The organism is Terriglobales bacterium (genome assembly GCA_035691485.1).
Taxonomy (GTDB): Bacteria; Acidobacteriota; Terriglobia; order Terriglobales; family Acidobacteriaceae; genus JAIQGF01.
Genome location: DASSIZ010000103.1, coordinates 1 through 57,671, shown reverse-complemented (window position 1 = coordinate 57,671; position 57,671 = coordinate 1). Strand labels below are relative to the sequence as shown.

54 protein-coding genes (1 of these 54 running past the window's edge) are annotated in these 57,671 nt (G+C 61.2%); 19 read left to right on the top strand and 35 right to left on the bottom strand.

Annotated features, from left to right (window positions below):
- The 5 genes from VFI82_13385 to VFI82_13365 all read left to right on the top strand — a co-directional run.
- Nucleotides 1–376, top strand: partial view of a MarR family transcriptional regulator gene (locus tag VFI82_13385; GenBank protein HET7185677.1) — the 3' portion only. 95 nt of this gene lie to the left of the window's left edge; the window shows 376 of its 471 coding nt (coding positions 96–471); its start codon lies off the left edge, out of view; it ends in the stop codon at nt 374–376.
- Nucleotides 377–390: 14 nt separating this feature from the next.
- Nucleotides 391–2,262 carry a chloride channel protein gene (locus tag VFI82_13380; GenBank protein HET7185676.1) on the top strand — a complete coding sequence of 624 codons (1,872 nt, stop codon included), beginning with the start codon at nt 391–393 and terminating at the stop codon, nt 2,260–2,262.
- Between the two features lie 149 nt (nt 2,263–2,411).
- Nucleotides 2,412–2,681: a glutaredoxin family protein gene (locus VFI82_13375; protein HET7185675.1), complete on the top strand. Its 270-nt coding sequence runs from the start codon at nt 2,412–2,414 to the stop codon at nt 2,679–2,681.
- Between the two features lie 109 nt (nt 2,682–2,790).
- Nucleotides 2,791–3,825: a serine protease gene (locus tag VFI82_13370; GenBank protein HET7185674.1), complete on the top strand. Its 1,035-nt coding sequence runs from the start codon at nt 2,791–2,793 to the stop codon at nt 3,823–3,825.
- A 431-nt stretch (nt 3,826–4,256) separates the two neighbouring features.
- Nucleotides 4,257–5,306, top strand: a complete 1,050-nt coding sequence (locus tag VFI82_13365; GenBank protein ID HET7185673.1) for a hypothetical protein — start codon at nt 4,257–4,259, stop codon at nt 5,304–5,306.
- A gap of 88 nt (nt 5,307–5,394) precedes the next feature.
- Here VFI82_13365 and VFI82_13360 read toward each other — a convergent pair whose 3' ends face one another.
- Nucleotides 5,395–5,628 (bottom strand): hypothetical protein, encoded by a 234-nt coding sequence (locus VFI82_13360; protein HET7185672.1) that lies wholly within the window; start codon nt 5,626–5,628, stop codon nt 5,395–5,397.
- A gap of 455 nt (nt 5,629–6,083) precedes the next feature.
- On the opposite strand from VFI82_13360, the gene VFI82_13355 reads away from it, so the two are divergent.
- Nucleotides 6,084–9,548, top strand: a complete 3,465-nt coding sequence (locus VFI82_13355) for a protein kinase (GenBank protein HET7185671.1) — start codon at nt 6,084–6,086, stop codon at nt 9,546–9,548.
- Entirely contained in the window at nt 9,520–10,617 is a 1,098-nt protein-coding gene (locus VFI82_13350; protein HET7185670.1) for a hypothetical protein, read from the top strand. Before VFI82_13355 ends, VFI82_13350 begins: the two co-directional genes overlap by 29 nt.
- A gap of 66 nt (nt 10,618–10,683) precedes the next feature.
- Here the strand turns inward: VFI82_13350 and VFI82_13345 are convergent, their stop codons facing one another.
- The 10 genes from VFI82_13345 to VFI82_13300 form a co-directional block, all read right to left on the bottom strand.
- Nucleotides 10,684–10,872, bottom strand: coding sequence for a hypothetical protein (locus VFI82_13345; protein ID HET7185669.1), 189 nt, complete (start codon nt 10,870–10,872; stop codon nt 10,684–10,686).
- 170 nt (nt 10,873–11,042) lie between these two features.
- Nucleotides 11,043–13,487, bottom strand: a complete 2,445-nt coding sequence (locus VFI82_13340) for an ATP-dependent Clp protease ATP-binding subunit (GenBank protein ID HET7185668.1) — start codon at nt 13,485–13,487, stop codon at nt 11,043–11,045.
- A 118-nt stretch (nt 13,488–13,605) separates the two neighbouring features.
- On the bottom strand, nt 13,606–14,313 hold the full coding sequence (locus VFI82_13335; GenBank protein ID HET7185667.1) for an ABC transporter ATP-binding protein: 708 nt from the start codon (nt 14,311–14,313) through the stop codon (nt 13,606–13,608).
- Nucleotides 14,314–14,586: 273 nt separating this feature from the next.
- The gene (locus VFI82_13330) at nt 14,587–15,930 is read right to left on the bottom strand and encodes an FtsX-like permease family protein (GenBank protein HET7185666.1); all 1,344 of its coding nucleotides are present in this window, start codon (nt 15,928–15,930) and stop codon (nt 14,587–14,589) included.
- A gap of 203 nt (nt 15,931–16,133) precedes the next feature.
- Nucleotides 16,134–16,622, bottom strand: coding sequence for a hypothetical protein (locus VFI82_13325; protein HET7185665.1), 489 nt, complete (start codon nt 16,620–16,622; stop codon nt 16,134–16,136).
- A gap of 98 nt (nt 16,623–16,720) precedes the next feature.
- The gene (locus VFI82_13320) at nt 16,721–17,293 is read right to left on the bottom strand and encodes an isoprenylcysteine carboxylmethyltransferase family protein (protein HET7185664.1); all 573 of its coding nucleotides are present in this window, start codon (nt 17,291–17,293) and stop codon (nt 16,721–16,723) included.
- 96 nt (nt 17,294–17,389) lie between these two features.
- Nucleotides 17,390–19,717, bottom strand: a complete 2,328-nt coding sequence (locus VFI82_13315) for a hypothetical protein (protein ID HET7185663.1) — start codon at nt 19,715–19,717, stop codon at nt 17,390–17,392.
- 211 nt (nt 19,718–19,928) lie between these two features.
- A complete protein-coding gene (locus VFI82_13310; GenBank protein HET7185662.1) occupies nt 19,929–20,339 on the bottom strand; it encodes a hypothetical protein in 411 nt (136 codons plus the stop codon).
- A 27-nt stretch (nt 20,340–20,366) separates the two neighbouring features.
- Nucleotides 20,367–21,221, bottom strand: coding sequence for a Crp/Fnr family transcriptional regulator (locus tag VFI82_13305; GenBank protein HET7185661.1), 855 nt, complete (start codon nt 21,219–21,221; stop codon nt 20,367–20,369).
- A 328-nt stretch (nt 21,222–21,549) separates the two neighbouring features.
- The gene (locus tag VFI82_13300; GenBank protein ID HET7185660.1) at nt 21,550–23,355 is read right to left on the bottom strand and encodes a SpoIVB peptidase S55 domain-containing protein; all 1,806 of its coding nucleotides are present in this window, start codon (nt 23,353–23,355) and stop codon (nt 21,550–21,552) included.
- A gap of 308 nt (nt 23,356–23,663) precedes the next feature.
- Between VFI82_13300 and VFI82_13295 the strand changes: the two genes are divergently transcribed.
- Complete coding sequence (locus tag VFI82_13295) at nt 23,664–24,800, top strand: VWA domain-containing protein (protein HET7185659.1); 1,137 nt, start codon at nt 23,664–23,666, stop codon at nt 24,798–24,800.
- Between the two features lie 53 nt (nt 24,801–24,853).
- On the opposite strand, the gene VFI82_13290 is transcribed toward VFI82_13295, so the two are convergent.
- The 6 genes from VFI82_13290 to VFI82_13265 all read right to left on the bottom strand — a co-directional run bounded on the left by VFI82_13290 (nt 24,854) and on the right by VFI82_13265 (nt 28,762).
- Entirely contained in the window at nt 24,854–25,330 is a 477-nt protein-coding gene (locus VFI82_13290) for a hypothetical protein (protein HET7185658.1), read from the bottom strand.
- A 45-nt stretch (nt 25,331–25,375) separates the two neighbouring features.
- Entirely contained in the window at nt 25,376–25,897 is a 522-nt protein-coding gene (locus VFI82_13285; GenBank protein ID HET7185657.1) for a hypothetical protein, read from the bottom strand.
- Between the two features lie 29 nt (nt 25,898–25,926).
- Nucleotides 25,927–26,655, bottom strand: coding sequence for a ZIP family metal transporter (locus VFI82_13280; protein ID HET7185656.1), 729 nt, complete (start codon nt 26,653–26,655; stop codon nt 25,927–25,929).
- Between the two features lie 498 nt (nt 26,656–27,153).
- Entirely contained in the window at nt 27,154–27,684 is a 531-nt protein-coding gene (locus tag VFI82_13275) for a DinB family protein (protein HET7185655.1), read from the bottom strand.
- 33 nt (nt 27,685–27,717) lie between these two features.
- A complete protein-coding gene (locus VFI82_13270; protein ID HET7185654.1) occupies nt 27,718–28,143 on the bottom strand; it encodes an NUDIX hydrolase in 426 nt (141 codons plus the stop codon).
- Nucleotides 28,144–28,219: 76 nt separating this feature from the next.
- A complete protein-coding gene (locus VFI82_13265; protein HET7185653.1) occupies nt 28,220–28,762 on the bottom strand; it encodes a hypothetical protein in 543 nt (180 codons plus the stop codon).
- A gap of 280 nt (nt 28,763–29,042) precedes the next feature.
- On the opposite strand from VFI82_13265, the gene VFI82_13260 reads away from it, so the two are divergent.
- The 7 genes from VFI82_13260 (at nt 29,043) to VFI82_13230 (ending at nt 35,923) form a co-directional block, all read left to right on the top strand.
- Nucleotides 29,043–29,369 carry an antibiotic biosynthesis monooxygenase family protein gene (locus tag VFI82_13260; protein ID HET7185652.1) on the top strand — a complete coding sequence of 109 codons (327 nt, stop codon included), beginning with the start codon at nt 29,043–29,045 and terminating at the stop codon, nt 29,367–29,369.
- A gap of 129 nt (nt 29,370–29,498) precedes the next feature.
- A complete protein-coding gene (locus VFI82_13255; GenBank protein ID HET7185651.1) occupies nt 29,499–30,542 on the top strand; it encodes a hypothetical protein in 1,044 nt (347 codons plus the stop codon).
- 51 nt (nt 30,543–30,593) lie between these two features.
- Nucleotides 30,594–31,337, top strand: a complete 744-nt coding sequence (locus tag VFI82_13250) for an ABC transporter ATP-binding protein (protein HET7185650.1) — start codon at nt 30,594–30,596, stop codon at nt 31,335–31,337.
- Complete coding sequence (locus VFI82_13245) at nt 31,334–32,137, top strand: ABC transporter permease (GenBank protein ID HET7185649.1); 804 nt, start codon at nt 31,334–31,336, stop codon at nt 32,135–32,137. Before VFI82_13250 ends, VFI82_13245 begins: the two co-directional genes overlap by 4 nt.
- 105 nt (nt 32,138–32,242) lie before the next feature.
- Entirely contained in the window at nt 32,243–32,605 is a 363-nt protein-coding gene (locus VFI82_13240; GenBank protein HET7185648.1) for a hypothetical protein, read from the top strand.
- Between the two features lie 115 nt (nt 32,606–32,720).
- Nucleotides 32,721–34,589, top strand: a complete 1,869-nt coding sequence (gene ligD, locus VFI82_13235) for a non-homologous end-joining DNA ligase (protein ID HET7185647.1) — start codon at nt 32,721–32,723, stop codon at nt 34,587–34,589.
- A gap of 371 nt (nt 34,590–34,960) precedes the next feature.
- The gene (locus VFI82_13230) at nt 34,961–35,923 is read left to right on the top strand and encodes a tetratricopeptide repeat protein (protein HET7185646.1); all 963 of its coding nucleotides are present in this window, start codon (nt 34,961–34,963) and stop codon (nt 35,921–35,923) included.
- A 61-nt stretch (nt 35,924–35,984) separates the two neighbouring features.
- Here the strand turns inward: VFI82_13230 and VFI82_13225 are convergent, their stop codons facing one another.
- Nucleotides 35,985–36,830 carry a prephenate dehydrogenase/arogenate dehydrogenase family protein gene (locus VFI82_13225; GenBank protein ID HET7185645.1) on the bottom strand — a complete coding sequence of 282 codons (846 nt, stop codon included), beginning with the start codon at nt 36,828–36,830 and terminating at the stop codon, nt 35,985–35,987.
- 132 nt (nt 36,831–36,962) lie between these two features.
- On the opposite strand from VFI82_13225, the gene VFI82_13220 reads away from it, so the two are divergent.
- Nucleotides 36,963–38,834, top strand: coding sequence for a lipase maturation factor family protein (locus VFI82_13220; protein ID HET7185644.1), 1,872 nt, complete (start codon nt 36,963–36,965; stop codon nt 38,832–38,834).
- Between the two features lie 46 nt (nt 38,835–38,880).
- Here the strand turns inward: VFI82_13220 and aroF are convergent, their stop codons facing one another.
- The 10 genes from aroF to VFI82_13170 form a co-directional block, all read right to left on the bottom strand.
- A complete protein-coding gene (aroF, locus tag VFI82_13215) occupies nt 38,881–39,900 on the bottom strand; it encodes a 3-deoxy-7-phosphoheptulonate synthase (protein ID HET7185643.1) in 1,020 nt (339 codons plus the stop codon).
- Between the two features lie 78 nt (nt 39,901–39,978).
- Complete coding sequence (locus VFI82_13210) at nt 39,979–40,299, bottom strand: chorismate mutase (protein HET7185642.1); 321 nt, start codon at nt 40,297–40,299, stop codon at nt 39,979–39,981.
- Nucleotides 40,300–40,390: 91 nt separating this feature from the next.
- Nucleotides 40,391–41,233 (bottom strand): tryptophan synthase subunit alpha, encoded by an 843-nt coding sequence (trpA, locus tag VFI82_13205; GenBank protein ID HET7185641.1) that lies wholly within the window; start codon nt 41,231–41,233, stop codon nt 40,391–40,393.
- A 71-nt stretch (nt 41,234–41,304) separates the two neighbouring features.
- A complete protein-coding gene (gene trpB / locus VFI82_13200) occupies nt 41,305–42,513 on the bottom strand; it encodes a tryptophan synthase subunit beta (GenBank protein ID HET7185640.1) in 1,209 nt (402 codons plus the stop codon).
- Between the two features lie 15 nt (nt 42,514–42,528).
- A complete protein-coding gene (locus VFI82_13195; protein HET7185639.1) occupies nt 42,529–43,230 on the bottom strand; it encodes a phosphoribosylanthranilate isomerase in 702 nt (233 codons plus the stop codon).
- A gap of 48 nt (nt 43,231–43,278) precedes the next feature.
- Nucleotides 43,279–44,115 carry an indole-3-glycerol phosphate synthase TrpC gene (gene trpC, locus VFI82_13190; GenBank protein HET7185638.1) on the bottom strand — a complete coding sequence of 279 codons (837 nt, stop codon included), beginning with the start codon at nt 44,113–44,115 and terminating at the stop codon, nt 43,279–43,281.
- 138 nt (nt 44,116–44,253) lie between these two features.
- Nucleotides 44,254–44,817, bottom strand: coding sequence for a cytochrome c (locus VFI82_13185; protein ID HET7185637.1), 564 nt, complete (start codon nt 44,815–44,817; stop codon nt 44,254–44,256).
- Between the two features lie 37 nt (nt 44,818–44,854).
- Entirely contained in the window at nt 44,855–45,628 is a 774-nt protein-coding gene (locus tag VFI82_13180) for a hypothetical protein (GenBank protein ID HET7185636.1), read from the bottom strand.
- Nucleotides 45,629–45,647: 19 nt separating this feature from the next.
- Nucleotides 45,648–46,139, bottom strand: a complete 492-nt coding sequence (locus VFI82_13175; GenBank protein ID HET7185635.1) for an SAM-dependent methyltransferase — start codon at nt 46,137–46,139, stop codon at nt 45,648–45,650.
- A 116-nt stretch (nt 46,140–46,255) separates the two neighbouring features.
- On the bottom strand, nt 46,256–47,359 hold the full coding sequence (locus VFI82_13170; protein ID HET7185634.1) for an aromatic ring-hydroxylating dioxygenase subunit alpha: 1,104 nt from the start codon (nt 47,357–47,359) through the stop codon (nt 46,256–46,258).
- Nucleotides 47,360–47,436: 77 nt separating this feature from the next.
- Here VFI82_13170 and VFI82_13165 point away from each other — a divergent pair, with 77 nt between their 5' ends.
- A complete protein-coding gene (locus VFI82_13165) occupies nt 47,437–48,858 on the top strand; it encodes an amino acid permease (protein HET7185633.1) in 1,422 nt (473 codons plus the stop codon).
- A gap of 75 nt (nt 48,859–48,933) precedes the next feature.
- Nucleotides 48,934–49,320: a hypothetical protein gene (locus tag VFI82_13160; protein ID HET7185632.1), complete on the top strand. Its 387-nt coding sequence runs from the start codon at nt 48,934–48,936 to the stop codon at nt 49,318–49,320.
- Nucleotides 49,321–49,330: 10 nt separating this feature from the next.
- On the opposite strand, the gene VFI82_13155 is transcribed toward VFI82_13160, so the two are convergent.
- The 5 genes from VFI82_13155 to VFI82_13135 all read right to left on the bottom strand — a co-directional run bounded on the left by VFI82_13155 (nt 49,331) and on the right by VFI82_13135 (nt 52,568).
- Nucleotides 49,331–50,026: an amino acid racemase gene (locus tag VFI82_13155; GenBank protein ID HET7185631.1), complete on the bottom strand. Its 696-nt coding sequence runs from the start codon at nt 50,024–50,026 to the stop codon at nt 49,331–49,333.
- Nucleotides 50,023–50,511 carry a GNAT family N-acetyltransferase gene (locus VFI82_13150; GenBank protein ID HET7185630.1) on the bottom strand — a complete coding sequence of 163 codons (489 nt, stop codon included), beginning with the start codon at nt 50,509–50,511 and terminating at the stop codon, nt 50,023–50,025. Before VFI82_13150 ends, VFI82_13155 begins: the two co-directional genes overlap by 4 nt.
- 34 nt (nt 50,512–50,545) lie before the next feature.
- Nucleotides 50,546–51,055 carry a protein-disulfide reductase DsbD domain-containing protein gene (locus VFI82_13145; GenBank protein ID HET7185629.1) on the bottom strand — a complete coding sequence of 170 codons (510 nt, stop codon included), beginning with the start codon at nt 51,053–51,055 and terminating at the stop codon, nt 50,546–50,548.
- Between the two features lie 83 nt (nt 51,056–51,138).
- Complete coding sequence (locus tag VFI82_13140) at nt 51,139–51,831, bottom strand: TlpA disulfide reductase family protein (GenBank protein ID HET7185628.1); 693 nt, start codon at nt 51,829–51,831, stop codon at nt 51,139–51,141.
- Nucleotides 51,832–51,842: 11 nt separating this feature from the next.
- Nucleotides 51,843–52,568, bottom strand: coding sequence for a cytochrome c biogenesis protein CcdA (locus tag VFI82_13135; protein HET7185627.1), 726 nt, complete (start codon nt 52,566–52,568; stop codon nt 51,843–51,845).
- Nucleotides 52,569–52,738: 170 nt separating this feature from the next.
- On the opposite strand from VFI82_13135, the gene VFI82_13130 reads away from it, so the two are divergent.
- On the top strand, nt 52,739–53,608 hold the full coding sequence (locus VFI82_13130) for an MBL fold metallo-hydrolase (GenBank protein ID HET7185626.1): 870 nt from the start codon (nt 52,739–52,741) through the stop codon (nt 53,606–53,608).
- A 9-nt stretch (nt 53,609–53,617) separates the two neighbouring features.
- Here VFI82_13130 and purF read toward each other — a convergent pair whose 3' ends face one another.
- Together purF and purL are read right to left on the bottom strand one after the other, a co-directional pair.
- A complete protein-coding gene (gene purF / locus VFI82_13125) occupies nt 53,618–55,063 on the bottom strand; it encodes an amidophosphoribosyltransferase (protein HET7185625.1) in 1,446 nt (481 codons plus the stop codon).
- A gap of 20 nt (nt 55,064–55,083) precedes the next feature.
- Complete coding sequence (gene purL, locus VFI82_13120; GenBank protein ID HET7185624.1) at nt 55,084–57,426, bottom strand: phosphoribosylformylglycinamidine synthase subunit PurL; 2,343 nt, start codon at nt 57,424–57,426, stop codon at nt 55,084–55,086.
- Nucleotides 57,427–57,671: the final 245 nt, after the last annotated feature.

Genomic DNA, 57,671 nt, shown 5'->3' with positions numbered 1-57,671 from the left:
GCGCGGCGGCGGGTTGGAGCCGCAGCAATACCAGCTGATGCTGACCCTCAAGAGCATGGACCCTGAAGTGCCGCCGCGCATCGGCGCGGTCGCCGAGAGGTTGCAGATTCAGCATCACAGTACAGTAGAGCTTGTGGACCGGCTGGTGCGTCGCGCGTTGATCCGGCGTCGCCGTTCCGATTCCGACCGCCGCGAGGTGATGCTGGAACTTACGCCGCGTGGCGACAAAGTGCTTCACGAGCTGGCATTGCGCCACTGGGTTGAATACCGCGACATGGCTCCCGGCCTGATTAGCGCCCTGAAGAAAGTGATCCGCGAAACTCAAACCATGAATGGCTCGCGCCCCGCGCGCAGCAAGGCGACAACTCGCAGTTAGGAAAACCGACCGGGATGACACAATCGCAAGACCACAACAAGGCCTCCCATCACCAACCTCGTAACAAGCGCCCTTCTGACGATGCATCTGGACTCAGTGTCGCCGGGCTCGTCGAAGGCCCCATTCCCACGGCGGTGAAGTTTCGCATGCTGCTGGTGTCTTTTCTGGCGGCCGCGATCGGCGCCGGCGCGGGCGTCATCGCCTGGGTCCTTTATAACCTGATCGGCCTGTTCACCAACCTATCCTTTTATCACCAGCTTTCGTTTCGTTTTCGCAGCCCCGAGGCGAACACGCTCGGCCTGTGGGTGATCGTCATCCCGGTCGTCGGCGGGATCGTTGTCGGAGTCATGGCGAAGTACGGCTCCTCCAAAATCCGCGGCCACGGGATTCCCGAAGCTATGGAAGCTGTGCTCGTCAACCGCAGCAAAATCGAGCCCAAGGTGGCCATTCTGAAGCCGATCTCGGCAGCGATTGCGATCGGCACCGGCGGCCCCTTCGGCGCTGAAGGTCCCATCATCCAGACCGGTGGCTCCGTCGGCTCTTTGGTCGGCCAGCTCTTTCACATGACCGCCGCCGAACGCAAAGTACTGCTGGCCTGCGGCGCCGGCGCCGGCATGGCGGCGACCTTCAACACACCCATCGCCGCCGTCGTGCTCGCCATCGAGTTGCTGCTCTTTGAATTCAAGTCGCGTTCGTTTATCCCGTTGGTGATCGCTGCCACCATCGCCACCAGCGTGCACATCGAACTGATGGGGCCGGGACAGATGTTCAAGGTCTCGGCCGTCGACTTCGGACTACCGGCGGCGCTGCCGTGGTACGTCGTGCTCGGCGTGCTCTGCGGGCTCGCCGCGGTTGGCTTCAGCAAGCTGCTCTATTGGGTGGAAGACCAGTTCGAAAGATTGCCGCTGGACGACATGTGGTGGCCGGCCATCGGCGCGCTCGGCCTCGGCATCATCGGCTATTTCGTTCCGCGCGTGCTTGGCGTCGGCTATGACACCATCACCGCCATTCTCAACAACCAGCTGCTGCTGAAAACGCTTCTCCTGGTCTTGCTGTTCAAGGCTCTGGCGCTGGTGATCTCGCTGGGCTCGGGCACTTCCGGCGGCCTGCTGGCGCCCATGTTCATGTCGAGCGCGGCCATGGGCGGCGCTTTCGCCCTGGGACTGAATTACGGGCTCGGAACGCACCTCGCGCCGGGCGCCTTCGCGCTGGTTGCCATGGGCGCGGTATTCGGCGCGGCGTCGCGCGCCACTTTTACCTTCATCATCTTTGCCTTCGAAATCACGCGCGACTACAACTCCGTGCTGCCGCTCATGCTGGTGTGCGTCATCGCCGACGGTATTTCCATGTTCTTCACGCAAACCTCCATCATGACCGAGAAGCTGGCGCGCCGCGGCCTGCACATTCACCAGGACTATGAACCCGACGTGCTGCAATCCGTCCCGGTGTCGGAGACCATGTCTACCGACATCTCCACCATTCCTGAAACGTTGACCGTGGCGGAACTGGCGCGGCGCCTCGCCTCCAACGACCCCCACTTGCGCCACTACGCGTGGCCGGTGGTGGACGCCGATGCCAAGCTCAAAGGCATCATCACTCGGGGAGACGTGCTGCGCGCGCTGGAGCAGGACCCGGCCGGCGCCATGACGGTGCTGGAGGCAGGCAGTAAGACGCTGATCGTGACCTATCCGGATGAACTGCTCTACACGGCGGCGGAGAAGATGCTGCACAACCGCGTGGGCCGCCTGCTGGTGGTCAGCCGCACGGATCCGACGCAGATGGTGGGCTACCTGGGCCGCTCCGGAATCATGGCGGCGCGCCTGAAGCGTCTGGAAGAGGAGCACGTCCGCGAACCCGGCTGGATCAAGCGCTTTGCGAAAAGGTAGCGGCCAGCGCTGCTCGTGATTCGAGTACGTTACTTAAGTACTCAGGCACTCGATCCTGATTCACGCATCCAATCCTGCTCTGGATCATCTACTCAGTAATAGCGGGCTGGCCCGCGCAAACTGCACATTCTGAGGTCTTGCAGAGCTACATGGAACTGATCGTGTATTCCTCCAACTGGTGTCCTGACTGCCACATTGCCAAACGATTTCTCGCCAAACACAACATTCCTTACAAAGAAATCGACATCGAGGAAACGCCCGGCGCGGCGCAGGAGATCGTAGCCCAGACGGGCAAGCGCGGTATCCCGCAGTTTGTGATTGACGGTGTCTGGGTCCAGCCTTACCGTCCCGGCGAGGGTTTCCTGTATGACGAAATGAGCAGGTTGCTTGGCGTAGACGACCTCGCCGCCAACGACTGAGCCCGCACGGCCCGGAGTTGCCCGCCTTCCTCGTCCCCGATCAGGCATCCCTGATTCCAGCCGAGAAGTCCAATCTAGCAGCCCCGGTGAACCAGCCGGGCACAGCTCGGTGAAAGCTCGAACCAAGCTCGCGGCCACGGCGCACGCTTTCCTATGCGGAGCGCTGCTGGCGCTGATTCTCGCAGCCCTCGTTGCGATCTCGCGTATTCCCGCCACAACCCGGCAGAACGCCCGCATGACAGAAATGGTGACGCGGCTGACGGCGCAGGTCAGCCGGCTGTCGCAGGAGCAAGCGATGCCCAGCGTGGTGGTAGCGCGGCATCGCGACTCCATCTGCTACGTCTACGCACTTTACTCGCTGACACCGGGCGGACGGGGACGCCGATTTTATCGGCCGGTGCGCACCCGCGTCTCCGGCACCGGCTTCGTGGTCGCCGATGGGCTTATTGCTACCAATCGCCATGTGGTCGAGCCATGGTTTGAAGACGAGGAAGACCAGACGCAGATTCGCCTCGGCGCGGTGCCCAAGATCGAAAAACTGATGGCCTTTTTCCCTGGCCACTCGAACCCGGTGGAACTCACGGATGTGACGGTGTCGCGAGGACACGACCTGGCGGTGGCGCGCTTCTCGTCGCCTCCAGAAGAATCCATTCCGCGGCCGGTACCGTTGGCCGCCAACGCCGCGGTGCCCGGCGATGCGGTGGTCGTGGTCGGCTATCCGATGGGCGTGACGGCGATGCTGGCAAAGTCGCCGCGCAAGGTTTACAAGCGGCTGGCATATTCGCGCGAGACGATTGAGATCGCGCGCGACCTGGCGCAACACTATCTGATTCGTCCGTCGGCGACCTACGGCCATCTCGGCGACGTGGTCGAGGACAAGCTCATCTACGACGCGCCCACAGCGCAGGGCGGCAGTGGCGGGCCGGTGTTTAATTCCGACGGCCAGGTAATCGGCGTGAACGCCGCCTACATTGACGGCTTCGCCGGGGGAACACTCGGCATCTCCGTCGAAGCGCTGAAGCCGCTGATCGCGGAGGCCCAGAAGCCACGCCTGAAAACCAAGCCGGCACGAGCGGAAGTAGCGAGCGACGAGTCTTCGGCCACGGAGTTCAGCGTTCCGGCAGTCTCCGACAACTTGCGCTAGCATTTGGATTTTTATGTTCGAGGCCGGTCCCAGCCCCTAGGTCGAGGCAACCCGTTGTCGGGTTTGCCGAAATACCAGATCGCTTCTTGATAGGTCTAGGGCTGCTTGGGCTGGATATTCAGCGCAGTAATTTCCTCACCATTACGAGAATAGCGAGAAGGCACATAGCCGCGATCAGAAGCCAGAATTCCCGATTTGATAACCGGAGGTCTGAACGTTGTTTGCGCCCCATGGAACAGAGTATAGCCATCTGGACATGATTTGTTAAACCTTGACCGGCAAAGACTTAGCAGGGGGGTCAAGAGGTACCCGCGGATCGAAGACCGTGCCACAAAGTCGCGGCTCAACAAACTGTAATGCAAGTCATATCGCAGGGTGACGAGACCGAGCTTCGTAGACGGGTAAGCCGCGCTTCGCTACACTCGGGTGCCATGATCTTAGTCTTGATCGTGCTCCTCTTCGCCGGGCTGGGAGCCGCATACGGACAATGGGAGATGCAGGAGTCGCATACCACGGCGAACCTGCGCGGAATTCACGCGGTGGACCGGGAGGTCGCGTGGGCGAGCGGCAGCGAGGGCACCGTCTTGCGCACGCAAGATGGCGGCTCGCATTGGCAGAGGTGCGCAACTCCGGCGGGCGGGGATCAGCTCGACTTTCGCGGCGTGTGGGCATGGGATTCCAGGACCGCAGTCGTCCTGTCAGCCGGGCCGGGGGAGCAGTCGCGACTGTACAAGACGAGCGATGGCTGCGCCCAGTGGACCGAAGAGTTAAGAAACAACGACAAAGACGGTTTCTGGGACGCAGTCGTGTTTGCGTCGCGTGACCACCGCATGTGGGGAGGGGGCAACACCGGGGTATTGATCGGCGATCCATTGCGTGGTCATTTCGACACGCGCGTCATGGTCCCTGGGCAAGGATGGACCGTGGACGATGCTTCCTGCGCTGCGCGCGAGGGCGAGGCAGCTTTCGCGGCCAGCAATTCTTCGCTCTTTGTGTTCGGGTCGCGCCGTTACGTGGTTGTGACGGGCGGCAAGGGTGGGCCGCGAGCCCTGCTATCGCCCCTGCTGGCTTATGGAGTTTCTTCCAAGCCGTGCGCGGAAGCGGCGATTCCGCTGGCAAGCGGGAGCGATTCGGCAGGCGCGTTCTCGATCTGGTTTCGTGATCTCAAGCGTGGCATTGTGCTGGGAGGCGACTACAAGAAACCCGGCGAATCCTCGGGCACGGCAGCATGGACGTCCGACGGCGGGCGCCATTGGACCGCGGCTGCCAAACCACCACACGGCTACCGTTCGGCCGTAGGGTGGTACGCGAAGAAACACACGTGGATCGCCGCTGGGACCAATGGCAGCGACGTCTCCCGCGATGACGGGAAAAGCTGGCAGCCGCTGGATGAGGGCGACTGGAATGCGGTGTCGCTGCCTTACGTGGTCGGACCGAAGGGACGGATTGGCAAGTTGAGGGCGGGTGCGATCACGCCGTAGGCGGCGCTTGGCATTAGTGAAAACCCCAACCGCAGGCGACGCCGCGGGCACCGGGAAACAAAAAGGCAAGGCTTCGGTTCGAACGCTGCTATTTGCTGGCGGCGGCTTTGCCCGACTGCAGATGCAGTTTCAGGAATTTTACTTTTTCTTCGACGGTTCCTTCGCCTTCGACGATGGCATCCAGCCAGACTGCGATGACGTGCTTGGCGTCTTGTCCAGCTTGTGGACCAGCATCCTTGGAACGCTCGTAGGTGACCACAAGCTTTTGCAGGTAGCCGGTTTCGGCGGCCACGGTGGGATCTATTTTTAACTCGCCTGCCATGAGTACATCTCCATGCTCATTGTCCCGCGGGCGATATCGACACGCTAGTAACTTTGGTGTTGCGCCGGCCAGCACCATCCGTCCCAATTAGAAACAAACATTGCCCGACGCCGGAGCTTGATGCTCCAGGGTTCTGCAAGTAGGGGTACGTTTTCCGAGCCCGAACCGGGTGCAGCGGAGCAGTGGTGGAGAGGCCAGCAGACGCGGGTTTCGTGGTATCCTGAGCACCTTTATCGCGATCGAAAGAGTCGCGAATCGCCAGCGAATGTGCGCCAATTTGTGAGCTGAGGTGAGGGCGAGGGCACGGGATCCCACGCCTTTCGAAGCCATTGGAACCGCGTTTCGTGATGTCGAATCATGAAGCTCGGGCGGCTCCGGCCCCAAAAAGGCTATAGTCACCGGCGTTTCATTGCTGGGCGGGGACAGCATTCGCGGCCGCACACGGGCCAGCCTTCATGGGATCGACAAAAGTCAAAACGATCTCGAAGTACCACGTCCTGGATGTCCTGGGGAAGGGCGGCATGGGCGTGGTGTACAAGGCCACCGATCCGGCGATCGGCCGGCTGGTGGCCATCAAAATGATCACCGGCGGCTTGTACGATGACGCCGAATTCCTGAAGCGCTTCTACCGCGAGGCGCAGTCCACCGGCAAATTGCAGCACCCCAATATCGTGATCGTGCACGACCTCGGGGACGAGGACGGCGCACCCTTCCTGGTGATGGAGTATCTGGAAGGAGAAAGCGTGCAGTCGATCATCAACGAGCGGCGTCCGCTGCCGTTGCTGGACAAGCTCAATTACATCACGCAGGCGTGCGACGGGTTGCATTACGCGCACCAGCGCAACATCGTGCATCGCGACATCAAGCCGGCCAACCTGATGGTGCTGAAGGACGGCGTGGTGAAGATCGTGGATTTTGGGGTGGCGCGAATCGGCAATGAGAGCGTGACGCGCACTGGCCAGGTGATCGGGACAATCCAGTACATGTCGCCGGAGCAGATCAACGGCAACCCGGTGGATTGCCGGACCGACATCTTTTCCCTGGGGGTGGTGCTGTACGAACTGCTGACCTACTCGCTGCCGTTCCAGGGCCGGGACACGGGATCGACGCTGCTGAAGATCATCAACGAGCCGCCGCCGACGCTCGACCACAGCCTGGCCACCTATCCGCTGGAGCTGGACGCGATCCTGCAGCGGGCATTGGCGAAAACGCGCGAGGAGCGCTATGCGACGGCGGAGGATTTCGCTTTCGACTTGGGGCAGGTGCAGGACCAGCTGAAGCGGCAGATGATCTCCGAGTACCTGCAGGCGGCGGAAGGCCTGATCGCGCGCTCCGAGCTGAACAAGGCGAAGGACCAGGTATTCCAAATCCTGAAGGTGGACCGGCAAAACCGCCGCGGCAACGAACTGCTGAAGCAAATCCAGTCGCTGATGCATGACCAGCAGCGCAGCGAGCGGCTTCGGGAACTGCGCACGGGCGCCGAGGAAGCGATGGGTGCAAAGCAATTCGATCGCGCCCTGGAATGCCTGGAACAGGCTATCGGCTTGGATTCACAAAGCGCGGAACTGCAAACCTTGCGCGACGCCGCGCGCCAGGCGAAGCAACAAGTGGAGAAGGTCCAGGATGCGCTGCGGCGCGCTGAATCGGCGCATTGTTCCGGCGAACTGGATGAAGCGCTGGCGGCGGTCGAGGAAGCGCTGCAGATCGAGCCGGACAGCTCGGAAGCGCACGCTCTGCGCGGAGTGATCGCGCGGGAAATCGTGACCCGGAGCCGGCAATCCGAAATCAATGTGCTGTTGACCGAGGCGCAACGCCAGATTTCGTCGCGACGCTTCACCACCGCAATCGACGCGCTGAAGAAGGCGCAGGCGCTGGATCCCTCGGCGCCGGCGGTCAAAGAACTGATGGCGCTGGCAGCGTCCGGGCAGGAGCAGGAGCTCAAGCGCAAGGAGATCGAGAAGTTGAGCGCGGAGATCCAGGAGCACCTGAACCGCGACGACTATCGGGGCGCCTGCGAAAAGGCCGATGAAGCGGTGGCGCGTTTTCCCCACGACAACGGACTTTTGAAATTGCACACGCTGGCGGAGCGGCAGAAACAGGCGGGGGAGAAACGGCAGTTCGTCGAAGAACACGTTTCGCGGGCGCGCAAGCTGCTGGAGAGCGGACAGACCGGGCAGGCGCTGGAAATCCTGGAGACAGCTTGCCAACGGTACCCGAGCGAGCCGGCGCTGCTGTCGCTGGTGACGGTGGTGCGCGAGAACCTGGACCAAGAGAGGGTCGAATCGCGCAAGCAGGAGTTCGTGCAGAGAGCGAAAGAGGCGCTGCGCCGCAAGCGTTACGACCAGGCGGTGGAGATCCTGGAGGCGGCAAGCGCGGAGCTGAATGCGCCGGCCGAGATCGAAGACCTGTTGCAGTTCGTCCGGGAAGAAGCGGCGACGCAAACCAAGCGCCAGGTGTTGGACGTAGCCGCGCAGGAAGCGCACCGGCTGGTGACGGCCGAGCAGTACGAGGACGCCATCGCGTTTTTGCAGGGCGTGCTGAAGGAGGTCGCGGACGAAGAACTGGACATCCTGCTGGCGGACGCGCAGCGGCAATTGAGCGAATTTCATCGTCGAGTGAAGGATGCGGTCGCGACCGCCGAGCGCCTGATGCAAACCGAACGCTACGTGGAAGCGGTTCGCTACTTGGAGTCGCAGGCGGCGACGTGCGGGAAGTCACCGGAGTTTCAAGCCGTGGTGGAACGGGCGCGACACGAGCAGGAGCGCATGCTAGCGGTTGCCGCCGCGGTGCGCAGCGCGCGCGCAGCGCTGTCGGCGGAGAACCTGGACGATGCGGCGGCGGCGGTCGAAGAATGCAAGAAAACGTTTGGCGATCATGCCGAGCTGAAGCAGGTAGCGGAGGAAGTGGCTTCACGGCGGCGCGAGGCGGCCAACAGCGTGGTATCGAAGGCGGTGGCCGACGCCCGCATGCTGCTGCTGGCGCGTTCCTACCAGGCAGCGCTGGAAACCCTGGACGCGGTGGAAGCTTCGGTGAAGTTGGCGCCGAAAAATGTCCGCTCGCGATATGAGAATCTGCGCGGCGAGGCGGAGCGGGGAGCGCGCCGCGAGAAGAAACAGGCCAAGCGTCAGGCGGAAATATCCATGGCGTCGACCGCTACCAGCCTGCCGCAGGACGCGGAGACACGGCAATCGTGGATGAACAAGGTTTCCACTTTCGGACCGGATGCGCCTACGGCGATGGGCTCGGGCGCATCCGATGCGGTGACGGAGATGGGCATGGGCGCCGAACCGGCGCCACCCGTTGCGGTCACAAATTCCGCCGCTGCACCTGCGAGCTCAGCCGCCGCTGCCTCCGCCGCAGCGGGTTCGGGTGTCGTCGAGCCTGGGCCGAAGGTGGGCGAGGGGCGCGACCAGATACCCACGGGTCAGACACCCGTGCCACACACGGCGGGCGCGACCGTGCCACAACCGGGCGAGATTGTGCCACCCATGCCGGGCGAAACCGGCACCAAACCCACCGGCCAGAAACCTGCGCCACATCTAAAACCAGCAAGCAAGAACACGATCTGGATTATTTGGGCAGCGGCGGCGGCTTTGCTGCTGGTTCTGGCGGTGGCAGGGCTGCGCCATCGCACGCCCGCAACGCCAGCCGCGACGGCTCCGGTCGAAGGATACATCGAAGTGGTGCTGCAGCCTTGGGGAACGGTAAAGAGCCTGCAAGGAGCCGACGGCAAGGTCACCAACATCGGGGAATTCACCCCATTCGTGGTGTCGGCGCCGGCGGGCGAGTATTCGCTCACGGTAGTTGGACCGAACGGTGAGGAGCAGACGGACCATGTATCCGTGACTGCGAAACAGCGAGTGCAATACCAGCACACGTTTGAGGTGGTCGATGGCGCGAAAATCGTCAGCTCTTATTAGTTGCGCGTTGCTGCTCGGACTCGGCCTGGCGGCAGAACAGCCGGCCCATGCCGCCAACAAGAAGAAAGAGTTGGCGAAGCAAGCCGCAGCGGCGGAGCAGAACGGCGATCTCGACCAGGCGGGAGCCCTGTACTGCGAACTCCTGCAAGTGGACAAGAAGAACAAGACGGCGAAAGCCAAGTGCGACGAGTACACCCAGCGCAACCAAGCGCTGGACGCAAAGGACACGCAGGCAATGGCTGCGGGGAAGTCGGCCCTGGCGGAGCATCGTTTTCAGGACGCCATTGCGGCCTTCAAGAGCGTGACCTCGAAGCGGTACAAGGACGAGGCGTCGCGCTATCTGTCGAAAGACATTCCGGAGGCGCAGAAGGCATTTGCTGCCGAACAGGCGCAGCGCCAGCAGCGCCAGCAGCGCGAGGAAGAAGCTCACAACGCAGACCGGCTGAAGCAGGGAACGGAAGCCTACCAGCAGAACGATTTCGACGGCGCAAAGGCGCTCTTGTTGCGAGTTACCGGGCCGAATGCAGCCGAGGCGAAACGCCTGCTGCAAAACATCGACCAGTACACCGCCGGGTTTAACGAAGGCTTCAAACTGGAGAAGGCGGGCAAGACGAAGCAGGCGGCGGAACGCTATCGCCAGATCCTGAAGATCAAGGCGGACGGGCCGTGGGAAGTCGGGAAGAAGCTGGCTCACTTGCAGCAGGAGGCGAAAGCGGCCGCTGCGGCTGCCGCGCAACCGGCTGCGGGCGGGCAAGCCGGGCTGTCCGCCGAAGACAGCGCGCTGGCGGATGCGATCTCGGGGTACTACCGGGGCGAATACCAGCAGTCGGGAAGCAAACTGGCGAGCTATGCCGGCGACGGCCCGAAGAAAGCCTTGGCGCTGTTTTACCTGGGCGCGTGCGAGCTGTCGCAGTACTTCCTGGCCACCCCGGCCAACTCTCCGAAGGAGCTTTACGAGCGCGCAGTGGAACATTTCCGGGCAGCGCGCAAGGCGGCGCCGTCGTTTGCGCCTCCGGTGCAGTACATTTCACCGCGAGTGTTGAAGATTTATATCGAAGCCGGATCCTAGCCCGGTGGCGAGGCAGTTGCGGAGGATGGCCACGACTCTCGCCCATAGGAGAGCCTTCTCGAGCCGCTACTCGGAGCCGAGTAGGCCGACGTTCTCCACCACGATACGGGTGGCTCGCCTGATTTCCTGGTTGACATCGCCGCCAGCGGCCGACTTGGGGGCCCGCTCGCCGGTGATCGCCGAACTGGCTGCGAGGGTAAAGCGGAGGGCGTCGGCGGGTGATTCAAAATAGACGATGACCTGCTTGGATGCCATGGGAGATCCCTCACTCTTAGTCAGAATTCTACTTCGGTTCGGTGGGCAGGAGGACGGTACTCTCTTGATGCTGAGGTACTGAGGCTGCCGCCAATGGCCGAAGAAAGGGAATGCCAAAAAGCCACCCGTAGTGGGTGGCGATTTGGTTTCGTCAAGAACCCGGATAACCGCTAGTTGCTGTACAGCAGCACGCCGTCCTGCTTCTCTTCGCCGACGGGGCGGTAGAAGAGCTTGTCGCCCTCGAGATAAACCTCGAGGAAAGCTGGCCGGACATTGATTGCGCCCTGGATAAGGGCTTCGCTGAGCGGGTCCTCGATGTACTTCTGGAGGGCCCGGCGGAGCGGACGCGCGCCGTAGCTGCGGTCGACCAGCGTCTTGTCGAGGATCCACTTGCGGGCTTCCTCGGTGACGGTCACGGTGATGGACTTCTGCGCCAGGTTCTGGTTGAGCTGGTTGACCATGAGCTCCACGATCGCGATCAGGTCCTGCTCGCTCAACGCGCTGAACAGGATGACCTCGTCCAAGCGGTTGAGGAACTCAGGGTTAAACGTGCGCTTGACCTCATTCCTGACCATGTCCTCGACGTTCTTGGACACGGCATCTTCGCCCTGGGCCTCGAAGCCAAGTCCCTTGCGCTTCTGCAGGTGGCGGGCCCCGATATTGGAGGTCATGATGATGATCGTGTTCTTGAAGTCCACGGTGTTGCCGAGGCCATCGGTCAACTGCCCGTCCTCAAAGACCTGCAGGAGGATGTTGAAGACATCCGGGTGGGCCTTTTCGATTTCGTCGAGCAGCACCACGGAGTAAGGGGCGCGCTTGACGCGCTCGGTCAACTGGCCGCCCTCTTCGTAGCCGACGTATCCCGGAGGCGAACCGATCAGCTTGCTGACCGAGTGCTTCTCCATGAACTCTGACATGTCGAAGCGGACCAGGGACTTCTCGCTTCCGAACATGAACTGCGCCAGGGTGCGGGCAACTTCCGTCTTGCCCACGCCGGTAGGCCCGAGGAACAGGAACGAGCCGATAGGGCGGTTGGGAGACTTCAGGCCGGCACGGCTGCGGCGGATGGCGCGGGCGAGGGCGGAAATGGCCTTCTCCTGCGAGATGACGCGCTTGTGCAGCTCGTCCTCGATGCGCAGCAGCTTCTGCGATTCTTCTTCTTTGATGGAAGTAATCGGAACGCCGGTCCAGCGGGATACGACGTCCTCGATGTCCTCGCGTCCGACGACCCCGGTGGAGGACTCATCGAGATGGTATTTTTCGCGCAGGGCGCGCAGGTTCTCGCGTTCCTTGCGCTCCTCGTCCGAGTAGAAGCGCGCCTTCTCAAACTCATGGTTGGCGATGGCGTTCTCCATGCGATGGACGATGAACTTGATGCGCTTCTGCACCTCGGTAATCTCGTCGGGAAGCGAGGTCTGGCGCAACTTGACGCGGGCGCCTGCTTCGTCGATCAGATCGATGGCCTTATCGGGCAGGAAGCGGTCGGGAATATAACGGTTGGAATGGGACACGGCGAAGCCCACAGCCTCGTCGGTATAGCTGACCGCGTGGAACTTTTCGTAACGATCCTTAATGCCGTTAAGAATCTTGACCGCGTCGTCCTCGTTCGGAGGCGGAACCTTGACCGACTGGAAGCGGCGCTCGAGGGAGCGGTCCTTCTCGATGGACTTGCGGTACTCGCCGGGGGTGGTGGCGCCGATGCACTGGATCTCGCCACGCGACAGCGCCGGCTTCAGGATGTTGGCGGCGTCGAGAGAACCTTCGGCCGAGCCCGCGCCGACCAGGGTGTGCAGCTCGTCGATGAAGATGATGGCGTTCTGCGACTCCATCAGCTCCTTCATGATGGTCTTGAGGCGCTCCTCGAACTGGCCGCGATACTTGGTGCCGGCAACGATCAGAGAAAGATCAAGGGCGAGAATTCTCTTGTCCGAGAGGAACGAGGGAACTTCACCGTCGGCGATGCGCTGCGCCAGCCCTTCGACGATGGCGGTCTTGCCGACGCCGGGCTCGCCGATCAGGACAGGATTGTTCTTGGTGCGGCGGCAGAGAATCTGGACAACCCGCTCCAGTTCCTGCTCGCGCCCGACTAGCGGATCGAGCTGGTTGTCCATGGCGGCCTGGGTCAGGTCGCGGGAGAACTCGCTCAGCAACGAGGATTCGCGGTTCCGCGCGGGCGCGGCTTTTTCCTGGGTGCTGCGCGCCAGTTCCTCGCGGATGGTAGAGAGGCGGAGGCCGCGTTCATGCAGAATTTCAGCGGCAAAACATTTTTCTTCGCGCAACAGGCCGAGCAGCAAGTGCTCGGTGCCGATGTGCTTGTGCGACAAGCGCTCGGCTTCTTCAGCGGCGTAGGCGAGCACGCGCTTGCATTCGTTCGACAGCGGCAGGTCCACCGACGTCGAAACTTTCTCGCGGATGGTAGTGTGGCCTTCAATCTGTTTCCGGATGGACTCGACCGAGGCGTGCGAGCGCAGGAAACGATTGGTCAGGGCCTTATCTTCGCGCAGAAGGCCCAGCAACAAGTGCTCGGTCTCGATGTACGGAGAACCGAACTGGCTGGCCTCATAGCGTGCGAAGAAGATCACGCGCCGGGCTTTTTCTGTGTACCGTTCAAACATTGGTTATCTCCGCAAGACCTGAGCCTGTTAAACCATCCATCCATCCACCTCTGCGGGCCGCCCGGTTAGACGTAGAACCCGAAAAGAGAGACTCGTGCTCTAGGCACAGTAGCAATCGTCATTCCATCGGCAATGAGCCGGGAGAAACCTCCTGTAACCGCCCCGCCTCGAGCCGCATGACACGGCTGCAACGGCGCGCAAAGGCGAGGTTATGAGTGGCGATAAGGGAAGTTAACTGATAGTCGCGATGTAACCTGGCGATCAAGTCAAAAACCGCCTCAGCAGTCCGTTTATCCAGATCGCCGGTAGGCTCGTCTGCCAAAAGCAATTGCGGCCTCGTCACCAAAGCGCGGGCAAGAGCAACGCGCTGCTGCTCTCCCCCGGAAAGCTCGCCTGAACGATGGTGAGCGCGATCTTCCAATCCCACTTCGCGCAACCACCGAGCAGCTTCCGTTTCCGCCTGCGCCCGGGCCAGGCCCCGCACCATCAAGGGCATAGCCACGTTCTCTGCCGCGGTGAATTCCGGCAGCAAGTAATGGAACTGCCAGACAAAACCAATCTCGCGGTTGCGAAAATCGGCTGCCGCTTCATCGTCCAGCGCTTGCAGCTTTACTTGGGCGCAGTATACGTCACCATCGGAAGCGCTATCAAGCGCTCCTAGGATGTGTAACAAGGTGCTCTTGCCGGCGCCCGACTGTCCCACGACAGCCACCATTTCCCCGGTGTGCACCCGGAAAGACAAATTGTCAAAGAGCACGAGGCTCGAACTGCCGGAACGAAAAACCTTCTTGAGGTTATCGACCCGCAGGAGCTCGATCTTATCCATTGGATGCAGGCGCTTTCCCTCGCGGTGCAACAATCCCGGTTGACCAGATTCCAAAACCCACATCCCGCCTACGTTTTACCATCATGCCACAGGCTGCAAGGCTGGAGTTGGCGAGAGACCGGTCACCAGAGCACGATGACCCCGGATATGGATGATGGAACATGCATCGAAGTGCGGAAAAGTTCATTGGAAGTGGTAAAGATTTTCCCAATTCAGGATTCTGGAACAAAGACACAATCGAGTGCGACGTCCGCCCGGATGTTAGCTAGAGGGTTACTCGTAGCGCAAGGCTTCGGCCGGCAGGATGCGGGAAGCTGACCAGGAGGGATAGATGGTGGCGATGAAGGAAACGCCAATGGCGACGATCGCAACCCAGGCGCCATCGATCAGACGCGGCGCGAAGGGGACGTAGTCAATGGAATAAACCTCCGGAGAAAGCGAGATCCAATGGTAGTGCCCGCCGGCCCAGGAGAGCGAGTATCCGACGATCAGGCCGAGCACGGTGCCGACAATTCCGATGAGCACGCCCTGGGCAATGAAGACGCGGCGCACCTGGCGTTTCCTGGCGCCCATGGACATAAGCACAGCGATGTCGCGAGTCTTCTCCATCACCATCATGATGAGCGAAATCAGGATGTTGAGCGCAGCCACAAAAACGATCAGGCCGATGGTGATGAAAGTGACGACGCGTTCCAGTCGAAGTGCGCGAAACAGGGCGCGGTTCTGCTCCATCCAGTTGGTGGCCATGAAGCCGGGTCCGGCAGCGTGCTGAAGTTCGTTGCCGACCTCGGCGGCGCGGTAGATGTCGCCAATCTTGAATTCAATGACTGAGATGAGGTCGCCGAGGCCGAAGAGTTGCTGCGCGTCGGCGAGGCGGATGAAGGCCCAGGAGCTGTCGTAGTCGAAAAAGCCGGAGTTAAAGATTCCGGCAACCTTGAAACGGGCGTACTTGGGAACGAGTCCGAAAGGCGTGAGTTCGCCTTGCGGGCTGATGACCATGACTACGGACCCGACGGTGGCGCCAAGGTCGTCGGCCATATCTTTGCCGAGGATAAGCGGAGGGAGAGAGCGGATTTTCGCGAGTGCGTCCGGCATGGTCTCGCGGTTCTTAAGCTCCTGATCAGTAGTTCCCAAGTCCTGAGCTGTCCTGCCATCATCGACAGGCCCGATGTGCCCCGGACCTGTTCCGTTCGGTTCCAGCACCGCGGCTGAGCCCACGGTCACGTTCTTCAACATGTCGCTGACCTTGCGCTCGTACTCCGGCAGGATGCCTTTCAGGATGGCACCCTTGGCTCGGGCGCCGCGGGAGATGAGCACCTGCTCATAAATGGCGGGCGAGGCGGCCTGCACTTGCGGCTCTTTCTGCAATCGCGAGAGCAGCGGTTGCCAGTTGCGGATGCCGTCGCTCTCGACCCGGAGCAGTTGCACGTGTGCGGTGGATCCGAGGAGCCGGTTCTGCAAGTCCTGGCGAAAACCGTTATTGATGGCGAGGGCGATGATCAGCGAAGCGACGCCGGCTGTGACACCCACGATGGAGATGCCGGTAATGATTCCGATAACGGCCTGGCGGCGCTTGGCGCGCAAGTAGCGAGTCGCGATGAAGAGTTCGAAGGACATGCGGAACAGTAATCAGCGATCGTTATTCAGTGCTCAGTGGTCAGCACAGTAGCAATGGTAACAGGGGCTGAGGGAGCCAGGGCCAGGGGCCAGCGCTTAGGATCGGAGGTCTATAGTCAGCAATTTCAAGGTCAAACTCATGAACGCGAAACTTCGAAATGGAACTTTGAAACCTTGAAACCTCCGAGCTTCCCGACTCCCGATTACTTTCGGGTCCTGAAATCCCCGCTGCATTCATCGACGGCGGTTCCGTCGGCCGCACCTTTGATCTTGCAGCTGCCGTTGCCTACGTAGCCTTTCAGCTTGCCGGTGCTGCCGGTCACCTCGTAGTAATCGTCGCCTGATTCGAACGCATTGTTCTTCAGCGTGCCGTTGCCGTGGTGCTCGTAGAATAGCTGGTCACCGTTGCTGTAAGTCTCCACGTACATGCCGTGCCACTCGACACGATTGCCCTTGGTCTCTGAAAAAATAGTGTCGGCGCCGGATTTAGTCTGCAGCCCGGCCAGCGTTCCCGGCTTGGTGTAAGTACAGGTGGTGTGGGAAAGACCGTAGATGTGCCCGGGCGTGTCGCCGGCGGGGATGGAGTGCTCCTGGTCAGCCTTGGCGCAGTGGACTGTGATGGTCACCTTTTGCGATTGCGCGGCCACGACCAGCAGCAGGACGGTAAAGATAGCCCACGAGGTTCGCTTCATGTAGCCTCCGTTGCGCGGGCAATGATTCTCCGTCGAAAGCTTCCAGGTTTCAAGGTTGCGAAGAAAGTTTCGAAGTTCGAGCTTCAACAAGCCGCGATTCACAGCCGCGGCAGGATGGCGGGGACGCGCTGCTTATAGTCGCGGTAGGGCTGCCCGAAGCGTGATTCCAGTTCCCTTTCTTCAGAGGTGATCATGACCGCGCCGGTCACGACGGCAAAGATGGCGAGGGCGTAGAGCACGAGCAGCCCGGTCCCGAGCGTCCAGCCGAGCAGTTCGCATAAATGCCCGAGGTAGTAAGGGTGGCGCACTCGGCCGCGGATGCCCGAGGTGTTCAACCGCTGCTCGTGGCGATGCGGTTCCAGCTCAGAGCGGCCTAGAACCTGGTCCGCAGAAAAATCGCAGCGCGCCCGCGTGTACACAAATAGTCCAGTCAAAATGAGCGCCGCGGCCGGAATCCAGGTCCAGGGCAGGCGGTAGAGCGCGATGGTCCGCCACGGCCAGGTAATGATCGCGGCGACGAGCCACAACAACAGCCACAGGGGGCCAACCCGGCTGAGGCGAACCCGCCGCGCGCGCCAGAAATGGATGTTCGGATGCACCAGCAGCCAGTAAGAAGGAATGGTCGCGTAGACGATGGCAATGAGCCAGGCGACGCTGTAGAGCGTGTGCATCTGACGTTCGATTCGCTTGCAGAAGTGCCGATTCACAGAACTGCCGAATTGACGAATTCAGTTCCGCAATTCTGCAGTTCGGCAATTCCGCAGTAATTACCGTCCTCGGACCACGAACTTCGCCGAGCCCATGTTGTCGAAGCGATCGTAGACGCGCACCACGATGACGTGTTCCTGCGGCGGGCCTGCCGGCGCGGCCCCGTCTCCGCCTCCAGCGACGCGACGATTGTTCTTGGTCCGCGAAGGCGCAGGCGGCGTGGCGTCGGCAGTCTTCACCTGCTCTCCGGGAAGCGCGGCAAAGTAATCGTAATTTTCGACGCGAGAGTCGGAGAGCCGGCCGACCGGCTCGACGTACTGCCAATCGCCGGCATCGATCGAGTACTCGGCGCGCTTGATGTTGGAAAAGCCGTCGATGGCGCGGAAGGTGACATGCAACGCATTGTTATCGAAGGCGACGTTCAGATTCACTACCTGCGGCGGGGTGGTGTCGATCTCAAAACGCTGGCCTTCTTTGGCTGAGGTCAGGGCCTCATCGGGGGAATGGGAAGGGGCATCGGAGGCGACGACGCGGATGGTGTAGCCGCCGTCGGGTAGCAGCGAAGCGTCGAAAGAGTAAACCTTTTCCGTGATGTTGTCCTTGAGCAGCTTCCACTGGGTCTCGTTATCGCCGCGGTAGTAGACGGAGTAGACGAGGTCGTCGTCGTTGTCGTCATGGGCGGTCCAGCGCACGGCAACCGATTCACGGTCGCGGACCGCGGAAGGAGAAGACTCGAAACGCTGCGCGGGGCTGCTGCCGACGGTGACGCTCTCCATGGCAGGTTTGGGAGTTGACTGAAATCGAGCGCCGGTTTGAACGTAGACGTCGTCAATCACCGGCGCCACATTCTTGGGCAGGTAATTGATGAGCACGCTGCTGATGTCGGGGTTGGTGCGCCCGGGATGAAGCACCGCCTTCCACTGCACGAAACGCGCCGGCGGCACATCGAGCTGGCCCCCGCGGGCAAGGTCAATCTTCTGCCAGGGACTCCAGTTGCGGTCGGGATTGTCGACGTTGCCGCTGCGAGCATAGACATCGAAGGCGCCGCGTCCGCGCACCTCGGCGCGTCCCCAGCGGGAGAAATTGCGCCCATCGAAGACGTCGCTTTCGTAGGTGCCGTCGGAATCTGGCGCCACGCCCAGGGTGAAAATCTTTCCCAAATTGCTGGTCGCGGCATAAATGCCGCCATTAGGGGCCTGCGCGAGGGCAGTCACCTGCGTCGCGCTGGCCTTCACCAGGTCGGTGAAGCTGCCCGCTTCGGTGATGATGTACATGCGGCCCTTGTTGCCGGTGCCGGCGAGCAACTGCCCGCGCTGGTCGAAAACGAGTGAATATACAACGTCATCGCGCGAGCTCCAGATGCGGCGCGGAGAGCCGTCAGGAGCAATCTGGTAGACCTCGGAGCCGCCGGTGGCACCCAACGCAGGAAACGGAATGTTCACCGGCATGGGTGGCGACGACTGTGTCGTACCCATGGCGGATCCGGTGGTCACCGAAATGACCGGAGAGGGGGCGGGCTGCAGCTGCGCCCCTGGGCCGGGGGCGGTAACGCCGCGCTTTTCGCCGACGCCGGCGGCGTAGATGTTGCCGGCTTTGTCGATGGCAAGCGCGGTGATCTCTTTTTTCGGCGCGCTATAAAGGACGAAAGCCTCGCCCGCAGGCGAGATGCGGTAGACCAGGCCGCTCCCATCGGAACCGGCAATCAGGTTGCCCTTGGGATCGAAATCAAGAACGCGGATATGGGCTTCATCGCTTTTGAAGAACAGCGAGTGCTCGCCGCTCTTTTCCACGCGGAAGATCTGTCCCTGGTCGCCGGTAGCCACGTAGATGCGTCCCTTGGAATCCTGGGCGATGTCCCAGATGTACTTGGTTTTGGGATCGAAAAAAACGGAAGAAGAATAGCTGGGATCGACGGCAGTCTTGGCCACCGCAGGCTGACCGGGCCCGGCGCCGGCCTCCGGCTTTGTCTTGGGCGCGGGCGCGGTGTTGTGCACGATCTTATAAACCTTGCCGTCGGGCGAGGTGGCAGCGTAAATGGCGCCGCTGGGATCGATCACGAGCGACTGCACCTGCAGTTCCTGGGGCTGGAAAATAATGTCGGCATCCCCGGCCGGCGTGACCTTGTAAACTCGCGCGGGCGCGCCCGCGGCGGCATACATGTTGCCCTGCGCATCTCCGGCAATAGCCCAGATATAGGTGGAAGGGGTGGTGTAAACCGGCTTCAAAGAGGGCGCCAACTCCAGGCCGCCATCGCTGCGAATGGCGATACCCTTGGCCGTACCTTTTTCCAGTTCATCGTATTTGCTCTGTTCCCAGGTGCGAGTGCCTTCGGCAAAAACCAGGATGGAAAGAATGAGCAGAGAGACGGGCAAAAACAGCTTTCGCATCAGAAATCCTAAGCGGGAATTAAGAACAGCGTAACACAGGAAGGCAGGGGCAGGGGGAGCGGGCGAAATTGGAATTGGAGATGAAATTCCAAATTCCGGGCCACCAATTTCACATTTCAAGTTTCAAACCTTAAATTCTTGAAAACTTACCTGGCGCCAGAAAAAATAAAAGCCCTCGCCGTGGCGCGGGGGCTTAGGAAACGAGACTGTCCTAGGCGTCGAAGACGGGCAATTTTTCGTCCTCTTCGAAGCCGGAGGTCTTGAGCACGACCTCGACGGCATCGAGCACGGCCAAAAGCGACTCGCGGTCGGTCTGCAGGCCGCTGCTGAGGCAAGCGCGGTCGAGATTGAATTCGCGAAGAATGGAAGCGCGGTCGACGGCGTTAAGCTCGGGCGGAGGTTCGGGAATGCCGAGATCGGGCATCATCCAGGAACCAACCAGCGCATGGAGGTGCTCGGTGCAGCAAACATGGCAGATGCCGGGCTGCTCGGCGAGCTTTTCATCCCAGCTGAGGATGTCGATATCGCAGGCGCGGGGCCGGTCGCTGACCAGCAGCCAGCGGCTGTGATCCAGTTCCTGCATTCCGCAGACTTCGCATTTGTAACTTTGGACCCGGCTCATTGGAGCCTCCTAGGCCACGCCTGAGTATTAGACGGTCACGCAGGCGACCTGTTTGTCTCTAGAAACCCGAATCGGCGAATTTTGTCGCTCCCTTGGTTCCCTGCCCGGATGTCCCAACTGACGGTGATCTTCCATTTCCACCGGGGCGCCGCGTCCGGCGATGGCTTGTAACGCCGCCGGCGCGAGCAGCACCAGCGTTGCACCGCGGACCTCGATGAGCTTCTGCTTCTTGAATCGAGCCATCGCACGCGTCACTGTCTCACGCGTGGTTCCGATCATCTGCGCAATCTCCTCATGGGTCAACGTGAGTTTGACGCCGCGCGTCCCATTGGTAACGTTACCGTCGAGTTGATCTTCACTCCAACCGATGAGCAGGCTGGCCAGTCTCCAATCGGCAGAGCGGGACAAGCCGACCCAGCGCAATTCACGGCAAGCATTGTTGTACTGGCGGCTGATCTGGGTGGCGGCGCGCAGGCAGGCTTCCGCGTCGTCGCGAATGAAGCGGAGGAAGTCGTCGATGCGAACAAAGTTGACCTGACAGGGGCTCAGCGTCTCGACGGTGCATTCGTAGGGTTTGCCGGTAACGCAAGAACTGAGGCCGAGGACCTCGCCGGGACCGGCAATCTTCAAAATAAGGGTTCGGCCGTCCTGGGAAACCACGGAGAGCTTCGCCTGCCCGCGGCAGATCATGTACACACCGCGCGGTGTCTGCCCTTCCACGAACAACACGGCATTCTGCGGGTAGGAGGTGACAAAGGAGATCGCTTCCAGCTTTTTCAGCGTCGGCGCCGGCAACTGACAGAAAAAGCCGGCGGAGTGGGCGCCGCAGTGGTCACAGGACTCGCTCGGTTGCAGGTTGTAGGGCGTTCGGTAGGTAGACATTGCCATCCTTTCTGGGAGGCTTGTAGCTTGTCAAAACCACCAGGACCGGAATTGCACAGAGCAGAAAAGCACGACGATAGCCAAAGATCACAAAAGTGGGTGACAACCCACCCAGTGCTTATGAATCAGTGACTTAGGGGGGCAAGCCGCTTCTGGGCGTGCGCGACATCACTTAATTTTGTGAGCGGAAGCTCACAGCGGGCGTTGCCATCCGGGTGAAATGGCGCAGGGGTGAGGAGCCCTAGTGGTTAGTGGCGGGCGGAGTTAAGCAACCCAACCGGGAAAAAGCAGCCCGGGTGGGAACACGAGTAAGTCCTGACTCGGCTACTTATTTCACGTTCACGGTGATGATCTGCGCGCCAGAAACGACGTAATCCAGCGGGGTGGACGACTCGTTGACCGAGGACTCTCCGACCACCACCATGTCCTGAGTGCCGCGCATGCTTTCCATGACGTTCATCACCGAGATGGGCATGGTCGGCATCACCTTATCTTCGACCATGGCCTGAGGATTGGCTTCCAGTAGCGAGACATAGAGGCGGTCGTTGGCGTGCTCCTTGTTGAGCAGAGCGATGGTGGAGGCCAGGTCCATGCGGCGGCCGAAGCTGCCTCCCATATTGCGCATGCGATCCAGCGTGTTGCCGTCGCTGATCAGAATGCGCAGCGTCCCGTTAGGAGTGGAAGTCGGAATCTTCACCGGCACCTGGCGGACGATACGCTCGCCGCGATAAGGGCGAAGCACGGATTCCACCACGATCTCGTCCCCAGGACGCGCTTCGGTGACGTCGGTGCGGGCGCTCTCGAGCTGCGCGGAGCGGCGCTCGTGCACGATGTCAAAATCGAGTTCGACACCTTTGACCTTCGCCTTGTCGTAGGGGTTCTGGTAGATCCGCCCGAAACGATCGCCGAGGGAAAGCGCCGCTTGCAAGGCGGTGGGCTGGTTCCCATCCGAGGGCGCAAACATGTTCTGCAGATGGACCTGGGAATAGCCGTTGACGCTGATGTTGCCGTTCATGCGGTAGGTAACATCTTCGCCGCCGTCGTTGACGCCCTGCAGCGCGCTGTAGACAGTGGCCATGATGGCGACCGGCGTCAGTTTGCTGTTGTTGAGAACTTCATAGTGGAATTGCTTGGGCTTGTTGGTGCCGTGAATGCTGAGGGTGACCGGGATCATCTCCGGCTCTTTATTAAAGCGGCCGAGGATGCCAGTGTGGCGGTCCTGCACAAAGGCGCCGACAGATTCGGTGGTATTGATGATCTTGAAAGCGTTCATCGGCGAGGGCAGGGTAGCGAGCACGCGCGCCTTCGTCATCGGCAGGTCGACCACGCCGAACTGCAGCAGGGGATGGCCGCAAGCCAGCAGGCGCTGTGGGTCCATGTAGGTGACGGTGCAGGTAGCGGCGATGTTCAAATCACCGCGCACCAGGATGGCGCTGACGGCGGAGCCGGCTTCCAGCGGTTCCGGCTGTTTTTCATCGGAAACCGAACCGGCGCCCATGACGGGAACAATCCCGGCGGAGGCAAATTGCGGCGCGAAGCGGCTGATCGCGTCCTGGGTGAAGCCGCTGAAGACGAGCGGGGTCTCGATCGGCTGCAGCAGGTTCGCGAAGCCCTGCAAGCCTTTCGCCACACCCGGGCCGTTGGTGCGAGTAGTGGATGCCGTGCCCGCGGTTTCCGATTGGGCATCGGGAGCCGGAGTCTGGTCGAGAGCGTTGATCTCCAGCATCTCCTCGATCGGCGTGACCCCGGCGATCGGTTCCTTGGCGAATTCGCCGATGCGAAATGCGATGGCGCCCACCAGCTTGTTATCGATATAGACCGGGCTGCCGCTCATGCCGGCCACCACCCCGGTGTACTCGACTTTCTTGCCTTGAAGGCGGACAAGAATAATGTCGCCGCGCGGGCCGTTGGAATTGCGCATGACGCCGAGGACTTCGACATCCATCGGTTCGGGGGTGACGCCCTCGAAGACGGTGTAGGCAACACCATGCATGCCGGTTTGCACTTGTGACAACGGCAGAATCGGCGTGGCCGGTTGGGAGGCGGCGGCGGGCGGCTCGGCGCACACAGCAGCAATCGAAATCAACCAGAGGAAGAACAAAGAGAGGAGCCGCGAGCAACCAGGGTTTTTCATACCACCTGCTAAGACCACTGACGCCATCCATCCCGGCGCGCTAAAAATAAAACCGTGACGCACGCTGGGCCCCCGGACTTCCGCAGTCTTTGGATATTTCCGCAAACCCGCCTGGGAGGCGAGAGTTGCGGGCCGCTCCCCTGCGTTTGAGGGGGAGAACAAAATCAACGCGCAGTGAAAAAGCGGAATAGCGCATCTATACTACTGCAGAGATACTCCGAAGGGAATTCCCTATGTGGTGCCAGAAGTACCCTAATTCCGTGCGCGGGAGGACTAGCCCGCGCGGCCTAGTCCTGGCGATTATGCTGATGTTGCTAGCCGGAGCGGCGAGTTTTGCGCAGCAAGCGCCGCCGCAGCCGCCGCCTCCCGGCAAGCCCACGCAATCAACACCGGCGGAAGCCGGCGGCCCGGAAGGCGACATCGGGCCGATGGCGATTCCGAAGAAGGCGGAAGAGCCACCCCAGCCCAAGCCGCAACCAGGCCCGAAGAAGGTCGAGGGAATGCCCGACTACTCGATCAAGGTGGACACCACCTTGGTGCAGGTGCCGGTGTTGGTGACGACCAAGGATGGGCAGTTCATTCCGGGGTTGAAGGAAGGCAACTTCCGTGTCCTTGAAGACGGAGTGCCCCAGCGGATCACAAAGTTCGAGGTCTCGAAGGCGCCGATCACGGCGGTGCTGCTGGTCGAATTCGCCGCCCGTTACTACCGCTTCGTTTACGACGCGCTCAACGCGTCATGGATGTTCGCCCAGACCCTGAAGCCGGAAGACTGGATCGCGGTAGTGTCCTTCGACATGAAGCCGCAGATCGTTGCCGACTTCACCCAGGACAAGCGCCAGGTGCTTGCCGCGATCAACAGCTTGCGCATTCCCGGGTTCAGCGAAACCAACGTTTTTGACGCGCTCTACGACACGCTTGACCGGGTGGATGGAATCGAGGGCCGCAAGTACGTGGTGCTGATCGCCAGCGGCTGCGATACGTTCAGCAGGATGACTTACGACAAGGTGCTGAAGAAAGTGAAGGACACGCCCAACGTCAGCATCTTCACGATCAGCACCGGCGAGGCATTGCGCATGTGGGCCGAGCAGTACGGCGGGGGAGGCCCCGGCATCATGCCGTGCAACGTGACCTCCAGCATCGATTTCTTGCAGGCGGACAACCAGATGCAGACGTTCGCGAAGATGACGGGGGGACGCTGGTTCAAGCCGCGCTTCGAAGGCGAGTTGCCGGAAATTTTCCGCGACATCGCGCAGAATATCCGCAACCAGTACGTGCTGGCCTATCACCCCACAAACCCGAAATTGGATGGCAGCTATCGCAAGCTGAAGGTGGAGGTGGTAGCGCCCGATGGAGGGCAGTTCCACGTCCGCGATCAGAAAGGTAAGGACTTGAAGTTCCAGGTCATCGCGCGCGAAGGGTACACGGCGAAGCACACGGTGGAGTGAGACAAGGGCACGGACTAGAAGCTGGAAGTCCGGCTGGTGTAGAAGGACAGGAACTACAGTTTGGGAAGGATTTCCCGCAATGCCCACTGGATGCGGTTGACACTCTCCTTCACCGCATTGAGCTGCTGCTGGTCGGCATTGGAATAAGCCGACAGTGAAATTACCTGCAGCGCGTTGCGCACGTGGTGATTCATCTCCGCAATAATTTCTAGGCGATGCCGGAGAAGGTTGCGCCGGTCGCGCTCGTATTGCAGGAGGCGGAACACGAGAACGCCGGCGATGACGGCTGCCAGGCTGTCGGACACGCTGATGGCGATGTTGCGAGATTCCTTTTCGTGGATCACGAACCAGTCCAGCCCCGCCCCGACCATGAACACCAGGAGCGCCGCCAGGAGTCCGGCAAGCAACATCGTGGTCCAGCTGGAAAACAGGAAAGACCGCCGAGGAGCGGCGGGCCGCAACTCATCGGGAAGCCTGGGAAAACCTGGAATGGCTCGCGGCTGGTTCGGGGTAGGAGATGCGGTACTCATGGTCGGCAGATTCCATTGTACAAAATAAGAGTGGGGTGGAGAGCGTCAGGATTTGTCGTCGCGGCGTAAAGCATCGTGCGCCTCACGGGCGCTGCCCTGAAAGGGCTCGAAGGTCGGTTCAACCTTCGGCAAGACTTCGTGCAGCGCCCACTGAATGCGCTGGATGGCTTCGTTGATAGTGTCGCCTTCCTTGGTATTTTTCATCGTGCCCGCGGTGAACGAGAGCGCCTGCAGCGCGTTGCGGATGTGGTGGTTCACTTCCTGGAGGGCGTCCATGCGCTCGATGACGCGGCGGCGTTGTGTCCGACCGACGGCCAGCAGGGTATAGACCAGAGACGCAGCGAGGAGCGCGACCAGGCCATTGGAAACAACCATCGCGACCCCTGCCTCGTGCTCCAGCAACAAGACATCAAGGCCCACACTGCCAAAGAACATCACCAGGCCCATGGCCCCGGCAATGAGCCAGAGCCTGCGCGTCAGCATGGAAAGCCACAACCGTTGCAGGCGCGGCCCACCTTCTTCGAAAGCGGGGTCTGCGAAATCCGCACGTTGCCTGAGGTTTTCCACGGAAACCGGATTGTACCGCGCTGCCGCAACTAGTGCATATGAAAGAGGTAGTCCATGAGGAAGAGACAACCGACTCCGAGGAAGACGACGATCGCCATCTTAATGCCGGGCTCGCGATTGACTTCCGGGATCAGGTCGGAGGCGGCAACGTAAACGGTGACGCCGGCCGAGACCGGCAATCCCACGCCGACCGCCTGCCGCGTGATGACCATGGTGAGCACGCCGAGCAGGGTGGCGGCGCCGAGCAGCGCCGAGGAGCCCCACGCGACTACCCGGCTGCGCCCGCCGGCCAGCATCACCGAGGCGACGGTGAACCCTTCTGGGATTTTGTGCAGGAACACGGCCATGAATACGATCCATCCCAGCCAGCGGGAGAGCAGGAAGCCGGACGCAATGGCAATGCCGTCAAAAAAAGTGTGGATGATGAGTCCCAGCAGGACCGACCAGGATTTGTGCTTCTGCACGAACTCGTCTTCGTGCGTCTCCTCCCCGAAATGGAAGTGCGATGCGACGGTGTGCTCGAAGAAGTGAACAATCAGGTACCCCACCAACACCAGGAAGCCGGCGTCGGAGCGCAGGCGGACGCTGGCTGGCACCATTTCCACCAGCGAGGTCGCCAGCATGAAGCCGGCCCCGAGCGCGATGAAATATTTCAGGTAGCTGTGGTGCCACTGCTTCTGCACGATGACCGCGCCCCCCACCACGTTGGCAGCGGCGGCGGTAAGTCCGAGCAGGATGCTGATGGCTATGGGACTCATGAGGACGCAGCAGCATAGCAGAGGGAAACAATGGAACAATTGCGGAATTGCGAAAATTGGAATTGGAAAATAGGCTCGTGCGACGGATACGATCGAAAAGCAACTGAATTCTGGCCGGAACCCGGGAAATCAGCATCCCGGTAGTAATCAGCGGCAGAGAAGCTGAATTTGACGGGTTTCCGCGACCTGTATTAATCTGCGGCTACACTGAGAAAGGGGGTGGTCCAGGTCAACATGATTGACAGTCATATACAAAACCGCAGTGAGGTGTCTGAGGCTTAGAGCGGTGCGCTCTAAACCAACCTCAAGTTCCGGTGTGTTTGGCCCAACGCCACTCCAGAGTCAGTGCTGGAGTCCCGGAGGCTAACAGGTCGCAGTCGTCCCGGACCGCAAGCAGAGCCGGGGTGAAGAAGAGTGACCGCCTCAGGCCAATCCCAACAGACTACCGGCGACCCGCGTGCCGCAATCGAGCCGCGGGTCGTTTTGTTTTGTCGTAGTCTAGCGAGACTGGTTCTGTTCGCGGGCGCTTTCGCTGCCGAGCACAGGGCTGAAAAGAAAATCGTGAAAGTCGCCTTTCAGCCCGTTGAAGCGAAGCATGGTGGCAACTTGGGCCCAGTGGCGGATTTCATGCACCAGGACATGTACAGCGATTTTTCTCGGAGTAGCTTGGACGACAGAGGTCAAGATCTTGAACTCCCTGGGAGTATCCCAATCGCCCGCCGGGACGGCATTGAGCATGGCCCGGAATTCTTTCCGGCTCTGCGCGCCGAATTGAAAAAGCGCCTCGACATTGTCGGTGGGGATGGCAGCGGTGTCGGTTAAGGGCTGCCCGGAGAGGCGTTCGGCGTATCGTTTTTCCGCGGAAAAGATGTGACGAACCATGTCGCCGACGGTCTGAAAGCGTCCGTCGCTGTGCGGGCCGACGCCGATCTTCAGAACCTGCTCACCATGCTGCAGGAACCAACTGTACCAGAGCTTGCGCTCCCAATCGGTGTAGGCGATGAAATCGTTCAAATTCACGGCAAACATATCTCTCTCGCCTTCAGCGCAGCGCGCCGGGAGTTAATGTCGATCGAGGGCCTTCATAATAACCTTCTGCGCCGTTTCCGCGATGTTGAAGTTTGCAAGCTCGTCGCGGCTAATCCAGCGCGCCTGGGCGGCGTCGCTGCCGACCTTGAGTTCGCCGCCGAGCACGCGGCAAAAGAAATCGATGAGCACGTAATGGTAGCGGGTACGCCCGTCGGGGTCGGCATAAATGCTGTCGAAGACATCGAGCACATCTACGGCCTCCACCTGCAGCCCGGTCTCCTCCAGGGCTTCACGGGCGGCGCATTGGCGCAAAGTCTCGCCGATCTCGAGCGCGCCGCCGGGAATTGACCACTGCCCTTTCAGCGGCTCTGCGGAGCGCTGCACGATCACGACCCTCCCCTGGCTGACGATGACGGCACCGACGCCGACCAGCGGACGCTCAGGATAATCGCGTTTCATGAAGAAGCTCTCAGCTTTCGCTTTTGGCTTTTAGCCGCAAACGAGCAGCGCACCACAGCGGCTACCAGCCAAGAGCTTACGAGAAAAACCCGCGGGGATTGAAGTCCACAATCTTCCATCCCTTGCGGCCGCGTTCCATTTCGAACTTGACCTGGCCGTTGCGGCGGATGGGCGCTCCGCCGGTGCGGGGAATTTCTTCCATCTGCCAGTCCACCAGCACCACGCCCTTGGGACCTTCGATCGTGCTCTGGGTGATGCTGAAGTGGACGCGGAAGTAATCATAGCGCTGCATCATGGCTTCGATCTGGTCTTCAAAGGTAAGGTAGCCGTCCATCTTGTCCTGGTCGAAGGCAGAGAGCACAAGGCGCTGGCTGTGGCCCTCGAGGCCGTCGCGCAGGTCGCTCAGTACGCGATTGGCGACCGCCTGGGAAAAGATCGCGCTGTCATAGGCGTCCTGGGGCTTGTTCTTGTCCTTCTTTTTCTTCTTGTCCTTCGCATCCTTGCCCGCGTCTTTTCTTTCCTCTTGCGGCGGCGCGGAAGAGGGCGGCTCCTGCTGCGCGAGAGCGGAAAACCAGCTGAAGGCGAAAAAAACAGCGACGGCGAGCGCGAACTTGCGCATGGAAATTCCTCTCGCTCCGGAGTGCCGGCCATTTTACAGCTTGCAGCTTTCGCCTTCGGAATCGACCACAGCAAAGCGAGGTAAGCACTGGCATTTGTCGGGGACGGAAAATTTCTGCGGTTCGGGCCGCCGCAGCACGGATATAATTTGCCTCGAAACGATGTGGGGCTGGTCGCCCGACCGGCAAAATCGTCAACTCAACCCAGTGGCTGATGTTTCCCGCCACTACCCCGGCGGAGGGCCTTGGTGCCATCACGAATTGAAAACGCGAGGAGGTCTTATGCTGGCCAGAGTTGTTGAAGTCAACATCAAGGGCGGAAAGAAACAGGAAGTCGAAACCATCCTGCAGAATGAACTTCTGCCGCTATTGCAGAAGCAGCCCGGATTCGCCGGCTACGAGACATTGCTGCGCGAGACCGATCCTAACGTGACGCTCTCCATCAGCTACTGGCAGAATCGCGAGCAAGCGGATACCTTCGCGGACACGGCTGCGTACAACGCGATCCGCAACAAGCTTCAGCCGCTGCTCGCCAACGACATCCGGCCGGTGTTTTACACGGTGGAGATCTCCACTCAGCATCGAATCGCTTTCGGCAAAGCCGCTTAACGATCCGGCGATTGGATGATCGGGTGATCCCCGGCTGAGAAGGTAAATCACCCGATCAACCCTTCGCAGGCTACCCGAAGGTCCAGCCACTAGCCACCGGCAGCGCATTTTCGTACATTAGTCGTCCAGATGCGAATCGCTGCTCTGCTTGTCCTCAACCTTGCCGTCGTCCTCTTCGCCCAAACGCCGTCGGCGCGGGATCTTCGCACTCCCGAAGAAAGGCACCTTCGCCATGTCCGCCAGCTCACCTTCGGCGGGGAAAACGCGGAGGCCTACTTCAGCTCCGACGGCGCGCAGCTGATCTTTCAATCCCGCCGCGACAGCCTGCAGTGCGATCAGATCTTCATCATGAACGCCGACGGCTCGGGCGCGCACATGGTCTCAACCGGCCGGGGACGCACCACCTGCGCGTACTTCTTCCCTGACGCCAAGCACATCCTCTATTCCTCCACCCATGCGGCCGCGCCGGAATGCCCGTCTCCGCCGGATTGGTCCAAGGGCTATCGCTGGGCGGTTTATCCGACCTACGACATCTACGTCGCCAACCCTGACGGCAGCGATCCCCGGCCGCTCACTCACAACCAGGGGTATAACGCCGAGTCCACGATTTCCCCCGACGGCAAGCACATCGTCTTCACCTCCAGTCGCAATGGAGATCTCGACATCTACGTCATGAACAGCGACGGCAGCCACGTCCGCCAGCTGACGCACGAACTCGGGTACGACGGCGGCCCGTTCTGGTCGCGGGACGGGAAATGGATCGTGTACCGGGCATACCACCCGCGGACGAAGGAAGAAATTGTGGAATACAAAGAGCTGCTGGCGCAGAACCTGATTCGTCCCACGCGCCTCGACTTGTGGGTCATGCGCGCCAACGGCAGCGGCAAACGCCGGATCACCAACAACACCGCCGCCAATTTCGCGCCCTACTTTTTCCCCGACGGCAAGCGCGTCATCTTCAGTTCCAACCTGGCGGACCCCAAGGGCATGGGGAATTTCGAGCTTTACGCGGTCAACATTGACGGCAGCAACCTGGAGCGCATCACCTATAGCCCAGCCTTCGACGGTTTCCCGGTATTCAGCCCCGACGGTAAGAAGCTTGTCTTTTCGTCGAACCGCAACGGCTCCCGACCGCACGAAACCAACGTCTTCATCGCCGACTGGGTGGACTGACCGGCCAAGGAAGCAAGGAATACAGGATGTTGCCGGCATCTGACTACTACAATGTCCGCGATGTTGTCGGTTACCGATTTGCGCAAGCTCTACGGCAGCACCGTCGCCGTGGACAACATATCCTTTCAAGTGCTCCGCAATGAGATTGTGGGCCTGCTGGGGCCCAACGGCGCGGGCAAAACGACCACCATCAGCATGGTGCTGGGGGTGCTGGAACCGACCACGGGCACCATCGTCATCGAAGGAGTGGACATCGAGCGGCGACGAACGCAGGCGCTGTCGCGCACCAATTTTGCCGCCGCCTACGCTCCGCTCCCCGGCAACCTGACGGTGGCACAGAACCTGCGTGTCTTCGGCATGATCTACGCCGTGGAGAATCTGTCGGGACGCATCGAGTCTCTGCTCAATGAATTCGATTTGATTCGGTTTCGCGACACAAAATGCGGCGTGCTCTCCTCCGGAGAGCAGACGCGGGTCTCGCTCGCCAAAGCCATGCTGAACAGCCCCCACCTGCTGCTGCTCGATGAACCCACGGCATCGCTGGATCCGGCGACGGCGCGGGACATCCGCAACATCATCCGCGAATTCGCCGCCCGCGGCCAATGCGGCGTGCTGTGGACCTCGCACAACATGTACGAAGTCGAGGAGGTCTGCGACCGCGTGCTCTTTCTTTCCCGCGGCAAGATCCTGCTGGAAGGCGATCCTAAGACCCTGCCGCAACAGCACGGGCACAAATCCCTGGAAGAATTATTTATCGCCGTGGCACGCGAACCGTTGGCGCTGGAGCGCGCATGAAGCTCAGTCGCATCTTCGCCATCGTGCTGCGGCAATACTACCTGGTGCGCGGCAGCGCCTCGCGCGTCATCCCGTTGTTTGCCTGGGTGGCGGTGGATATTGTGCTCTGGGGCTTCATCACGCGATACCTCAACTCGGTGACCGGTTCGGGCTTCAACTTCGTTCCCGTGCTGCTGGGAGCGGTGCTGCTGTGGGATTTTTTCAGCCGGGTGATGCACGGCGTCACCATGACGTTCTTTGAAGACGTGTGGTCGCGCAACTTCCTCAACATCTTCGCCACGCCGCTCTCCATTTTCGAATACCTTGGCGGGCTGGTGCTTTCGGCGGTTGCGACCAGCCTGGTCGGACTGGCGGTGATGCTGGCATTGGCCATGCTGGCATTCGGACTCTCGTTTTTCTCCTATGGCGTAGTGCTGATTCCCTTCCTGCTGGTGCTGTTTCTATTCGGCATCGCGATGGGCATTGTGGGTACCGCCATCGTGCTGCGCTTCGGCCCCGCGGCGGAATGGTTCATCTGGCCTATCCCGGCGACCATCTCGCCCTTTGTCGGCGTCTTCTACCCGCTGGCTACTCTGCCGCACTGGATGCAGGTCATCGCGCATGGTCTGCCGCCGTCCTACGTCTTCGAAGGAATGCGGGCGGTCATAGCCGGGCAGGCCGCTTCTTCCATGCTGCTGCTGGGCGGCATCTGGCTGGCGCTGTTGTACGTCGTGCTGGCGTGCTGGTTCTTCGCGCGCATTTATCGCTACGCGGTTCGCACCGGATTGATCGCGCGTTATAGTGCGGAGACCGTGTCGTAGCGCCCCATCGAGCTTCATCACGGCACTCGGTGAGGAGCGTCACAACCGGCGCTGCACAGAACCGCCGATAATCAAAACGCAACCGCACGCCGCACTGGTGCCCCGATGGCCACCTCTCAACAGGTTTTTCGGTACGATCGCCGGCTCACGGCGATTAAGCTCCTGCACACCATCGTTTGGGCCTTGCTGGCGGGAGCAATTCTCGCATTGCCGGTGACAGCCATTCTGGCGCAGTTCCGGTGGGCGCTCCTGCTGACGGTAATTATCGCCGGCGAATGCGCCGTTCTCGCGATCAATCGGGGACGCTGCCCCCTCACCGATTGGGCGGCAGGTTACACGAATGACCGCGCCGACAACTTCGATATTTACCTGCCGAACTGGTTGGCCCGCCACAACAAAGTCATCTTCGGGACGTTGTTCCTGGTCAATGAACTGGTCGTGCTCTGGCGATGGCTGGCTCACCGGTAAAAGTGAGCACCCAGGTTGTCGGGCATCGCAATTCCTCGAAACTCACCAGCCGTAACTCGCAACTAACAAGGTTAGGAAATGCAGGATTCCGGGCGCGCCCGGGAGATTGTTCGATATGGCTCTTGAGGAATACCAACGCAAGCGGCGCTTCCAGTCCACCCCCGAGCCCCCGCCCAAGGTTGAGAAAAAGGCAGGACACCGCTTCGTCGTCCAGAAACACCAGGCATCGCACCTGCACTATGACTTCCGCCTGGAGATGGATGGGGTGCTCAAGTCGTGGGCCGTGCCCAAGGGGCCGTCGCTCTCGCCTGGCGACAAGCGGCTGGCGATGATGGTCGAGGACCATCCGGTCTCCTACTTTCACTTCGAAGGCATCATTCCCGAGGGCAATTATGGCGCGGGCACAGTCATGGTCTGGGACACCGGCACCTGGGAACCGCTGGGCGACGAAAACGAAATGCTGGCCAAGGGCGACCTGAAGTTCCGGCTCAACGGCAAGAAATTGCAGGGCGAGTTCGTGCTGGCGCGGATGCGCTCGCGACGTCCGGGATCGAAAGGCACGGAGTGGCTGCTGATCAAGAAGCGCGACCAGGGCGCGAAGGAAGATTTCGACATCGATAAGTTGGATTGGTCGGTGCTCACCAAGCGGTCGCTGGATCAGATTGCCGGAGATGCGGGTTCGGCGGAGTGGCAAAGCAACCGGCCCGCCGCGCCCTCCGGTAAAGGCAAGAATGCATGGCTGGCCGACACGCTGGCCAAGGTCCGCAAGAAGAACTTAGCGGCAGAGGAAGCAAAGAAAGAGACAAAGGCAAAGCCGAAAACAAAGACGGCGGCGGTGACGAAGCCGTCGCGGCGTGTGAATCAGGGGCTGACAGCCGAAAAAGAAAAAAAATCCGCTGTGTCCTCCGTGGCTAAGACGTCAATAAAAAAAAACGAAATCGCGCAGATAAAAGGCGCTGAAAGAACTTCCATGCCGCGGGCGATCCGCCCCATGCTGGCCACCCTGGTCGATGAACCGTTTAACAGCAGTGAATGGCTGTACGAAGTGAAATGGGATGGGTTCCGCTCGATCGCTTACCTGGAAGACGGTCGCGTGAAGCTGTTCTCGCGCAATCGGAACGAGATGACCGCCGAGTTTCCGGAGATGAAGGAGCTGGCGGCGCAGTTGAAGGCCGAACAGGCAATCGTGGACGGCGAACTGGCGGCGCTCGACGAGCAGGGACGGCCGTCGTTCAGCCTGATGCAGCAACGACCGGGTTTAACTGGGCGAGGCAGGCGCATCGTCACCAACCGCGGCGTCAAGATCGTTTATTACGCCTTCGATTTGCTCTACCTCGACGGCTATTCCTTGTTCCGCGTGGATCTGGAGAAGCGCAAGGAACTACTGCGGGCGCGGTTGGATACCAGCGACCTGGTGCGCTACTCGGACCACTTCGACGATGGCCTGAAGCTGTACGAGGCGGCCAAGGAACGCGGCCTGGAGGGAATTGTCGCCAAGCGGCGCGCCGGCTGCTACATCCAGAAGCGCAGCCGGGAATGGCTGAAGGTGAAGATCACGCGGCGACAGGAGTGCGTGGTTGGCGGCTATACCGACCCGCGCGGCGGGCGCGAAAACTTCGGCTCCCTGGTCTTGGGACTGTACGACGAGAAAGGGAGACTTATTCACGTGGGCAATGCCGGAAGCGGCTTCACCGGAGCCTCGCATGCCGACATGTGGCGAAAACTGCAAAAGCTGCAGACAGATCGAAGTCCGTTTTACGGCAGGGTGGAATCGACGCGGCGGCCGCACTGGGTGAAACCGGAACTGGTGGCGGAGATCAAGTTCACCGAGTGGACGCATGAGGGCCAGAGTGGCGCCGTCAAAATGAGGGCCCCGGTGTTCCAGGGTCTGCGTCTCGATAAGCCGGCACGCGAGTGTGTCTTCGAGCGTCCTCGGCCAGCGAAGACAGAAGCCAGGAAGGCGGAGGCGGGCGAGGCGGCGTGAGAACATTAGCTTTTTAGCAGTTGGCGAGGAGAGGTGTTGCGGAATGCAGCAGCCCCAGCCGACGTCCGAACATCGAGGAAGTAGGCGACAGCGGCAAAAAAGCGAACCGTCAAAAGTTGATTCGAGTCATCTCGGATTTTCGTTGACACGGTTTCGTCGGCGGAATACCTTTCCGGCAAATGGGGTCTTTTTGGACACCGCAATTATTTTCATTCGAAAATTTATAGGCTTTGCCGAGCCGGCGCGCGTCTAAATACTAAGTAGTCGTTCGACCATTCTTAGTCCGCATTTCTCTAGCTCGCGTTTTACTTGGCAACACAACCGGCCCTGAAAACGGCGCGTGGGGTGCCGCGCAACAAGTGGGTGAGGCAATGCGGCTGCAATCAACAGTAGCGGTGTTTGCGCTGTGCGCGTGTGCGCTGGCACAGGCGGGCGCGGGACAAGTGTCGTCGAAGTTTTCCACCCTGCTGAAGAAAGCGGAGGCAGGCGACGTAAGCGCCCAGTTTGCGGCCGCCCGTGATTACGAACTGGGCCAGGACGTGGAGCAGGATTACGCGCAGGCTCTGAGATGGTACGAGCGCGCCGCCGATCGTGGAGAACCCGCGTCGCAGTGCAACCTGGGACGAATGTATGCTTCGGGCGAAGGCGTGACTCGTGACGATCAGACGGCGGTCAAGTGGTACCTGCGATCGGCGGTAGCAAAATACGCGCCTGGGATGACCAATCTGGGCTACATGTACGCCACCGGACGCGGCATCGCTCGCAATGACGAGGCGGCGGTGCACTGGTACCGCAAGGCCGTGGAGATGAATTATGTGCCGGCGATGTCGAACCTGGGCTACATGTATCAACACGGCCGCGGGGTTCCGCAGGACGACGCGGCGGCGGTGAAGTTGTTCATGAAAGCGGCACACCATGGGTTCGCGCCGGCGATCGGTAACCTGGCAGAGATGTACTTGCACGGGCACGGGATCCAGCAGAATGCGGGCGAGGCTATTCGCCTGTTCCAGGAGGCAGTGGCGAAGGGGTCGAAGGCCGCGAGTAACAATCTCGGGTGGTGCTATGAGCACGGCGCCGGCGTGGCCCAGAACCTTGCCGAAGCCGCCAAGTGGTACCGGATGGCAGCGGAAGCAGGCGTAACCGAGGCACAATACAACCTCGGTCTCCTCTACCTGGACGGCCGCGGCGTGGTGCGCAACGAAGCCGAGGCACAGGCATGGTTTTCGAAAGCAGCGCAACGCGGCTACGGCCCGGCGCAAGACCAGATGACGCTCGCGGGAAACAGGCAAGGCCGTCATGAATCCGACATTTCGGGGGAAATAAAAGGGCCGTAAAGCCTCAGCCCCAAACTGCCTAACTACCAGCCCCCAGCCCCAGCCCCTGCTCTTCAAGCAATCATTCACCACGAAAACGGCGAGCCGTGTCGAATTCGACTTCGAGTTCGCGGGTGCGGAGATTTTCGCGCAGATGGGCGAGGCGCTGTTCGAGAGCGAGGAGCGCCTCCTGTAGGTTGCTGGTATTGGTGAGCGCGATGTCGCGCCACATGCTGTAAGGGCTGACCGCAACCCGCGTCATCTCGCGCAGCATGCGTCCGCCAATGGCCTTCATGTCGGCATCATTGCCGAATTCCTCTTCCACGGTAGCCGCCAGCGAGACCGAGAGCATCTGCGGCAGGTGGCTGATCCAGGCACATATTCGGTCGTGACGTTGCGCATCCAATTCCAGTACGCGGGCGCCAATGCGCTCTACCCACTGCACCAATTCACCGGCCGGGCCGCTGCGGACGACTTGGCCGGGAAACGGCGTGAAGAGCCAGACTGCGCCGGAGAAAAGACTGGCGTCCGCCTGCTCAATGCCGCTGTGCTCCTTCCCTGCCATGGGATGGCCGGCCAGAAAACGCTCCGCAGCGCGCTCGCCGAATATGTCGCGGGCACGAGCGAGGATGTCGGCCTTGGTGCTGCCGACGTCGGTGAAGAGAACCTCCGGTGGAAGCACGGGACCGAGTTTCTCGAGAAGATCGATGATGGCGCCCACCGGCGTGGCCAGGACCACGAGGTCGGAGCCGGCACAAGCCTGGACGGGGTCTTCGATACCGAGATCAATGGCGCCGCACGATTTCGCCTGCCCTAGGACAATGGCGCGGTCGCAGCCAATGACCCGTCCGGCAAAGCCGCGCGCTTTCAGAGCGAGCGAGAGCGACCCGCCGATCAGGCCGGTTCCGATGATGGTGAGCTGGCGCACGGATGCGATTAAAACATATTTCGTGAGGTTGACGGTGATCGGTTACGGTCGTCGGTTCAGGTTTGGCGGCAGGCGAGGCGTCTGCCGCCGTATTATTTTGGAAACGATACCGTGGTCGGCCGCGGAGGCGTTTTGACGAGCTTTGAGCAAGAAGAACACGGGCGAACCAAGCCGCTGATGGTATTTGACGGCGATTGCGGGTTCTGCCGCGCCTGGATCGAGTACTGGAAAGAACTGACGGGCGAGCGCGTCGAGTATGCGCCGTTCCAGGAGAAGGCAGCGGAGTTCCCGGATGTTCCGCGCGAAGAATTTGCGCAGGCGGTGCAGATATTCCTCCCGGATGGGCAGCGGCGCAGTGGTGCGCACGCGGCCTTCACCGCGATGGCCACCGGCGGACAAACCTGGCCGTTGTGGGCCTATGAGCACGTGCCGCTCGTCGAGACGGTTACGGAAGCGGCCTACGGCGCGATCGCGGCCCACCGCGATGCGGGATACAAGCTCACCAGGCTGCTGTGGGGCATCCCAGTCCGCCGGCAGCGTTACGCGGTGGCGACGGAGCTGTTCCTGCGCGCTCTAGGGATAATTTACCTGATCGCATTCGTGTCCTTTGGAGTGCAGGCGCCCGGGCTGGTCGGGCGAAACGGGGTTTACCCGCTGGCTCAAACCATGAGCGCGATCCAGCGTTATTACGGCGGGGCGGCGTTTCGCGTGTTCCCGAGCGTGTTTCTGCTGAGCGCTGACGACCGCTTCCTGGCGGCGGTTTGGATCGCGGGCTGCGTGTTTGCCCTGCTGCTGGTCCTGGGCCTGATGCGGCGGATAGCGTGCGCGGGCGCGTTCGTACTCTATTTGTCAATCGCGACGGCGGGGCAGGCGTTCATGAGCTTTCAATGGGACGCGCTGCTGCTGGAAGCCGGGTTCCTGGCGATTTTCCTGGGCTGGTCGAGAATGATGCCGTGGATGTTTCGCTGGCTGCTGTTCCGGCTGATGTTCATGTCCGGGGTAGTGAAGCTGGCGAGCGGCGACAAGAGCTGGCACGCGCTGACCGCGATGCGCTACCACTACCAGACGCAGCCTTTGCCGACACCTCTGGCCTGGTACATGTTCCAGCTGCCGACGTGGTTCCAAAGCTTGACGACTGCGGTGGTGCTGCTGGTAGAGCTGGGTGTGCCGTTCCTGATCTGGTTTCCGCGGCGGGCAAGGCTGCTGGCGGCTGGAATCCTGATCGTGTTCCAGGTCCTGATCATGCTCACCGGAAATTATGCGTTCTTCAACCTGCTGACGATCGCGCTGTGCCTGTGGCTGGTGGATGACGCGAGGTGGGAGAAATCTCGGATCAGACTCGCATCTGTCAAAAGCAGGCAAATGTGGGACACCATCACGTCTCGAGCCGGGCAAAGATGGTCAGCAACAACCAAGAGCGTGGCCAAGGTGGCGATCGGGACGGGGGTGTCGATCCTGATTTTGTTTACCAGCCTGGCCGAGGTGACCGGGCCGATCTTGCACTGGACGTTGCCGGGATCGGATCAGGCGCAGGCCACGCTGGCGCCATTCGAGATCGTAAATTCATACGGGCTGTTCGCGGTGATGACGACAACGCGACCGGAGATCGTGATCGAAGGATCGAGCGACGGCGTGAACTGGCAAGCGTACGAGTTCAAGTACAAGCCGGGAGAGGTGAAGCGGCCGCCGAGCTGGGTGGAGCCGCACCAGCCGCGCGTGGACTGGCAGATGTGGTTCGCGGCACTGGGAAATTACCAGCAGAACCCGTGGCTGCTGCGGTTCATGCTGCGCCTGTTGCAGGGATCTCCGCAGGTATCGAAGCTGCTGGCCGGCAATCCATTTGCCAAGGCGCCGCCGGCATACGTACGCGCGAGTGTTTACGAGTACCAGTTCACGAACTGGCGGGAGCGGCGTGAAACGGGCTCATGGTGGAAGCGAGAATATCGCGGGGTGTACCTGCCTGCGCTCGACAGGGAAGATTTTGCAAGGGCGGGCATGGAATAGAAGCGCGGCCATGCTCAGCCATCGTCAAGGCGCATTTTTTCGGAGCTCAGGCGATGGAACGGCCGACGGCGGGGGCGATCATGCGCAACTGTTCCATCAAAGTCTTGAACTGGTCGGGATAGAGGGACTGGGCGCCGTCGGAAAGGGCCTTGTCGGGATTACTGTGGACTTCGACGATGATGGCGTCGGCGCCGGCGGCAACCGCGGCGCGGGCCATGGGCGAAACCTTGTCGCGGCGTCCGGTGCCGTGCGATGGGTCGCCACAGATAGGCAGGTGCGAGAGCTTGTGCACGATGGGAATGGCGGAGATATCCATGGTGTTGCGGGTATAGGTCTCGAAGGTGCGGATGCCGCGCTCGCAGAGGACGATATCGTAATTGCCGCCGGCCATGATGTATTCGGCGGAGAGCAGCATTTCCTCGATGGTGGCCGCAATGCCGCGCTTGAGCATCACCGGTTTGCGGACCTTGCCAAGCTCGCGCAGCAGGTTGAAGTTCTGCATGTTGCGCGCGCCCACCTGCAGGATGTCGACGTAAGGCAGCATCAACGGGATCTGGGAGATTTCCATGACCTCGCTGATCACCAGCATCTTGTATTTTTCGCCGGCCTCCTTGAGCAGCTTCAAGCCTTCTTCGCCCATACCCTGAAAAGAGTATGGCGAGGAGCGCGGCTTGAAGGCGCCGCCGCGGAGGACGCGTGCGCCGGCTTGGGAGATGACTTCAGCGGTCGAGAACAGCTGCTCGCGCGATTCCACCGAGCACGGGCCGGCCATCACCACAACCTGTTCGCCGCCAACGGTCAGGTTGTTGGGCAGCTTGACGATGGTGCCCTGGGGTCGGAAATTCTTGGCCACCAGCTTGTAAGGCGCGCTGATGCGGTGAACGAGATGGACGCCGTCGAGGACCTCGAGGTCGCGCGTATCGAAGTCGTTGCGCGCGCCGACCGCCCCCAGCACGGTATGGCGCTCGCCGGTGGAGCGGTGGACGGAAAAGCCGAGCGAGACAAGATGCTCGATCACATTTTGAATCTGCTGCTCGGAGGCGCCTTCCTGCATGGTGACAATCATAAGAAAATAGCTTTTAGCTCTTAGCTGCTAGCTCCACCTTCTTAATTCGGCGATATCGTAGGCAAGTTACCGCCACCCTCAATCGTTAACTTCAGCCTCCAGTTCGGTGTCGCTGGCGCCGGCCTTGGGCTTGGGGACAAATTCTTCCTTCTGAATCTTGCGCATGACGTCGATGAGGCGCTCATAAATCATAGTCAGGTCGCGGTCGGCGAGCGGACCGGGATTGGCGCGGTGCACGTTCTCGTAGATTACCTTCTCGCGCTCGGGCTCGTAAACCGGCTGATTAGTGCCGCGCTTGAGCCGTCCGATTTCCTGCGCGTAGCGGGCGCGCTGGTTGAGCAAGTCCACCAGCTTGCGATCGAGTTCATCGATTTTGTTGCGCCAGTCGGAAATATCCATAACAGCTCTAAGCTTTTTGCTCTCAGCCGACAGCTCTGAGCGGGAGCTGCGCTAACCGATTGCATGCCAGATTAACAGATTACGTCTTCGACTACAGGTTACGCGTGCGGGCGGGCAGCGGGGAAGCCGTCGCCTGCCCGGTCGCGGAACTGGAAGAAGCCTGGTTGCCGGATGCCGACAGTTGCCGGATCAATTCTGCCACAGCTTGCGGCGCTTTACCCTGCGGAGTGGCTTGTTCGATGGCTTGAACGATGGCGCTGCCGACGACAGCGGCGTCGGCGAACTGGGCCACTTCTTTCACATGTTCCGCGGTGGAGATGCCAAAACCCACGGCGATGGGCAGGCGGGTAAAACGGCGCAGGCGCGCGACCAGTTGGCGCGCGTCGACAGCAAGTTCCTGGCGGGTTCCGGTGACGCCGGTCCGCGAGACAGCGTAGAGGAACCCGGTGGAAAGCTCGGCGATGAGCTTCAGGCGGCGATCGGTCGAGGTCGGCGCAGCCAGAAAGATGGTGGCGAGATGACGGCGGCGCATGCAGCGCAGATACTCCGCGGCTTCTTCGACGGGCAGATCGGTGACCAGAGCGCCATCGAGTCCGGCGTCAGCGGCGGCGCAACAGAAGCGCTCCAGGCCGAAGCGCAAGATCGGGTTCAGATAAGAAAAGACGATGAGGCCGGCGGCGGGGCGCTCTCTCCGCACTTCTCTCGCCAAATTCAGCACGTCGCTGAGGGTCGTGCCGTTTCGCAATGCGCGTTCGCTCGCCCTTTGAATTACAGGACCATCGGCCACCGGATCGCTGAACGGCACGCCGAGTTCAATCACGGCGGCGCCGGCGTCGATGGCGGCGAGCGCAATGTCCTTGGTGGTAGCAAGACTTGGATCGCCACAGGTGATGTATGCAATGAGACCGGGACGCGATTGGAATTCCAGGGGCATTCGGCTATTTTTTTTTGCCTCCCTATGGGACTTGCTGTGTTAAGCCGTGCAAAGCCGGCCCCCAATCAAAATCACCCGATGGATAGGTTTTCCTGCAGGATTCCCATGTCCTTATCTCCACGGCCGGAGATGTTGACGACGAGGATTTCCGATTTCTTCATTTTCGGCGCGCGTTTCAGGCATTCGGCGACGGCGTGGGCCGACTCAAGGGCCGGAATGATGCCTTCGGTGCGGGCAAGCAGAACACAGGCTTCGAGTGCCTCCTTGTCGTCGGCGGAGACGTATTCGGCGCGTCCGATGTCTTTCAGCCAGCCGTGCTCGGGACCGACGCCGGGATAATCGAGCCCGGCGGAGACGGAGTGGGTGGCGGCGATCTGGCCGGCATCGTCCTGAAGTACGTACGAATAGGTTCCCTGCAAGACGCCGGGAAAGCCGCCATGGAAGCGGGCTGCGTGTTCGCCGAGGGCACAGCCGCGTCCGCCGGCTTCGACCCCAATCAGGCGCACGCGTTTATCGTTCTTTTTCACAAACTCGTAAAAAATTCCCATGGCATTGGAGCCGCCGCCGACGCAGGCGATGATGGCGTTGGGCAGCTTCCCCGTCGCGCGGCGGATCTGAGAGCGGGTTTCGCGGCCTATGACGGACTGGAAGTCGCGCACCATGGTCGGATAAGGATGCGCGCCGAGCACGCTGCCCAGCAGGTAATGCGTGGTGCGGACATTGGTGACCCAATCGCGCATGGCTTCGTTGATGGCGTCCTTCAGCGTGCGCGAACCGGAGCTGACGCCGCGAACTTCGGCCCCGAGGAGGCGCATGCGAAAGACGTTCAACTCCTGGCGGCGCATGTCCTCGGTTCCCATGTAGACGACGCATTCCAGACCAAACAGCGCGCACACGGTCGCGGCAGCAACGCCATGCTGGCCGGCGCCGGTTTCCGCAATGATGCGGCGCTTGCCCATGCGCACGGCCAACAGCGCTTGTCCCAGACAGTTATTGATTTTGTGCGCGCCGGTATGGAGCAGGTCCTCGCGCTTCAGGTAAATGCGCCCGCCGCCAAGCTTCCCGGTAAGACGCCGGGCAAAAAAGAGCGGGGTGGGGCGCCCTGCATACTGCTTTTGAAGGTACTCGAGATCGCCCTGGAATTTCTTGTCGCGACGAGCGCGGCCGTAAGCAGTTTCGAGTTCATCGAGCGCGGCCACGAGGGTTTCCGGAACGTAGCGTCCCCCGTAGAGACCGAAGCGGCCGGAAGTCTGGGTCACGCGTTTGGCAGTTGTAGACACAGTCACAATCGCTAGTCAGGAGCCAGGAGTCGGTTCACTATCGCGTACTGCAGACACAAAGGCGCGGACCTTTGCCCGATCCTTGATGCCAGGGGAAGCTTCGACACCGGTGCAGACATCGACTCCCCAGGGTTTCAGAATGCGAACTGCTTCGGCAACATTCGCCGGCGAAAGGCCACCAGCAAGAATGACCGGTGTGCGCTGCGCAAGGGCCGGAACGAATTCGGCGGCGCGCTTCCAGTCGAAGCTGACCCCGGTGCCGCCGCGAACGAGTTCCGTGCCCTGGCCCATGCAGGCAACGCGGAGCACGGCGGAATCGAGCAGGATGCCATCCACCACGCCAGCGGAGTCGAATTCGCCGAGCGCGGCTTCGGCGCCCGGCAACACAGAGACGGCCTTGAAGACGCGCGTGCGAGCGCGGCCGTCACCGCCGCGGCGAAGGTTGCGCGCGAAATCAGGAGTCTCATCGCCGTGGAGTTGAATGATGTCGAGGCCGACTTGGCGGGCGATGGTTTCCACTCGTTCCGCGGATTCGTTGGCAAACACGCCGACCTTTTCGATGTCCCGGGGCAGGGCGGCAGCAATTTCGTGCGCGGCCTCCGGCGTTACGCGGCGTGGGCTGGAGGCGAAGACAAAGCCGACAGCATTGGCGCCGGCGTCGACTGCGGCAAGGGCGTCGTCGAGAGTGGTAGTGCCGCAGATTTTGATCCAAATCATAAAAACAGTAGCAGGGGCGAGTAGCCAGACGTCAGGAGTTATGAAAAATCATGGTTGAGCACTAATCACCGGAGATTGCGGTTTAGATTCCACCGATTTCGCCTCCGCCAGCAATTGTTTGAGAGCTTCGCCGGGGAACTCGGCGCGCATGAGCGATTCGCCGATCAAAAAAGCTTCATAGCCGGCATCGCGAAGGCGGCGGATGTCGGTGCCGGATCCGATGCCGCTTTCCGCCACTTTGAGCACGCCGGGAGGAATGTTTCGGCCCAGCCGTAGCGCGGTATTCAGGTCCACTTGGAAGGTGCGCAGGTCGCGACTGTTCACCCCGATGATGTCGCAGCCAAGGTCGAGAGCGCGGCCAAGTTCGTCTTCGTCGTGGACCTCGCAGAGCACGTCGAGCGAGAACTCGCGGGCGACCGCGTGCAGGCGGCGGAGTTCCGTCGCGGTAAGCGCAGCGACGATCAGCAGCACCGCGTCGGCATGATTGGCGCGCGATTCCAGCAGCTGAAATTCGTCGATGATGAAGTCCTTGCGCAGGCAAGGAAGGTCCACGGCGGCAGAAGCCTCGCACAGGCAGGCGAGCGAGCCTTGAAAATATTCTTCGTCAGTGAGGACGGACAGGGCGGCGGCACCGGCGGAAGCAAGTTGGTAGGCCAGGTCGCAGACATGGAAGCTGCCGCGGATCACCCCGCGCGAAGGCGAGGCTTTCTTTAATTCCGCGACCACGGCGGGAGCCCCGGCAGCAGCGCGGCGCACTGCGGAAGCGAAGCCGCGAGGAACGTGTTCAGCGGCGCGGCGAGCCAGATCGGCGCGGTTGGCCAGAGGCTTGGCGGAAGCGACACGCCGGCGCGCCGAAGCTACGATCTGGTCCAAGGTCGTGGGCATCGTGAACCATTGATTATAGCTGTTGGCTGGTAGGCGAACCGGGCAATTCAAAGTCGGGTAATTCTGGAATTGCCGGATCCGCGGGCGATGTTTCCCGCCTCACATGGCCCGCAACATATCTTCCAAGCCTGCCCAAGGTCAGTCGTGGTCGTGCTGATGTTCGCCGCCGGCGCGGCCAGTGGGCGCGCTCATCTGGATGGCGCCACCGAGTTCCTTCTGGGCAGCGGCGGGCAGCTTGTCGGCATTCTTCAACAGCCAGCTGACCTGCCATAGTTGCGTTTCCGAGAGCGAAGGTTTGAAGGCAGGCATACCGGTCAGGCGGATGCCATTGGCTACCTTCCAGTAAGTTTCGCCGGGAGGATCGTCGGTGACGCCGTGTCCTTTAAACAGCTGCGGCGGCTTGGGGTACTCGCCCTTGGCAACCGGGCTTTGCTCGCCGCCGGGAAGACCGTGGCAGACGGCGCAATTCATTTTGTAGGTGGCGGCGCCGGCCAGGTAAGTCGCCTCGTCGGGCTGGAAGGGGGCATTCTTCGGCGCTTCCTTGTCCACGCGCGCGTTGAGTGCCTTGTTGGCCATGGCTGTTTCGAACGGCATGGCTTGGGCGGAAGTGGCGACCGGCGCATAACCACCAGCAAAGTAGATGTACGCACCGGCGGCAAGGACGAGCAGGGTGATGATCACGCCGAAGATAAAGCCTTTCATTGTTCTTCTCCGAGAACGACGGTCAAACCGTTACCAGCTATTTTTTTTTCATGAACCGGTAGCCGATGATCATTTTCAAAATCAAGCGGTCGGTCGAACGTGTCGTGCCTACCCCGGCGCCGGCATTGAATTCCCAGTTCGGCGACAAATTCAAATCCACGGTCGGAAAAATCTGCTGCTGTTGCTCGGCGAGGGGATCGAAGTTTCCGATCGGCCCGAGCGAACCATAGTATTCCAGGCCCACCGCCACCTTCCGGGTCAGGTCATAACTGAACTTGACGTTGGGCGAGAAGTCGAAACCCTTGTTTGCATTCACTCCGACCAGGGATTTCCCAATCGTCGGATTGAAGGCAAGGTACCAAGGGCCAATTTTTTTGTCCACAATAGGCCGTATTTCGAGGGTCCACGTATCCAGGGAAATGATGCGGCGCTGCCAACCGAATTCGGTGGAAAGGCTCACACCCACCGGCCAACGCCACGATTCCGGAACACGAACGCGCGGGCGGATGTGGGAACCGACGTATTCCCATCCGTAGCCGGAATGGGCATAGGTAAAGATGTAAAACCCGGTTTCCATCCAGTTCGTCCAGCCGTGAGTGATTTCAATCGTTTCGTGCAGGGCATGGTCGGTGGGGCGAAGGCCTTGCTGTGACGCCCCCCCGATCGGGGTGAAGTTGGTGTGGAACTCGACCATGGTCGCGCCGGGCTCAACAGTGTCGGAGGCATATACCTGGATTTCATAATTATCCTGCGCCAGCGCCGGAAAACAGAGGCAGAGCGCGGCAACAGCAACGAGCAGGAGTCGCGACATGGTCATGGATTCGATGTGGCTAAGGCTTGCGAGTTGCCCGATTTTGCGGGCGCCAGTAGGTTGTGGCAAGTTCGCGCGCCCATGCAGGCTCGCGAATTTCGCCGCGCGCACCCATGACCGACATCCAGGGCTTGATGTCGAGAACGGGAGTGCCGTCGATGGCGTCGAGGTCTTCCACCACGATAGCGAGACCCTGGACGCTGACCAGGCGGCAGACCGTGGACCCGATACGGCTGGGGCGCATGCGGGCGCGCTGGCCGAAGATGCCGACCTCGGGCCAGTCGGCTCGATTGCGTGGGTGCCGGGCGGCAGTGACAATTTCCGACTCATCCAGCTGGTGGAAGTAGAAGAGGATTTCGACGTGGGAAAAGTCCTGCAAGCCACGCAACGATTCAGCGGTGAAGCGCGCGGCATCGAGCTCGATGCGCGCGGTGAGCCCGCCGAAAACTTCGTCGAGGGGCTCGCGGATCGCGGAGTGGACGGTGGCGATGGGGATAAGGGTGATGTTCATTGGCGTTCTCAATGCCCGGTCTCTGTGTACAAGACCCAGATTGCTCGCGGCTAAGCCCCTTGCAATCGCAATCAATAAGCGGACGGCCTGCTCGTCGCGAGGGTCTGTGCTACAGCTCAGCTTACGGCGTTCCCGGCTAGCGCCGCCGCGTAGAGCCGGTGAAAATGATAAAGGCCCTGCTCCTGCTTGACACTGTAGCGGCCTCGGGAATAGCTGCGGGACTTCAGATTGCGGTACACGACCTCGCAGATGTGTCCATCCTCGCTTTGAATTTCATCGCTGAAGCGGAAAGTGCTTTCCGGAGCCCCGGTGCTCATTAGCTCGGGCGGGAAGAACCACGCAAAGATAGCGACGCAGCGCTCCGGGCCCAGGGGCAGGACGATGTTGAGTGACATATTGTCGGGATAGCAGTTCAACATCCAGTTGGGAAAAATCCAGTAATACTCCGCGGCCAGATCGCCGCGAGATTGCGCGTAGCGGCGCGAAACGCCCGACTCGTTCTCCGGGCCGCGAATGGGCGACGACTGCAGGGAGTGGCGCGGGAAGATGGCGGTCACGTACTGGCTGTAGTCAAGCTCGCGATTCAGGCTGGGGTGCACGGAAGGAAGGTGATAACCCTCAAGATAGTTGTCGATGTAGACCTTCCAGTTGCACTCCATGACGTAGTCGTGGCGCTTGTAGAACCGCATGTGCGAGAAATCGAACTTGGCGGCCTGCGCGGGGAGTTCGCCGAGCGCGGTGAGCAGCGGTTCGGCGCCGGGATCGAGATTGACGAAGACGAGGCCTTCCCATTCAGCGGCGGGGAAGGAGCGAAGCGCGAAGTCGGAGTGCGAGAACTCGCAGGCGCCTTCCATCTCGGGTGCATTGAGAAGCTTTCCCTCCAAAGAGTAGGTCCAGCCGTGGTAGCCGCAGCGAAAGACCTTGCGCGATCCGCAATTCTCGGCAACCGGACCGGCTCGATGCCGGCAAACGTTGTAGAAACCGCGCAGGCTGCCGGAAGAGTCGCGGGTAATCAGAAGCGGTTCGCCGCCAAGGTCGAAGGTGAAGTAATCGCCGGCAGCAGCGACCTGCTCGCGCCATCCCACGCACTGCCAGGTGCGCCAAAAGAGACGCTCGCACTCAAGGCGGTAGATGGCGGGGTCAAAATAATGCTCTGACGAAAGCGTGTAGGCACGCTCAATGCCGGGCGCGATCTCCGCCGCCTTGACGCTGTCCGACATCTGCGGATAACCTCCGGACTCATTATCCGGTTTCCAGTTTCGAGTTGCCAGACAAAGCAGGGCCGGGCGAGGTGCGATTGCAACCCGCGAAGCAGGAAACGGCCGGGCTGGTGCGCGGGCTTTCAGCATGGGATGGCGTGCTGCTGGTGATCGGCGGGGTCATCGGCAGCGCGATTTTTCTTGTGCCCAAGGATGTGGCGGCAGCGGCGCCCGCGCCGCCGCTATTTCTGGGGCTGTGGGTGGCCGGGGGAGTGCTGGCGCTGATGGGCGCGCTGGTATTTTCCGAACTGGGAGCGATGTTTCCGGAAGCCGGCGGCCAGTACGTGTACCTGCGCGAAGCTTTCGGCGACCTGGCGGCGTTCCTCTACGGCTGGCTCATGTTTGTCGCGGGCAACACGGGCGGCATCGCCACTATTGCGGTCGCCTTCGCCGTTTACCTGGGCAAAGTAGCGCCGCCGCTGCAGGCGGGAATCGCGGTGGTATCACTGCCCGGACTGGGGTGGAGGTCCGGCCATCTTGCGCAGACATCGTGGGCATTGACGCGTGGCGACGTGGTGGCGTTGGCGGCCATAGTCCTGCTGACCTTGATCAACGCGCGCGGATTGCGTCCGGCGGTACTGCTGCAAAACGTGACCACGTGGATGAAGTACGCGGCGATGGCGGCGTTCATTGTCCTCGGATTCGCGGTGGGCAAAGGCTCGTGGTCGCACTTCCGGATGAGCGGTATGCAGGAAGCGCTGGCTGGCGGGGTGAGCCCTTTCCTGTCGGCCATGGGAGTGGCTTTCATCGCCGTGATGTGGGCGTATGAAGGCTGGGTATATGTGGCCTGGGTAGCGGGTGAGATGCGCAGGCCGGAGCGCACGGTGCCGCGCGCTCTGATCGCGGGCGTCCTCAGCGTGACGCTGATTTATTGCGCTATCAACGCGGCATACCTGTACGCGCTGCCCACCACGAGCATAGCGACCCAGGAGGCGATCGGTCAGGCGGCGGCGCAAGCCTTATTTTCGCCGGTGGTGGCGTTCTGGCTGACGGCCGTAATTGCGATTTCCTGTTTCAGCGCCACCTCCAGCAATATTCTTGCCGGGGCGCGTATTTCCTACGCCATGGGACACGACGGGCTGTTCTTCCAGCGCATGGCGAACGTTCACCCCAGATATCGGACGCCGGCGTTTGCGCTGGTCGCGCAGGGCGTGCTCGCCTGCGTGTTTGCTCTCTCCGGAACCTACGACCAGTTGTTCACCTACACCGTGTTCGGAATGATCCTCTCCTACGCGGCGACGGTGGGCGCGCTCTTCGTGTTGCGGCGGACGCGGGCGGAAATTCCGCGTCCCTACCGCTGCTGGGGATATCCCTGGCTGCCCGCCCTCTACGTACTGCTGATTGCCGGATGGCTGGCGAACACCACCTTCGAGCGGCCCAAGGAGGCGGTCTCCTGCATGCTACTTTCCGCCATTGGACTGCCGGGGTATTTCTATTGGCACAGATTGAAGCGCAGGTAGCGATGACCATCAACGAGTCCTACAAATCGTGGAAGTGACGTAAGGAATCGTGGCTATCGGGTGCGAGGAACCGGTATGACGAAAGCTCTAGGGCTGATTGGGCTGCTGATCGCGCTGGCGATCGGCTGGTACGTATACACGCAGCAGGCACAAACGGTTTCCTCGGCGGCGGGAGGCCCTACGCCGAAGGCCGCGATCGACGTGACCGGAGTGCGCAACGACCTGCTGTCGTTCGCCAATGCAGAGAAACAGCAATACGCGCTGGAAGGAAAATACCTGTCGCTGGATGAATTGCGGTCGAAGGGAACGGCGCTGCCGCAGGACCGCCGCGGTCCCTACAGCTATTCAGCGGAGGTCAGCGCGACCAGCTTCCGCATCACCGCCACCTATTCCGGTCCGGAAATGCCGGGCACACCGAAGTTGTTAAGCGTTGGCGAAACCATGCAGGTCGAAACGCAATAGGCAGGAAGTTTCAGGAAAGCAACTCTAGTACCGCACGCTCGACGTGGATCTTGGTGGTGTCGAGAAACGAAATGCCGGCGCGGTCCTGGACCTCGCGCAAAATCAGCGGCAGCTCGGTGCCGGCCAGAATGATCCCCTGGATGCCCTCGCGTTCCTTCATCTTCTCCACAATTGCGAACAATCCGTCGCGCGTCGCCGGAAGAAAAATATTCTTGAGCAGCTCGTGGATGTACTTGTCGTGAATGAACGCCTGTTCTTCATTGCCCGGAACCACCAATTCAATGCCGGCGCGCGCGAACACATCCGGGTAGAAGCGTCCGCGCATGGTGAAGCCCGTCCCGAGGAGCGCGAGCTTGGTGAGCCCGAGCCGCTGCGCCTCGCCGCAAGTCGCTTCGACAATGCTGATCAAAGGAATAGGCGACCCCCGCTGCACCGGGTCGAAAACTATGTGCGGCGTGTTGGCGGCGATCAGTGCAAAGTCGGCGCCCGCCCGGGCCAGAGCCTCAACCGCATCCGCAAGGTAGCCGGCAAGCTCGTCAAGCTTGTTGGCGTCGAGGAGGGAGATGCCATAGTCCACGTCGAGGCTGTTGATCAGAATGGCGGGAGACGCACCGGGGCGGCGCTCGCGGCAGGCAGCGAGGATGAAGCGGTAGTACTCGATCGTCGATTCAGGGCCGAGACCGCCGACAATGCCAAGGGTCTTCATGGCTTGGAGATTACCTTGGCGTACTCGAACAACGGCATGCCAAAGAAATCCGCGACACATCCGGTGCGCCGGTAGCCGTTGTTTTCGTAGAAGCGCATGGCGCGCTGGAGAGGCTCGGTGGTATCGAGCGTAATCCGGGTGCAGGACTGGCGGCGAAGCGCGGCCTCCGCGGTCTCGAGCAGCTGGGCGGCGACGCCCCGTCCCTGCCAGTCCGGCAGGACCGCCATGCCGCGCAGATGGCCCTCGCCGGAGGGCAGCGCCTGGCAGCCGATGGTTCCGACGATTTCTCCCGCTTCACTAACGGCCACGAACAGCGACATGGAAGCCATGCGATTTTGAATGGTATTCGCGTCGAGGACGGTGTCCCTGTATGCATTGGGGGTGTACCGGGCGCGGTAAGGTTCGAATGCGGAGGCCAGACAGGCGAGGATGGCGCCGGCATCGGCAGCGGTGGCGCGACGAATTGAGAACGGCGTGTCAGCCATCGCGGCCTGCACACGCGAGGGCGCGTGCCTAAAATTACTGGTGAACGTGCGGGCTTTGCGCCGGGTTGCGGCGATGTCTCCCGGTGCTGGCGGCCTTGCCGATTTTGACGTCGAAGGCAACCGGAAGCTGTCCCGGCGGATAGCAGGCGCGATCATCGCAGGCTTGGTATTTCAGCAATCCCTTCACACGATAGGTGCCCGGCGGCGTGGTGCGCGCGGCGCGTACCAGCGCCGAGACGGCGAAGTCGCCAGTGTAAACGTTCAGCTTTTCTCCCGGGGAAAACGGGAAGCTGCGGTCTTCTCCCGGGGGATAGGTGGTGGCTACATAAATGTTTGTCGGCGGACTGACACTGAGAGCGGTTGGGATGAGCAACTCGGAATTCGGCTTGTTGGAATTAATGTGATAGCCGGGCGTGACGCGGAATGGAAGCTCGACGGTAGCGGATTTTCCCGCTGGAATGGTGACCTTCGTGACCGGAGCCGCGGTGACACGCTGCGTAGCCGGTGGCTTGGATTTTTCGACCTGGGAAAACCCTGAGGACAAGAGGAGCAACGCGGCGCAAGCGGGAAGAAGCGCTCTCCGGACACTCGCCTTGAAAGCAGGTGCGACCCAACCATGACCATTCATCAGCGAGCTGCTCCCGCGGCCGGCGCGGTATTTTGAGCGACGGCAGGTCCCTGATTCAACGCGGCGCGCACGTTGTCTTCAATTTCCTTGTGGCTCACCAGCCCAAAAACCCGGGTCACGATTTTGCCGTCTCGGCCGATGTAGAAAGTGGTGGGCAGCGCGTCAACCCCGCCATACTGATCCGCAACCTTATCGTTCCCGAGCAGCACGGTGTAATTGAGGCCCATCTCCTTGGCGAACTTGGCCACCGCATCGTGAGCATTGCCTTCATCCATGGCCACGCCTACGACCTGTAATCCCTGCGGCCCGTATTGCTTCTGCAGATCGACAAACCACGGCATCTCTATTTTGCAAGGCGGGCACCAGGTGGCCCAGAAATTCAGCAATACCGCCTTGCCGCGCAAGTCGGCGAGGCGAACGTTGCGGCCCTCGAGGTCCACGAGTTGAAAATCGGGCGCGGGACGGCCCTTCACATTGTTGTTGCTGCCCGAGATGGTCGCGCCCGGGGTTTGCGGCCTGGTCAGGTGCTTACCGGCGATCAGCATGCCGGCGATGACGAGCACGACGACAACGATGACGGTGGCGTCGCGCCTCACGCCGCTGGATGACGCCGCAGCCTGTGGAGGCGGCGGGACGAGTCCCGGGCCACGTTCTTCTTTCGTATCCGACGGGTTGGTTGACGGTTGATTCAATTACGACCTCATTACAACGCAAAACGGTTCAGAAATGACAGATAACCGGAGAGCACGGTGAAGCGCCCGGTCAGCACCAGGGCGCCGATCACGATCAGCAGAACGCCGCTGACCACTTCCACGGCGTGCAGGTGGCGACGGAAACGGCTGTAGAAGGCAAGGAAGCGATCGACGCCGAGCGAAGTCAGCAGAAAGGGGACGGCCAGGCCGGCGGAATAAACCGCCAGCAGCGCCATGCCCTTGGCGACCGTTTCCTCGGCGGCGGCCAGCGTCAGGATGCCTGCCAGGATGGGGCCAATGCACGGCGTCCAGCCGAAGGCGAATGCAAAGCCGACCAGAAAAGCGCCCAGGGGCGAACTTCCGCCCTTCACGTCATGCATGCGCTTGTCGGCATAGAGCGCTTTGATCTTCAGCAACCCCGTAAGGTGCAAGCCGAAGACGATGATGACGATGCCGGCAACGAATGTCAGGTCGCGGCGAAAGCGGCCCAGGACTTGACCCAGGACTGTCGCACCCGCCCCCAGCAGGATGAAAACGATGCTGAAGCCGAGAATAAAGGTGACGGAGTGGAGCATGACCGTGCGCAGGGCGCGACGGTTGTCCTGGTTTTCCAGGGTTCCCGCGCCGGCGCCGGAAATCAGCGAAACATAGCCGGGCACCAGCGGCAGCACGCATGGCGACAGAAACGAGAGTAGGCCCGCGATAAACGCCGCGATGGGAAGGGGTGTTCCGGACACGTAGACTATTTTACCTTTCCTGCTGATTCGATGTGCAAAGAAGCAGGGCGTTACAAAAGTCGCAGGGGGTGGCTGGTAGCTCGGTCATAGGTTCATGCCAAACAACCGCCGCCCAACTCCAACTATCAGCTACCAACGTCCAAACGGGACAAGTTTTCATCTGTATAACCATGGCCCAGATTGAACGCAGGCTGGCGGGCAACGTGTCCGGCGACTTTTACGTGGACGAGAGCTGCATTGATTGCGATGCCTGCCGGCAGATTGCGCCTGCCGTGTTTCGCGAGGACGGCGAGCATTCGGTGGTGTTCCACCAGCCGAGCGATCCCGGACAACTGCATCGGGCGCTGATGGCGCTCGTGGCGTGCCCGACGGCCTCGATCGGCACGGTGTCGCACCGCGATGCGCGGCAAGGCGTGGAGGCGTTTCCCACCCATGTCGTGGATAACGTGTATTTCTGCGGATTCACAGCCGAATCGAGTTTTGGCGCCTGGGCATACTTGGTGGTGCGTCCGGAGGGCAACGTGCTGGTGGACTCCCCACGGTTCACCGCACCACTGGTGCGCAGGATGGAAGAAATGGGCGGGGTGAAACTCATGTTCCTGTCACACCAGGATGACATCGCCGACCACGCGAAATTCGCCGCCCACTTCCATTGTCCGCGGATCATGCATGAGAGCGATGGCGCAGCACGGCGCGGCATCGAGCAAGTAATTGCGGGCGCCGATCCGGCGCGAATTGATGATGACCTGCTGGTTGTGCCGACGCCGGGACACACGCGCGGGCACCAGGTACTGCTCTACCGCGACAAGATTCTGTTTACCGGGGATCACCTGGCATGGGACCCGGACGAACAGACGCTGACCGCATTTCGCGGCGCCTGCTGGTACTCCTGGGCGGAGCAGACGCGATCGATGGAGCGCTTGTTGGAGTACCGGTTCGAGTGGGTGCTCCCGGGTCATGGACGGATCGGACAGGGGAGCGCGGAGACGATGCACCGCCACCTGGAGCGTTGCGTGCACTGGATGAAGGCGAGTGGCTAGCGTGTCGCGCTAGTCTGCGTTAACGTTTTCGTTCTCGAAGATAGCCGGCTTGACGTCGTCGATGGCAACGAAGTCGGTGGGATACTCGCCGGTATAGCAGGCAGTGCAGTAGTTGGTCTGCTCGCCTTCGCCGCAGGCCGTTTTCAATCCTTCCAGCGACACGTAAGCGAGGGAGTCGCCGCCGATGAACTGGCGGATTTCTTCCACGCTCTTGTTGGCGGCTATCAACTGCCGCTTCGACGGAGTGTCCACGCCGTAATAGCAGGGCGAAATGGTCGGTGGGCAGGAAATACGCATGTGGACTTCGCGGGCGCCGGCATTGCGGACCAGGCGCACGATCTTGCGGCTCGTCGTGCCGCGAACGATGGAATCATCGATCAGGACGACGCGCTTGCCAGCGAGCACGCTGCGCACCGGGTTGAGCTTGAGCTTGACGCCGAAGTCACGGACCCGCTGCTCGGGTTCGATGAAGGTACGCCCGACGTAGTGGCTGCGGATGAGTCCGACCCGGAAAGGTAAGCCGCTTTCGGCCGCGTACCCGATGGCGGCGGGCACACCCGAGTCCGGCACCGCGACAACGATGTCGGCATCGACGGGCGCTTCGCGGGCAAGCTGGCGGCCGAGGGCTTCTCGGCTGTCGTTTACCGTGCGGCCAAAAACAAAACTATCAGGGCGCGAGAAGTAAACGTGCTCGAAGATGCAGGCCGACTGCGGTGCCGCGGGTGCGTAGAAACGAGACTGGATTCCCTCCGGACCGACCACCACCAGTTCGCCCGGCCTGACGTCGCGCTCAAAGGTGGCGCCGATCAGGTCGAAAGCAGTGCTCTCCGAGGCGAAAGCAACGGCGTCGTTCACGCGCGTGCCGCTGGCCGGAATGCGCCCCACGGAAAGCGGACGAAAGCCGCGCGGGTCGCGGGCGGCGAAGATGCGGTCGCGAGTCAGAATGACCAGGGAAAAAGCGCCATCAATGCGGCGGAGCGCGTCGGCGATGGCGTCGGGCAGCGCCTGCTCGCGGGAATGCGCGATCAGGTGCACGATGACCTCGGTATCGCTCGTGGTCTGGAAGATGGAGCCTTCGGATTCTAGGCGCGCGCGAATGTCGCTGGCATTGACCAGGTTGCCGTTGTGCGCGACCGCGATCATGCCCTTGTTGCAGTCCACCCGAATAGGCTGCGCGTTGAGCAGGGCGGAGTCGCCGGTGGTCGAATAGCGCGTGTGTCCGATGGCGAGCGCCCCCGGAAGTCCGGCGAGCACGGCCGCGGTAAAGATATCGCCTACCAGGCCCATGGCGCGGTGGACACGAATGTTGGAGCCGTCGGAAGCAGCGATGCCGGCCGATTCCTGCCCGCGGTGCTGCAGAGCGTGCAGGCCAAGATAGGCGAGGGTCGAGGCTTCGGGATGGCCGTAGATGGCGACCACGCCACACTCTTCGCGGAATTTGTCCAAAGCAGCCATTCGCTTTTAGCTCTTAGCCTTTAGCTCTTCTGCAAAATCTCCGGCACCAGGCGCTCTTCGGTTTCCGAGTGCAGCGCGCGTTCTAAAGTGTGCTCCCAGGCATCTTTCAACCGTGAAACCGGCGCCGACACCACGACCTGGCCATCCACAACAATTTCCAGATTTTCAGATTGCGTGATGCCGATCGGGAGAGCAGCCACACCACATTTTACCGCCATTTCTTTGATTCTCGGCACATTCTCGCGGATACAGGAGATCACGATCCGGCTGGCATCCTCGCCGAACAACACGTACTCGGGATGGAGGTCCTCGCTGCCCAGACTGTCGCGGCTCAGGTCCAGGCGGGCGCCGATTTCGCGCGGGAAGCACGACCGGGCCAATGCAACCGCAAGACCGCCATCGGAGCAGTCATGCGCGCTTTCAACCAGTCCCTGTCCGATAAGCTCGATGATGCAGTCCTGCACCGCTTTTTCCTTTTCCAGTTCCAGCGCCGGCGGGAAGCCCCAAACCTCGCCCAGGATTTCTTTTGCGTACTCGGAGGAGCCGAACTCAACTTCGGCGTCCACCGCGTCGCCAGGTTCGGAGCCGCGGAGCAGAATGATGGCGCAGCCGGTATCGCGGAAGTCGTGGGTCATGCCGCGATCGACATGATCGATCAGGCCGACGATGCCAACCACCGGCGTGGGATAGATTCCCTCGCCCAGGGTTTCGTTATAGAAGCTGACGTTGCCGCCGGTAATGGGGGTTTCCAGTTCCTCGCATGCCTTGGTGATGCCGTCCACGACCTGCGAGAACTGCCACATGATGTGCGGCTTCTCCGGGTTGCCGAAGTTGAGGCAATTGGTGGCGCCGATGGGACGCGCGCCGGCACAGGCAACATTGCGCGCCGCCTCGGCGACAGCGTGCATGGCGCCCAGCTTGGGATCGAGCCAGCACCAGCGTCCGTTGCCGTCGAGCGACATCGCCAGGCCCCGTTCGGTGCCCTTAACGCGAATCACGCCGGCATCGCCGCCGGGCCGCTGCGTACCCACCAGTTGAACGTAGCTTTCGTACTGCTCCGTGATCCCGCGCTTGCTGCAGATGTTCGGCGACGCCAGCAGCCGCTCCAAGTTCGCCGTCAAATCTTCTTCCATGCCGATGCGCACTCGCTCTGGAATCTCGCGCGCCACCGGCACTTCCCACCTTTCCAGCGGACGCTTGTACAACGGCGCTTCGTCGGTGAGGGCGTCATTGGGAATATCGGCGACGATTTCACCATGATCGAGCACGCGCATGCGGCCGTCATTGGTGACGCGCCCCACGGTGGAAGCATCCAGCCCCCACTTGCGGAACACGGCGAAGACCTCTTCTTCCCTGCCTCTTTCCGCGACCAGCAGCATGCGCTCCTGCGATTCGCTGAGCATGATCTCGTAGGGAGTCATGCCGGTTTCGCGCTGCGGCACCAGGTCAAGTTCGATTTCCAGGCCAACCTGCCCGCGCGCGCCCATCTCGCAGGTGGAGCAGGTAAGCCCGGCCGCGCCCATGTCCTGGATGCCGACAACGGCTCCGGTTTCCATTGCCTCTAAGCACGCCTCCAGCAGCAACTTCTCCAGGAACGGGTCGCCCACCTGCACGTTGGGACGCTTCTGCTCGCTGGTCTCGCTGAATTCCTCGCTGGCCATGGTGGCGCCATGAATGCCGTCGCGCCCGGTTTTGGAGCCCACGTAAATCACCGGGTTCCCTTCGCCTGCCGCGCGCGCATAAAAAATCTTGTCGCGGCGTACGAGCCCGAGCGCGAAGGCATTGACCAGCGGATTCTGCGAGTAGCTGGGTTCGAATTTGGTTTCGCCGCCGAGGTTAGGGACACCGAAGCAGTTGCCGTAACTGGCGATTCCGCTCACGACGCCTTCCAGGATGGCGTGGTTGCGATGCACGGTCTTGAGATCGTTCTCGCCCTGAACCGGCCCGATGGGGCCGAAGCGTAGCGAATCCATCACGGCCACCGGCCGGGCGCCCATGGTGAAGATGTCGCGCAGGATTCCCCCGACGCCGGTCGCTGCGCCCTGGAACGGCTCGATGAAGGAAGGATGATTGTGCGACTCGATCTTGAAGGCGCAGGCCCAGCCCTCGCCGATGTCGAGAATGCCCGCGTTTTCGCCCGGACCCTGCACCACGCGGCGGCTGCGCGTCGGCAAGCGCTTGAGGTGCACGCGCGAAGACTTGTAAGAGCAGTGCTCGCTCCACATCACGCTGAAGATACCCAGTTCGGTGATGGTCGGCTCGCGTCCGCCGAGAAGGTGCTTGATCTTTTCGTACTCCTCGGGAGTGAGCCCGTGGTCGCGCACAATTTCCGAGGTGACGGCGGTAGGAACTGCGGTAGGCATATGGGAAATTCTATTGTCGCATGCGCGGCAGCCGCTGACCACGGATTGTTCAATCGTGAGCCCGCCGCTCTGTGTTGATATTGCCGACGACCAACGGCCAAAGAGCAAGCGCTGCTTCTATACTGCTGTTAATGAAATCGGTGATCGTAGGCACGGCCGGGCACATCGACCACGGTAAAACCGCTTTGGTTAAGGCGCTTACCGGGATTGATGCCGACCGCCTGGAAGAAGAAAAGCGCCGCGGG

Bases quoted from the DNA above. Each gene is read 5' to 3' on its own strand.
- VFI82_13245 (HET7185649.1), top strand. From the start codon at position 31,334: ATGAAGCTCAGTCGCATCTTCGCCATCGTGCTGCGGCAATACTACCTG.
- VFI82_13360 (HET7185672.1), bottom strand. From the start codon at position 5,628: ATGGCAGGCGAGTTAAAAATAGATCCCACCGTGGCCGCCGAAACCGGC.
- VFI82_13320 (HET7185664.1), bottom strand. From the start codon at position 17,293: ATGCACACGCTCTACAGCGTCGCCTGGCTCATTGCCATCGTCTACGCG.
- VFI82_13150 (HET7185630.1), bottom strand. From the start codon at position 50,511: ATGGCTGACACGCCGTTCTCAATTCGTCGCGCCACCGCTGCCGATGCC.
- VFI82_13310 (HET7185662.1), bottom strand. From the start codon at position 20,339: ATGAGCCGGGTCCAAAGTTACAAATGCGAAGTCTGCGGAATGCAGGAA.
- aroF (HET7185643.1), bottom strand. From the start codon at position 39,900: ATGATTGTCACCATGCAGGAAGGCGCCTCCGAGCAGCAGATTCAAAAT.
- VFI82_13345 (HET7185669.1), bottom strand. From the start codon at position 10,872: ATGGCATCCAAGCAGGTCATCGTCTATTTTGAATCACCCGCCGACGCC.
- VFI82_13185 (HET7185637.1), bottom strand. From the start codon at position 44,817: ATGAAAGGCTTTATCTTCGGCGTGATCATCACCCTGCTCGTCCTTGCC.
- VFI82_13175 (HET7185635.1), bottom strand. From the start codon at position 46,139: ATGAACATCACCCTTATCCCCATCGCCACCGTCCACTCCGCGATCCGC.
- VFI82_13160 (HET7185632.1), top strand. From the start codon at position 48,934: ATGACGAAAGCTCTAGGGCTGATTGGGCTGCTGATCGCGCTGGCGATC.
- VFI82_13275 (HET7185655.1), bottom strand. From the start codon at position 27,684: ATGTTTGCCGTGAATTTGAACGATTTCATCGCCTACACCGATTGGGAG.
- VFI82_13255 (HET7185651.1), top strand. From the start codon at position 29,499: ATGCGAATCGCTGCTCTGCTTGTCCTCAACCTTGCCGTCGTCCTCTTC.
- VFI82_13170 (HET7185634.1), bottom strand. From the start codon at position 47,359: ATGTCGGACAGCGTCAAGGCGGCGGAGATCGCGCCCGGCATTGAGCGT.
- VFI82_13350 (HET7185670.1), top strand. From the start codon at position 9,520: ATGGCGCGAAAATCGTCAGCTCTTATTAGTTGCGCGTTGCTGCTCGGA.
- trpA (HET7185641.1), bottom strand. From the start codon at position 41,233: ATGCCCCTGGAATTCCAATCGCGTCCCGGTCTCATTGCATACATCACC.
- trpC (HET7185638.1), bottom strand. From the start codon at position 44,115: ATGCCCACGACCTTGGACCAGATCGTAGCTTCGGCGCGCCGGCGTGTC.
- VFI82_13375 (HET7185675.1), top strand. From the start codon at position 2,412: ATGGAACTGATCGTGTATTCCTCCAACTGGTGTCCTGACTGCCACATT.
- VFI82_13130 (HET7185626.1), top strand. From the start codon at position 52,739: ATGGCCCAGATTGAACGCAGGCTGGCGGGCAACGTGTCCGGCGACTTT.
- VFI82_13295 (HET7185659.1), top strand. From the start codon at position 23,664: ATGTTGCTAGCCGGAGCGGCGAGTTTTGCGCAGCAAGCGCCGCCGCAG.
- VFI82_13380 (HET7185676.1), top strand. From the start codon at position 391: ATGACACAATCGCAAGACCACAACAAGGCCTCCCATCACCAACCTCGT.
- VFI82_13325 (HET7185665.1), bottom strand. From the start codon at position 16,622: ATGAAGCGAACCTCGTGGGCTATCTTTACCGTCCTGCTGCTGGTCGTG.
- VFI82_13265 (HET7185653.1), bottom strand. From the start codon at position 28,762: ATGCGCAAGTTCGCGCTCGCCGTCGCTGTTTTTTTCGCCTTCAGCTGG.
- VFI82_13335 (HET7185667.1), bottom strand. From the start codon at position 14,313: ATGGATAAGATCGAGCTCCTGCGGGTCGATAACCTCAAGAAGGTTTTT.
- purF (HET7185625.1), bottom strand. From the start codon at position 55,063: ATGGCTGCTTTGGACAAATTCCGCGAAGAGTGTGGCGTGGTCGCCATC.
- purL (HET7185624.1), bottom strand. From the start codon at position 57,426: ATGCCTACCGCAGTTCCTACCGCCGTCACCTCGGAAATTGTGCGCGAC.
- VFI82_13355 (HET7185671.1), top strand. From the start codon at position 6,084: ATGGGATCGACAAAAGTCAAAACGATCTCGAAGTACCACGTCCTGGAT.
- VFI82_13180 (HET7185636.1), bottom strand. From the start codon at position 45,628: ATGTCGCGACTCCTGCTCGTTGCTGTTGCCGCGCTCTGCCTCTGTTTT.
- VFI82_13260 (HET7185652.1), top strand. From the start codon at position 29,043: ATGCTGGCCAGAGTTGTTGAAGTCAACATCAAGGGCGGAAAGAAACAG.
- VFI82_13280 (HET7185656.1), bottom strand. From the start codon at position 26,655: ATGAGTCCCATAGCCATCAGCATCCTGCTCGGACTTACCGCCGCCGCT.
- VFI82_13210 (HET7185642.1), bottom strand. From the start codon at position 40,299: ATGGATATTTCCGACTGGCGCAACAAAATCGATGAACTCGATCGCAAG.
- VFI82_13230 (HET7185646.1), top strand. From the start codon at position 34,961: ATGCGGCTGCAATCAACAGTAGCGGTGTTTGCGCTGTGCGCGTGTGCG.
- VFI82_13240 (HET7185648.1), top strand. From the start codon at position 32,243: ATGGCCACCTCTCAACAGGTTTTTCGGTACGATCGCCGGCTCACGGCG.
- VFI82_13250 (HET7185650.1), top strand. From the start codon at position 30,594: ATGTCCGCGATGTTGTCGGTTACCGATTTGCGCAAGCTCTACGGCAGC.
- VFI82_13270 (HET7185654.1), bottom strand. From the start codon at position 28,143: ATGAAACGCGATTATCCTGAGCGTCCGCTGGTCGGCGTCGGTGCCGTC.
- VFI82_13195 (HET7185639.1), bottom strand. From the start codon at position 43,230: ATGATTTGGATCAAAATCTGCGGCACTACCACTCTCGACGACGCCCTT.
- VFI82_13330 (HET7185666.1), bottom strand. From the start codon at position 15,930: ATGTCCTTCGAACTCTTCATCGCGACTCGCTACTTGCGCGCCAAGCGC.
- VFI82_13305 (HET7185661.1), bottom strand. From the start codon at position 21,221: ATGTCTACCTACCGAACGCCCTACAACCTGCAACCGAGCGAGTCCTGT.
- VFI82_13290 (HET7185658.1), bottom strand. From the start codon at position 25,330: ATGAGTACCGCATCTCCTACCCCGAACCAGCCGCGAGCCATTCCAGGT.
- ligD (HET7185647.1), top strand. From the start codon at position 32,721: ATGGCTCTTGAGGAATACCAACGCAAGCGGCGCTTCCAGTCCACCCCC.
- VFI82_13300 (HET7185660.1), bottom strand. From the start codon at position 23,355: ATGAAAAACCCTGGTTGCTCGCGGCTCCTCTCTTTGTTCTTCCTCTGG.
- VFI82_13315 (HET7185663.1), bottom strand. From the start codon at position 19,717: ATGCGAAAGCTGTTTTTGCCCGTCTCTCTGCTCATTCTTTCCATCCTG.
- VFI82_13340 (HET7185668.1), bottom strand. From the start codon at position 13,487: ATGTTTGAACGGTACACAGAAAAAGCCCGGCGCGTGATCTTCTTCGCA.
- VFI82_13365 (HET7185673.1), top strand. From the start codon at position 4,257: ATGATCTTAGTCTTGATCGTGCTCCTCTTCGCCGGGCTGGGAGCCGCA.
- VFI82_13155 (HET7185631.1), bottom strand. From the start codon at position 50,026: ATGAAGACCCTTGGCATTGTCGGCGGTCTCGGCCCTGAATCGACGATC.